This window comes from Acetobacteroides hydrogenigenes (assembly GCF_004340205.1).
Taxonomy (GTDB): domain Bacteria; phylum Bacteroidota; class Bacteroidia; order Bacteroidales; family ZOR0009; genus Acetobacteroides; species Acetobacteroides hydrogenigenes.
The window spans coordinates 1-57,671 of the sequence record NZ_SLWB01000014.1; the positions used below are offsets into that span (position 1 = coordinate 1).

A 57,671-nucleotide genomic window follows, 5' to 3' on the forward strand; every position below is an offset into this window, starting at 1 on the left:
ACTTCGGCCTAACGAATCGGCTTTAGCCTTCTTTTGGTTGCTGCAAAGATAAAAAAATGATCGTAATCCTTGGATTTAATCATAGTATCTGACGGGAAGTTCAAGACCAACACCTAAGCCAAAACCTGTCTTTTTGCCGCCAGGTTCCAAATCTGAATCTTTAACAGTAATTTCTTGCTTGCCAGCCGATAGGAATAGCGCTGTGAACCTAATCTTGCAATTTTCACCTCCCGTCTTATACCTAAAACCAAATGCATCGAGGTTGTGAAAAAAAAGGCCGACTTCTCTTGATTGAGTTTTCTCTTGCGACTGTGCACTAAAAGCAATGCTTAATACTAAACTCATCAGAATCAAAATTCTTTTCATGTGTTCTTGTTTAAATTCTACATGTAATTATTCATTTTTTAACCGCAACCCACCACCTAGAAAAAGGTGCAACCCGAAAGGCAAAACTCCAAGTATGCTTAATAGTAGGAATACGATTTAAAGGTAGCGTTAAAGTTAATTAAAAAACCAGTTGGCAAGTTTTATTGCTTAAAAATTTTACTCTTTCGCCCAATCACCAACTAAAAGTAGCGGATAGGCGTTGTCGCGGTAAACCAAAACCGCTGATTTATAATAGGCGTATAGAAAAAACATCGGGTAAGGGGATAATTACCACCAATTTTGTAGCTTAGGGCTATCCTGCTACTAGTTAACCATATCCAAGGCTTCGCTAAAAGGATAGGAATTAGGGATAGCAAAGGATTGCAGCGCTACAAAGTAGCGCACCCTCTGTAACCGTGGGTGTAAACCCACGGAAAGGCCACCGCCATTGTCTCTAGCCCCGAAGGGGCGACCCCTTTACGTCAATTAGTAGTACCGAAAAAAGAATTTAAAGCCCTTAGCAAAAAGAGCTACGTGTAATAAAGTACACATCTACTATTACAAGAAGAGAATATTCTACTTAGTAGCCCATAAGCACCACTTAAAAGAAAGCCAAGGTTATTTAGGCGAACATCTACCACCTTACTACACCCAAAACTTCCCCATAGAGGTAAGCATCCATCCCTTTACATCTGCAGGGAATACTCTAGCAGGCTAATAACATGCTTAAAAAATACCTCCACCATATTTAATTATACATCGCGGAGTAATAGTTAAACGTCTAAAGAAGCTATATCGCCCTGTGGCGGAATTCTATTACCGCCTAGGTATTCATAATTATTGTTTAAACACATATTATCATCTTTATAAATATTTTTCTAAGCTACTTAAGATATTTTCTGCGCTTCAGATGCTCGGTAATGCGCTACTAAATTCCGGAAATTTGCTCTTAAAATTCGGAAATCTGCTCTTAAAAATATTTCATTACCGCTTCGTGAAATATTATGCACTTCTCGAACATATTCCCTAATTTTATAGGGGCGTTCATTTCGATAGCACCGGAATAGGCTGTTTAGTAAGCGGCTGCAAATGCCCACATGTTTAACACCAAAACTAGACAAGCATGATTCGTATCAACCTACAGCATGTGCTATGGCTAAAAAATGTACACGATGCACGGAAATATTTCGTAAGCAAGGGCATAAACAGCACCACCGCCTACCGCTATGCCCGAATGACGAATAAGCGCTTTACCTTTAAGGAGCTGGAGACGCTCTGCCTGATGTTTGACTGTACGCCCAACGATGTATTCGAGTGGGTTCCCAAACGAGAACATGCCAACCAAGGCTATGCGCTCGAAAAGCTAATCAGAGCGCAGGAGGAGGAGTCGCTTATACATGTAATCGCCAAGCTGCCCGTAGAGGAGCTTATGGATGTAAAAAGGTACATCCTCGAAAAGAGTAAAAGCAGCAAAGAGGTTCGGTAGCGCCTATCCTATTGTGCGCAATTTGCGTACAAAAAGGGGAAAGCAGACTTTTGTAGAGTAACGAATAGGGTGGATAATAGAACCGACCTTTGCTGTTTGCTGGCAAATCTATTCAACCACCATGTGGTTGTCTATTTTCCACGACCTATTCCCCGAGTTTCACTCGGGGCTATTCACGTTGAAGCCCATAAGGGCTTCAGGTAACAGAAACGATCGAAAAGTCCAACTTTTTTCTTGATTAATATAGTATTACGGCTGCTGAGCAGTAATCCTGAAAGGATTGAATGTGAATAGCCCCGCATGCAATGCGGGGGATATGCGGCATAAGGGAACAACCGCGAAGCGGTTGAATAGCGTGCGCAAAATAGGACTTAGCCACCTAAATAGTTATAGGCTCATAATTTTTGAGAGTAATATCCCTTTATTTACTATGCCCTATCCGCTATTTCAGCTAGATTTGCTGCAAATATAAATTACGTATGGTGATGAATGAGGTACAGCAGGCATACTTAAGCAGGATTGAGCGGCTCGAAGAACAACGATCGTTAGCCCTTAGGCGCGGTAAGCGGCTGATGTGGCTACGCCTGCTCTCCTTTTGTGCGGCGATAGCAGCGCTGTTTGCGCTATTCTCCATTTCAGTGGTAGCAGCAACGGCAGCAAGCCTCCTGTTTCTAGCGCTATTCGCCCTGGTTGCCATTCGAGATGTGAAGAACCAGCGCCATATCAGCTACCTCGACAATCTGATTACCATTAATAGGGATGAGCTTGCTGCCATCGAGGGCAATTTCGCGGTGTTCGATTCGGGACAGGAGTTCTTCGACGTTAAGCATCCCTACTCGTACGATTTCGACATCTTCGGACAGCAAAGCATCTTTCAGATGGTTTGTAGGGCCACCACCGTAAGCGGAAAGAGAGCGCTTGCATCCCGGCTGCAGCATCCGCTGCCTCTAAATACGATTGACGACAATCTGGAGGCCGTTGCCGTGCTGGCAGATGAGGTGGAGTGGCGGCAGGACTTCTACGAGGCGGGCAAGCGCTACTCGGCGTCCTCCTCCAACATCAAAAGCGTGCTCGAGTGGATAAGCATCCCCGAAAAGATGTTCGAAAGCCGATGGCTACGAGCTATCCTATATATAATGCCGCCCATCACCATCGCTCTGGCCGTACTGTGGGCGCTCGATATCCTTCCGGGAGTATTCCTGCTAGCGTACGGCATCCACCTAATGGTTTACGGCAAGTTCGGGAATGGCATTGGCATCATCCAAAGCAAGGTGAGCCGCGCCGATAGCGAGATGAGGAGCTACTCGTCGCTGCTGCTGCATATCGAAAAGGCCAGCTTTGACGGCCCAACGCTTAACGCGCTAAAAAAGGAGCTGGAGCTGGAGGGCGAGCGCTCGTCGGAGGTGATGAAGGAGCTCTCGCGGCTCGTTAACAAGCTCGATTACCGCCTATACTGGCCGTTTATGATTACCCTTGGGGTGCTTCTCTTTTGGGATTTCAGAGTGGCCCTTAAGATGGAAAAGTGGAAGCGCAAGTACGCCCCACTGGCCCAAAATTGGGTTGACGCGGTTGGCGAGATGGAGGCGCTGACCTCTTTGGCAACGCTCTGCTACAACAATCCGGATTGGACATTCCCCAAAATATGCGATGGCTACTTTACGGTAGACGCCGAGGATGCTGCCCATCCGCTTATCCCCAAAAAGCAGCGCGTGGCCAACAACTTTAGGGTCGAAGAGCACGAAAAGGTGCTGCTGCTCACCGGCTCGAACATGGCGGGCAAGAGCACATTCCTGCGAACGCTAGGCGTAAACATGGTGCTGGCCTACGCAGGAAGCGTGGTATGTGCCGAAAAGTTCTGGGTGAGCTACGTGCCGCTGCGCAGCAGCATGCGGATAACCGACTCGCTGGTCGAAAACACCTCGTCGTTCTATGCCGAGATTAAAAGGCTGGGCGAGATCGTGCAGGCGGTTAAAGAAGGAGAAAGACCCTTCCTCCTACTCGATGAGATCCTGCGCGGCACCAACTCCAACGACCGCCATATCGGCTCGCGTGCCCTCATCGACCTGCTGGTGGAGTACGGCGTGTGCGGCATCATCGCCACGCACGACCTTACCCTTGCCCAAGCAAAGGAAACCTACCCCGAAGCGCTCACCAACTACCACTTCGACGTGCAGGTGGATGCCAACGACGAGCTTTTCTTCGACTATAAGGTTAAGACAGGCATCTGCACCAGCCTAAACGCCTCCATACTGATGCGGAAGATTGGGCTGAAGGTATAGCTGATGAAAGGAGTTAGAGGAAGTTATTTCAGAAGTTAAACGAAGTTAGACGAAGAATCTCCGTTGTGCCTAAATGCAAACATCAAAACATTCCTATAACTTCCTCTAACTCCTTCTAACTTCTGAAATAACTCCTATATCTCTATCCCCACCCTCAATATGCCCACCAGCGCATTGGGGGTTGCAACGTCAAACCGCGAGGGGTTGATCACGTACTGAATATCGGGCTGGATGTAGAAATGGCTGCATATAGGACATTTATAGTGAAGCTCCACAATCTTCTCATTCGAATAGTGCAGCCCCTTAAACTTGGCACAGGCCATTGCAATGCCCAACTCGTCGGAACAATCCTCGGAGCACAACCCACGAAGAATTAGACCAACTCCACCATAAAACTGGTTGGTATTGCTCTCCACCGGACTGTAGGAAAGCTGAAGAAAACCGTCTAGGATACGATGTCCTGCAAACGAGGAGGTAAAGCGCTGGTTCCCGATAAAGTAAAAACCGTAGTTGTGCCCGCTTTGACGGTTGTTTAGAACATCCTCATTCGAGTTATGGCTGTGGAAGTAAACGCCCATCTTGTACGAGCCAGTTTCGTCGAGAGCTATACCTTTATTATAGGTATACTCGCCAATGGCCATAACGCCATCGTTGCCCCCGAAAGGCGACTTAAAGTTCGCAGGGTGTATGGTCATAAAACCAGGATCGCCATCAAAGACTCCAAGACGGGCCGTATGGGTAGAATCGAAGCTGTACGACAAAACACCACCTAATCCGGTATTCGGGAATATCGATGCGGATATATTATCGGTAAAAGTAGAGTGTAAAGCAAACGACGAGTTTATAAAAGTACCGCCAAACTCATTCACGGAAAACTCCGCGTTCATATCCTTAATGCCAACGCTAGCTGATAGCTTTCCAAACGATTGACAGAACCATAGCTCCTGAAAAAAGGTGCGATCGCCAGCTTCAATATTGGTTACGCCCTGAAAATCGCCAATAAAATCATCGGATGGCATCCCTCCATGGGTATTGGCAAGGTTTAGATGAAGCTCTCCACCACGCCACCATCCTGCATTTTGCGTATTCAACGATAGATGAACGTTGGCCAACCCCAAATAGGTACTCTGCCGCTTAATGCCACCCTTAAAATTACCAACAACATCGCCAATGTACGATACTTCGCACGAAAGAGGTGCGCAAAACGAGGTAGAGTCATTTTGAGCCTTCCCTACATTCGACAAAAGAATTCCGAAGAGAATCGAGGTTACTAACTTTGCTTTCATTCTTTTCAATTTGTTCATGGCAAAGAAACGCCACACTAAACTAACACCCAATACCTAATTTTAGGGATTTATTCCCACCCTAAAGCTACCTAAATTCGATTATCGTTCCCCGCTCCTTCGACAGCATATGCGCTGGAACCGATCTTTGAATGTGCTCCTTAAGCTTATTTAGCAGATTACGTTTGGCGTAGCTGCGGGCGTACACCAACCCAACCTCTCGGAGCGGCACCATATCTATGAAAGTGCGAACCCTAACCTTTCGATCATCGTTTAGCTCCGATACGGCCAGCTCGGGAAGCAGCGTAAAGCCCCCGTTACGGTCGATCATCTTTACCAATGTCTCGAAAGAGCCGCTTTCGTACTCAAAAGGCAATGAATGACGATGCGTATCGTGGTACGAGCAGAGGTTGAGCACCTGCGAACGGAAGCAATGCCCGCTGCTAAGCAGCCAGAGATCAGGAGCAGCCAGCTCCTTCACCGCTATTGCCGGTTTTTCCGTAAAGATATGCCCTTCGCTGGCATATACCATAATCTCCTCGTAAAATAAGACCTCCTCCTTGATGGTTGGATTATGTAAGGGCGTAACCAAAATGCCAACATCAATCAGGTCCTTCTTCAGAGCCTCCTCAATATCATCGGTAATCATCTCTCGAACCTTTAGCTGCAAGTTGGGATGCTCGTTCGCCAACGAATTCATAAATAGGGGGAGTAGGTATGGAGCTAGAGATGGTATTACACCAATCCGCAGCTCCCCGGCAATCTCCTTTCGATGGTTGGCCACGATGGCCTCTATCCCTTTTGCCTCACGGAGGATTGTCCGAGCCTGCTCAATAATTTCCTTACCAACATCGGTAGGGATAATGGGCTGCTTGGTCCTGTCGAAGATGGAAACACCCAGTTCGTCCTCCATCTTTTTGATCTGCATGCTCAGCGTAGGCTGGGTCACAAAGCATTTATCGGCTGCAGTCGCAAAATGGCGATAGGTATCTATCGCAACAATATATTCGAGCTGTACTAACGACACCATAATAGTATAAAAGATAAAGTTTCACCAACAGTTTTCAGCCTCAAGCTAGCATTAAGCAAACTTTTTTCTGTCCGTGGTAGGTTCGAATAAGCTGTATAACTATTTGAATATGTAAATATATAAATTTATTCTATCCTTATATAATTATTATCAATTTGATTTATATAACATCACCCCGTACATTTGTATCAACAAGAAAAAAACAGTAAACACAAAAAAATAACAGCCATGAAGAAGAACATAAATGCAATAGGTCTAGACGTTGAAAAATCAACCGCACTAGCAGCAGGCTTAAACGATCTTCTTGCCAACTACCAGCTTTTTTACCAGAACCTAAGAGGGTTTCACTGGAACATTAAAGGTGAGAAATTCTTCGAACTTCACCTAAAGTTCGAGGAATTCTACAACGATGTAATCCTTAAGGTTGATGAGATCGCAGAACGAATACTAACACTCGGATCAACACCACTACACACCTTTAGCGACTACTTGGCCAAATCTGAGATACGCGAAGAGAAAAACCTTAGCGACTCGGCATCAACAGTAGAGTCAACGCTTAACAGCTTCAAAGTTCTTATCGTTAAAGAAAGAGCGATGCTAAGCAATGCGCAGCAATTTGGCGACGAAGGAACAGCAACCCTAATGAGCGACTACATCTCGCAACAAGAAAAAACGGTTTGGATGCTATCCGCATACCAAAATCGATAAAAATAAAAGTATTGTAGAAAACCCTAAAAAGAAAAAAGACAATGTCAAACAGAATTTTAAGCGTAGGAAGCACATTCCCCGAATTTAGCAAACCAGCAGTAGTATCGTTAGAGCACGGTAAAGAGTTTGCCACCTTTACCTCCGAAGATCATAAGAAAGAAGGCAAATGGATGGTGATGTTCTGGTGGCCTATGGACTTTACCTTCGTATGTCCAACAGAAATTGCCGAATTCAACAAGGCATCAGGCGAGTTTTTCGATCGCAATACGGTTCTTATAGGTGCATCTACCGATTCTGAATTCGTGCATCTTGCATGGCGCAACAACCATAACGACTTACGCAACCTCCAATTCCCAATGCTAGCAGACACCTCTAAGTCTTTAGCCGAAGAACTCGGAATCCTTGAGGCAAACTCTAAAGTAGCATATCGCGTAACCTACATTGTAGACCCACAAGGAATTATCCGCTTTGTAAGCGTAAACGACCTAAGCGTAGGCCGAAATGTTAAAGAAGTTCTTCGCGTTCTTGACGCTCTTCAAACTGATGAGCTATGCCCTTGCAACTGGGAGAAAGGCCAAGCAACCATACAAAAATAAGTTCCACAGCAAGTAGAAACCCTTACAAAAGGGTTTCTACTTCTACCCAAAACGCATACCCGACTTCTCCTCTATTACTTAATATGCGAAAACCATGTACAACAACACAGCCATAGAACTCTTACAGGAACTCAACATAAGCGGAGACACCCTATATCCTTCGTTAAAAGCGCTATCCGACGCCAATAGCAAATATCTTAGAGACCTTAAGCTTAACGTAAAAACATCACTAGCATCCGAAGCTTTAGGCGAAAAAGATACACTGCTTGTAGCCTATGCTATTGCAGTAAATGCAAAAAATCGCGCCCTACAAGAAGCTTTTTACGCTAAAGCGCTCGCAGCCGGATCTACTAACGACGAGGTAGGCGAAGCAGCTGCAATAGCGTCATTGCTAAGTGCAAACAACGTTCTATATCGCTTTCGCCATTTCAGCGACAATAAGAAATATGCTGAGCTACCAGCCCGCATTCGCATGAACATCATGATGAGCCCGATTCTAGGGAAAGAGTTGTTCGAGCTCATAAGCTTAGCCGTTTCGTCTGTAAATGGATGCGAAGTTTGTGTAAACTCTCACGAGCATTCGGTAAGGGAACTCGGTGCTAGCGAAGAAAAAATATTCGATGCAATTAGAGTAGCAGCCATAGTAACATCACTTGACAGAATAATTGGTTAACGACATTCAAATGCGAAAAAAGGCTATCCATCATTTTGGGATAGCCTTTTAAACTTGTATTCTAAAACATAGCGTTTAACCTCTTCAAACATACAATCAAAAAGAAGGCACAGAGGCATTAACACCTTTTACATTCATCCCTTTAGACTACTGCTCCGCAATAATTTGCGCTACCACTTTCGGGAAGTGCTCGTATTCGAGAGCATGTACCTTTTCTGCTACCATTTCTGGTGTATCAGTAGGAAGAACCTCCGTTTTTGCTTGAAAGATCATGCCCCCCTCATCGTATCGACTATTAACATAGTGGATCGTAATTCCCGTCTCTTTTTCGCCATTTTCAACCACTGCACAATGAACTTTCATACCGTACATACCCTTCCCTCCATACTTAGGAAGTAATGCAGGATGAATATTTACGATTCGCCCCTCGTAAGCAGCCAAAATATCGCTCGGAACAAGCCACAAAAAACCAGCCAGCACAATCCAATCAATCTCTTGCTCCTTAAGCGTTTCTAAAATTTTAGAGGAGTTGTAAAAATCATTCCTATCAAAGTACAACGAAGGAACACCTAAACGCTGAGCACGCACTAACGCAAAGGCATCTTTTTTATTGGAAAGGATGATTGAAACACGAGCTAAATCACCTTTTCGAAAGTAATTCACTAAATTTTCAGCATTGCTGCCAGATCCAGATACAAGCACGGCAATTTTTTTCATTCTGTACTGATTTCCAGGGTTAAAAACGGTGAGTCGGTAAAAAATAAGAAAAAGACATGCCAAAAATAAGAACAAAATGTTATACATTTGTCCCGTCATTCGCAAAGAGAGCGGTTTCAATATTATAAAAATTGTTTTTCTTTGCGGAGAAATTTAAAGGTCAAATTCAGTACTAATCAAAATTTACCGTTATGTCTGATATCGCATCAAAAGTAAAAGCTATCATTGTTGAGAAGCTTGGCGTAGACGAAAATGAAGTTGTTCCAGCAGCTAGCTTCACCAACGACCTAGGCGCTGACTCACTTGACACTGTTGAGCTGATCATGGAATTTGAAAAGGAATTTAGCATTTCTATTCCTGACGAAGATGCTGAAAAGATCGGCACTGTTGGCGATGCAATTTCTTACATCGAGCAACACGTAAAGTAAGAAAAGACAACTAGATCAGAAAATTTTGTTATAAAACTTGGACGTATGGAATTAAAAAGAGTTGTAGTTACTGGTATTGGAACAATCAACCCACTGGGAAATTCAATCGAAGAATACTTCACCAACCTCGAGAACGGCGTTAGTGGAGCAGAGATGATACCCTATTTCGATACATCCAAGTTTAAAACAAAATTTGCCTGTACAGTTAAGAACTTTGACCCCAACCAGCACTTCGATCGTAAAGAAGTTAAGAAGTTAGATTTGTATGCACAGTATGCTTTAGTAGCCGCTGAGCAAGCATTCGCAGATTCTGGCCTTAACGAAACAAATTTAGATCCAGATAGAGGTGGTGTAATTTGGGGGTCTGGAATTGGTGGAATTAACACCTTCTCCCAAGAAGTAAAGGGATATGTCGAGGGTGATGGAACCCCTCGATTTAGCCCCTTCTTCATTCCTAAGATGATTGCAGACATCGCTGCAGGTCATATTTCCATGAAGTATAACCTCCGTGGTCCAAATTACTGCACCATTTCGGCATGTGCATCTTCTAACCATGCTATTATCGATTCCTTCAACACAATTCGTTTAGGCAAAGCCGATGTTATGGTCACAGGAGGATCAGAAGCATCAGTAAACGAAGCTGGCGTAGGAGGTTTTAATGCACTTCAAGCCCTTTCTACTCGTAACGATGAATACAAAACAGCCTCTCGTCCTTTTGACACTGGCCGCGATGGATTTGTAATTGGAGAAGGTGCTGGCGCTCTGGTTCTAGAAGAATACGAGCACGCAATTGCCCGTGGAGCAAAAATCTATGCAGAAGTTGTTGGCGGCGGAATGACTGCTGATGCTTATCACCTTACAGCCCCACATCCAGAAGGCCTTGGAGCATGCAACTCTATGAAGTTGGCAATCAGCGATGCTGGTATCGATCCTTCTGCTGTTGATTATGTAAACGTTCATGGAACATCGACCCCTCTCGGCGACATCGCTGAGATTAAGGCCGTAAAAATGGTGTTTGGCGATCATGCTAAAAACCTAAACATCAGTTCTACAAAATCTATGACCGGACACCTTTTAGGTGCAACGGGTGCTATTGAGGCGCTAGCCTGTATCTTAGCGATTACCAAAGGAATAGTTCCACCAACCATCAACAACGAAAACTTCGACCCAGAGCTCGACCCTGAGTTGAACTATACCCTAAACAAGGCTCAAAAGCGCGAGGTTAACTACGCACTAAGCAATACATTTGGGTTTGGTGGCCACAATGCAACTGTTATCCTTAAGAAATTTTCTAAGTAGCAGCATTTGCTCAATAAGTTACTACATTCGGTAAAGATCGCCTTTTCTAAGGACAAGAAGTTACACTTGGCGCTTAGAGAAATGTTCGATCTTTACCCATCTAACATTTCCCTGTACAAGGTTGCTATTACGCACAAATCGGTACTAAACACCCACCACCCAGTTATTCATAACGAGAGATTGGAATTTTTGGGAGATGCAGTTCTCGATTTAGTAGTAGCAGATTTTCTTTACGAAGAATACCAGAACAAAAGCGAAGGGTTTCTTACTAAGATGCGGGCAAAAATAGTCAGCCGATCTACCCTTAACCAGCTATCCATTGACATCGGTATTCCATCTCTACTGGTACTCCATACCAATCCCAATCATCAGGTAAAGCACATTTACGGCGATGCCCTAGAAGCATTGATAGGCGCTATTTATCTCGACAAGGGGTATGTTTACACAAAAAAACTCCTTCTCAAATTTATACGCAATCATATCGACTTTAGCCGCTTAGAGCACACCGAGACCGACTTTAAAAGTCGGCTTATCGAATGGGGGCAAAAAAACAAAAAGGAGTTTACATTTGAATTTCACGAATGCTTTGTTGAAGATATAAAGTCTATTACTTTTACAGCAAGCATCCTTCTTGGATCATTTGTAGTTGGCAAAGGTGTTGGACAGTCAAAAAAAGAAGCAGAACAAAATGCAGCTCGCGAAGCACTAAGCACAATTGCAGACCACCTTTCGTTGAACCTTAACTAGCCGAGCATGGGGGCAAAGAAACCTGTATCGAAATCGTTACAAAAGGTAAAACTCGTTGAGCAGCCCAATCATACGCTTACCCTATTTGCCATATGTACTACAGAAAACGGCTACAGGCTAAGTTGGTTACTTAATTCAGCACTTTCGTTAAATCTTCAACGCCAAGAACTAAACTTCGAAGAGCTCCCTCCTGTAATCAGTAAATTAGACATTTTTGCTGAGGCACAAAATAACGGAGCCATACTTCTTCCCAACAAGCTTGAGCCTTCCAAATTTATAACATCAAAGCATAAACAGTTTGATTATCTTTTAGTCCTGCATCAGCAGCTAACAGATAAGGACATTACGCTCATAGAATCAACCTTAAAAAAAATTCCTGGCATAGTTGCAACTATACAAATTACTGAACTTGAAAAAAAAATAGTTGAATTTGTTAATCTATTTTAGGACTTTGCTATTTTTTTATAGCTTAAGCTAAACTAGCCGCCTTTCAATCAATACTATCTTTGCATTCTAGTAAAAGTTAAAAACCTTTTATATTTTTAACATCTGAAGGTTTTTGCCTTACAGGGAACTCTCGATATGAATAAAAAGCAAATTTGGTTACTGGTTTCAATCATTTTCCTCACCTCCATAGGCTTGATCCTAGTTCAAACGCTATGGATTAAGAACTCGCTTAAAATCAAAGAAGAGGAATTAAGCGACCAACTTAACGAGACCATTCGCCAAGTTATTCAGGATATCCAACAAAGCGAAATACTTACTCAAACCGAACGCACGGTAGCCCCTTTTGCTAGTAAAGAGGGTGTTAATCCATACTATGAGGATCAGTATAACGTAGTGAAGAAGACCCATTCTTCGGTTCATAGCGTTAGCAAAAATGAGAAGATCTACTACCTAGATTCTAAGGATACATCTAAATTTATTAACCAGATTAAAGGCTCGTTCAACTCCAAAACCGTAAGTTCAATAGTAAATAACGCTTATAAAAGCAAGAGCGCAGAACTTTCTGATTCTCAAAGTAGCGAAAGGGTAAGGTTTCCTATGAACGAGCGCTATAAAAAGCGAACAATCTTTATATCAGAAACGATTGACAAGCTTATCCGAGTTGAGGAGCCAATATCTCAAAAAGTTAATAAGGAGCAGGTGGACTCACTTATTCGGTTAGAGTTGAAAAAGAGAGGAATTCGTATTCCTTTTGAGTTTGCTGTAACCGACGAAGCGGCCAACAACATCTTTAAATCTGATAAGTTTGAGCGAAATCCAGCAGATGCGCTTCCGGTACACCAGCAAATTTCACCAGAAGGCTACACCCGCACCTACTTTCTTCACGTAAACTTTCCTAACACGCAAAAGGTTGCTTTCCGATCCATGGCCGTACTTGCTGCAATGTCAGTAGGACTAACTTTAATCATCATTTTTACCTTTTCTCTTACTTTACTTGTTATATTTAGACAAAAGAAGCTCGCAGAAATTAAGAATGACTTCGTGAGCAACATGACGCACGAGCTGAAAACACCCATATCGACAATTTCGCTCGCAGCTCAAATGCTACAAGATAAGAACTTGCCAAACTCATCAAAAAACTACGACTACCTGTCGAAGATTGTTGGCGATGAAAGCAAGCGTTTAGGCTTTCTTGTTGAAAAAGTGCTTCAGATGGCTATTTTCGACAAAGGCAAACTAAAACTCAAAACAAAAGAAATTGATATCCACGTTATTGCAAACAAGGTATGCGATAATCTTCAACTACAGATTTCAAACCGAAAAGGAACCCTCGAAAGGTCACTTTTAGCTGAAAAATGCATTATTTTTGCAGATGAAGTGCATATTACAAATATTATAGCTAACTTGTTGGACAATGCGTTAAAGTACAGCAAGGATAAACCAAAAATCAAATTATCCACATACAATAGAAACGATGGACTCGTTATAGAAGTAAAGGATAACGGAATTGGAATCAGTAAGGAAAATATAAAACGTATTTTTGAACAGTTTTATAGGGTTCCTACAGGCAATGTACATAACGTAAAAGGCTTTGGCCTAGGGCTAAGCTACGTGAAGAAGATTGTTGAAGCGCATGGAGGTCAAATCTGGGCTGATAGTGAACTAGGCTCTGGAAGTACCTTCAGCATCTACATACCATTTAAAAGTGGACTAAGTAACAATTAAACCTGTATAACAATGGAAAGCAAGGCGAAGGTTCTTTTAGCAGAAGATGATGAAAACCTTGGTATGTTACTAAAGGAGTACTTAAACGCCAAGGGGTATCAAACCGAGCTTTATGTCGATGGCGAGAAAGCATTCGACGGATTCAAGAACAACAAGTATGACATCGTAATCTTAGATGTGATGATGCCTGTAAAAGACGGATTTTCTGTCGCAAAGGACATCAGAATGATCGACGATAAGGTACCCATTCTTTTCCTCACCGCTAAGTCGATGAAGGAAGATGTTCTTGAAGGATTCTCGGTGGGTGGTGATGACTATATGACAAAGCCATTCAGCATTGAGGAGCTTCAGTATCGCATTGAAGCAATTCTGCGCCGTACAAAAGGAGCTGGTGGAGTAGCTAGCCAAGATCAATTTACCCTTGGAACGTATACTTTTGATGCAACCAAGCAAATACTTGGACACAACGGGGTTGATCAAAAGCTTACAGCCAAAGAATCAGAACTTCTTAAGTTTTTATGTATCAACAGAAATGCGGTCCTCGATAGAAATTTTGCGCTAAAAACTATCTGGTCTGACGATAGTTACTTTAACGCTCGCAGCATGGACGTATACATTACCAAGTTAAGAAAGTACTTAAAGGATGATCCATCCATTCAAATTCTGAATATCAGAGGAAAAGGATTTAAGCTTATCGGCTAGAATAAAGTTTTAGGATTGGCAGTTTGCCAATCCTAAAACTTATGTACATTTACGTCAGTAAAAAAGTTGGCTGAAGGGTATGAGTAATTTTTTGGGAAACATTTCGTTAGCGCTTAAATTAAAGTTGGGGATTGTACCCTCGACACTAGCGTATGAATCCAAATTGAAAAAAATTTGGGAAGATGTGGAATTCTTTCGCGAGTTTAGCAAAGGAAACTTGCTGAAAGAGTATGAGGAGTTGGAGAAGGCAAGGCATACGTCGAAGGAAGAGCAAAGAAATGCCAAAATTAGAATTAAAGAAATTACCCAGAGTGAAAGCTGGAAAAAATATGAGAAGCTAAAGAAATCATCAGCATTTGCAAGTTATCTCAAATTAGAAACAACCTTCGAGGATGATTTCAACGGAGAAAAGGTTGATGAAAATAAATGGCTTACAAAGTTCTTTTGGGGAGAAACTCTTTTAGGAAAAGGTTATTCGCACTCCGAAGAGTTTCACAACTATACAGAAGGAGAGAATTTGGAAGTCAAGAATAGCAATCTAATTATTCGTACCAGCGAAGAGGAAAGCACCTCCTTATCATGGAATAAGAAATACGGCTTCCTAAGCCGAAAATCAGGTTTTACTTCAGGAATTGTAAATACCGGAAAAAGTTTCCGTCAGCAATATGGCCGCTTTGAGGCTAAAATAAGCTTTAAGCACACCGATGGTGTATACAATGCCTTTTGGATGGTTGGGAACTCTGCAAGTCCTCACCTTAACATCTTTAAGGTGTCACAAAATCTTGAACTTGGTCTTATTAATGGACCAAAAGAGAACAACCAATCAAAGGTTTCGCGCCTTCTACTTAAAGAAGGCTCCTACATCGTAGGAATTGATTGGAATAAAAAGGAAATAAAATGGTTACTAAATGGAACTGTCGTAAAAAAAACAACAACCAATCTGCCCGACAGCCCATTATACCTTGTATTCTCATCGGGAGTATACAAGAATACTAGCATAAAAGCCAAAGAATCCAACGAATTCCTTATCGACTGGGTTCGATGCTTCAAGACAAACTAGGACTTTATAATATAAAAAGGAGGCTGTAAATAGCCTCCTTTTTTATGAATAATCACTCTTATCTAATCTCCCATTTTAAGTACTGCAAGGAATGCCTGCTGCGGCACTTCAACATTCCCCACCTGACGCATTCTCTTTTTTCCTTTTTTCTGTTTTTCGAGAAGCTTTCGCTTACGCGAGATATCACCACCGTAACACTTGGCAGTAACATCCTTTCGAAGCGCCTTAATGGTTTCACGCGCAATAACCTTTGCGCCAATAGCAGCCTGAATAGCAATATCGAACTGCTGACGAGGAATGAGTTCCTTCAACTTTTCGCACATCTTACGACCAAAGTCGTAAGCATTATCGCGGTGGATAAGGCATGAAAGAGCATCTACAGGTTCTCCATTAAGCAGAATGTCTAGCTTTACAAGAGTTGCCTGTTGATAACCGTTCAGATAGTAGTCGAAAGAAGCGTAACCTCGCGAAATACTCTTGAGTTTATCATAGAAGTCGAATACAATTTCGCTTAGCGGCATGTCGAAGTTCACCTCAACTCTATCGGTTGATAGGAAAACCTGATTACGAAGTATACCGCGCTTATCGATACAAAGCTTCATTATGGCACCTAGGTACTCGGTCTTAGTAATAACCTGAGCATGTATGGTTGGCTCTTCAATAAAGTCTATAAGAGTAGGTGCCGGCAATCCGGATGGATTGTGTACCTCTACGACATCTCCCTTGGTAGTGTGCACCTTGTACGAAACGTTTGGTACGGTGGTAATCACATCCATATCGAACTCGCGGTAAAGGCGTTCCTGGATAATCTCCATGTGAAGCAATCCGAGGAAACCAGCACGAAATCCGAATCCTAATGCAAGCGACGATTCAGGCTCGAAAGTGAGCGAAGCATCGTTTAGTTGCAACTTTTCGAGCGAAGAACGAAGATCCTCATAATCGTCTGAGTCTACTGGATAAAGACCTGCAAACACCATTGGTTTAACATCCTCGAAACCGGCAATCGCCTTACTGCAAGAATTAGCGACCTGAGTAATAGTATCACCAACTTTTACCTCAGAGGAAGTCTTAATACCAGAAATAATGTAACCCACATCTCCAGCCTTAATTTCCTGACGCGGAACCATCTTCATCTTAAGCACCCCGATTTCATCAGCAACGTACTCCCTTCCTGTATTGAAGAATTTTACCTTGTCGCCCTGACGCAAAGTGCCATTTGTCACCTTAAAGTAGGCGATGATCCCTCTAAAAGAGTTGAAAACGGAGTCAAAGATCAGAGCCTGAAGAGGAGCCGCCGGATCACCAGCAGGTGCAGGGACTCTGCTAACAATCGCCTCCAAAATTTCAGGAACCCCAATGCCAGTTTTTGCACTGGCAGGTATAATATCTTCGGGCTTACATCCGATGAGTTCAACAATTTGGTCGGTTACCTCTTCCACCATTGCAGCTTCCATATCAATCTTGTTGATAACGGGAATAATCTCTAGATTGTGCTCTAGCGCAAGGTAAAGGTTAGATATGGTTTGTGCCTGAATGCCTTGTGTTGCATCTACTATAAGCAGCGCACCCTCGCAGGCGGCTATGGCACGAGAAACTTCGTAGGAGAAGTCTACGTGACCGGGAGTGTCAATGAGGTTCAGGATATAGGTTTCGTTATCCTGAACATACTCCATTTGGATGGCATGGCTTTTAATGGTAATACCCTTTTCACGCTCCAAATCCATGTTGTCAAGCACCTGATTCTGGAACTCCCTTTCGTTAAGGGTATGGGTAGCCTGTAGAAGTCTGTCAGCCAAGGTACTCTTACCGTGGTCGATGTGGGCTATAATACAAAAGTTTCTGAAATTCTTCATTAACCGCATTTCTTAATGCTCGCAAAGATAATCTAATAGTTTGAATTGTTGCAATATTAACGAGTTACGACATACAGCGTAACTCACTATTTCGTACTGCTTAAGGATTTTTCCCGCAGCACGCTCACTATTTTAGCAGTTGCATCATTCGATTTCGATGCTTCATAAACGCTTCCAGATTCTCCTTCCTCAAGGGTTTTTCGGGAGGAGACTGCACCTTTAAAGGATTTATAGGTTTGCCTCCATTCCATACCCTAAAATCGAGATGAGCTCCGGTTGAGTAACCTGTAGAACCAACATAGCCGATAACTTGCCCCTGTTGAACCCTAGATCCAACTGATACTCCCCTTGCAAATCGGCTAAGATGCATGTAGCTGGTTATAAAACTGGCTGCATGCTTTATCTTAATCCAGTTTCCTGCGCTACCGCTATATCCTTTATGGATAACGACTCCACTCCCTATCGTCATTACAGGTGTTCCAACAGGTGCAGAATAATCTATCCCGTAATGGGGACGGAAAATCTTAAGAACTGGATGCAAACGGCTTCGGCTAAACCCAGAGGTTATACGCGAAAATTTTAGAGGGGCTTTAAGAAAAGCCTTTTTGAGGCTCTGCCCATTTTCGTTCCAATACGAATCAACACTATCTTGCATGTACGAAAAGGCGTAGTAGGTTTTACCCATATGGTTGAAGACGGCAGCATGTATCTTTGCAACCCCAATCGATACTGAATCTACAAACATTTCGTCGTACACCACCTTAAATGAGTCGTTCTGCTGAAGCCCAAAAAAGTCTATTTCCCAAGCGTATATCTCGGAAAGATCGAGTGCAAGAGCAGTATTCATTTTAGCCTTCTCAATAGCATTCCACAAAGAAGATTTTATGGTTGTGCGGCTAACTTTTCTAACAATTCTCACTGGTTTTTCAGCAACATGCACGCTCATGCTATCCTTAAACGAAAAAACCACATACTGCACAGGCGTAATCTCGTAAACCCAATAGGCCAGCCGTTGGGTCGAGTCAGGTTGCACGAAAGCTTTACATCGATGCCCTGCTCGAATTGAGCGTAGATCAAACTTCCCTTTAGATAGCGTCAAAAGGCTATCAACCTGGGCAGCACTGATTCCATGTTCTCCTAAAATTTCTGATAGATTCTTGCCCGGAGCAATCTCACTTGTTACAACGTTGAAAGAATCGACAGGAATACCATACTCCATAACGGGAGGTGGAACCTCCTTATTCCTAAATAAATCGGCAAATCGTTGAAGTGATGGCCATAAAATAAAGGAGCCAATAAGCAGTACTACAAAAGAAAGAGCCGCAACTAACACGGCTCTTTTACTACACAATATTTTAAACTTCATTCTTATCTATTTCAAATAAGTCTATTTGGCTTTTATGGTGTCGAACCCTTTACCAAATACCCCCATAGCATTTACTACTGAGATAAAGGCGTTAGGATCTTCCTGCTTACAAATCTTGTAAACATGGTTGGTTTCAAACTTTCGCACAAGAACCATAACCACTTTCTGCTCCTCCTTGGTATACCATCCTTGACCATTTAGAACGGTGACACCTCGTCCAACTTCGTTAGAAAGCCGGTCGGCAATGCTCGTATGATTCTTCGAAACAATGAACATTTGCACTGACTGTCGCGTACCTTGAAGCACAAGGTCGATAGTAAACGACACCAAACCTACTGTAATGTAACCATAAACTACCGCCGTAAAATCCCAAAAGATAAAGTAGGATGCTCCGATAATGATAATATCGCAAAGCAGTATTACTTTACCGATAGAGATATTGCGGTACTTGTTGACGATCATGGCTATGATATCGGTTCCGCCAGAAGTTCCTCCTTGGGTAAATACAAGGCCTAGACCAGCCCCGCATAAGCTACCTCCAATAATAGTTGCCAAAAGCCTATCGGCTTTAGCATCTAATGGCGATTGGGTAATAAGTTCTTGTCCTATCCACAAAAGAAAGGCCGTCATGCCAATTCCAATAACGGTACGCAAGCCAAACTGAGATCCTAAAACTTTTATTCCTAAATAAAGAAGGAATGCATTTATAATAAGGTAGCTATAGGCAATCTTAAAGCCTCCTTCTGCCCCTCCAGTAGCATAGAAGATCAGCGCACCTATACCGCTAACACCTCCTCCTACAACGTTTGCCGGAATAAGGAAAGCAGTCCACCCCAAACAGTATAGGGATAGACCTATTGCCATAAAGAGGTAAGTCTTAAACTCCCCCAATAGGTCTTGAGTACTAAGTTTGCCCATATCTTCTTTCTTTTATATAACTATGTTAACGATCTTCCCCGGCACTACGATTACCTTTTTAGGTGCTTTACCTTCGAGGAATTTGGCAACCTGCTCGTCGGTAAGAACGGCTTCCTCTACCTGCTTTGGATTCAGGCTTAAAGGAAGGACTTTCTTAAACCTAAGCTTGCCGTTAAACGAAACAGGATACTCGAAGCTGGTTTCTACCAGGTAATCCTCGTTATGAACCGGATACTTTGCATCGTTGATGGTGGTTGTGTATCCCAAAATCGACCATAGTTCTTCGGTAATGTGAGGTGCAAACGGAGAAAGCAGTACTGTTAGTGGCTCTAGGATTGCTCGCTTGCTGCACTTCAAATCAGTTAGCTCGTTTACGCAAACCATAAAGGCCGATACCGAGGTGTTGAACGAGAAGTTCTCGATATCCTCGCGTACCTTCTTGATGGTTTTATGCAGCGCTTTTAGCTCATCAGTCGAAGGTTGTGCATCGGTAACGCTAATTTCACCCTCGTTGTTGGTGAAGAGCCTCCAGAACTTGCGAAGGAAGCGGTGAACGCCATCGATACCCTTGGTATCCCAAGGCTTCGACTGCTCGAGTGGACCAAGGAACATTTCGTACATGCGAAGGGTATCCGCTCCGTAGCGCTCCACGATGATATCGGGATTCACCACGTTGTACATGCTCTTCGACATCTTCTCGACAGCCCAACCGCAAACGTACTTGCCATCCTCGAACTCGAACTCGGCGGTAGCAAACTCGGGACGCCATTGTTTGAAAGCCTCAGTATCTAGAATATCGTTGTAAACGATGTTTACGTCAACGTGAATTTCCTGTGTCTGGTACTTATCCTTTAGACCAAGCGAAACAAACTTATTGGTACCCTGAACGCGGTAAACGAAGTTCGAACGGCCTTGAATCATTCCCTGGTTAATCAGTTTCTTGAAGGGCTCCTTCTCGGCAACAAAGCCAAGATCGTATAGGAACTTATTCCAGAAGCGCGAGTAGATAAGGTGACCCGTTGCGTGCTCGGTTCCCCCTATGTAGAGGTCGACATTACGCCAGTACTCGTTGGCTTCCTTCGACACAAGCCCCTTATCGTTGGTTGGATCCATGTAGCGGAGGTAGTAGGCCGATGAGCCGGCAAACCCTGGCATGGTGCTCAGCTCGAATGGATATCCATCGGCGGTAGCCCAGTTCTTGGCACGGCCAAGCGGTGGCTCGCCCGTTTCGGTTGGAAGGAAGGCATCCACCTCAGGTAGCTCCAATGGCAGCTTATCATCCTCGATGGCGTAAGGTAGCCCATCCTTAAAGTAGATGGGGAATGGCTCGCCCCAGTAGCGCTGGCGGCTAAAGATGGCGTCGCGCAGGCGGTAGTTGATCTGGCGCTTGCCAATACCACGTGCCTCCACCTCGTCGATGGCGCGGGTTACGGCCTGCTTCACATCCAACCCGTTTAGGAAGTCGGAGTTGACGAGCTTGCCCTCCTTGGCGTCGTAGCTCTCGGTGGAAATATCGCCGCCGGCAACCACCTCGATGATGTCGATGCCGAAGTGCTTAGCAAAGGCGTAGTCGCGGCTATCATGGGCAGGAACGGCCATGATGGCGCCAGTTCCGTAGCCGATAAGCACGTAGTCACTTATGTAGATTGGAATTTGCTTTCCGTTAAAGGGGTTGATGGCGTAGCCTCCGGTGAACTGCCCGCTCACGCGCTTCTCGGCCATGCGTTCGCGCTCGCTACGCTTCTTGGTTTCGTCGATGTAGGCTTGAACGGCCTCGCGGTACTCGGGTGTGGTAAGCTCCATCACCATTTCGTGCTCGGGGGCAATTACCATAAAGGTTACACCAAAGATGGTGTCGGGGCGGGTGGTGAACACCTCCAGCTGCTTTTCGCTATCCTTCAATCCGAAGAAAACCTGAGCACCCTGCGAGCGGCCAATCCAGTTGCGCTGGATCTCCTTCAGCGAGTCGGTCCACTCCAACTCCTCGAGTTCGTCGAGCAAGCGCTGTGCGTAGGCCGAGATGCGAAGCGACCACTGGCGCATCTTGCGCTGCACAACGGGGAAGCCTCCGCGAACCGAAAGGCCATCCTTCACCTCGTCGTTGGCCAGCACGGTGCCCAGCTCGGCGCACCAGTTAACCATCGTATCGGCAAGGTAGGCGATGCGGTACTGTAGCAGAATCTCCTGCTGCTCCTTCTCGCCCATGGCATTCCACTCGGCAGCGGTAAATGCAGGAACCTCACCACAGGCGGCATCTACACTGCCGTTACCATTGATTCGGAACTCTTCGATAAGGGAATCTATAGATTCTGCCTTCTGGGTTTTATTGTTGTAGTAACTCTTAAACATGAGCAGGAACGCCCACTGCGTCCACTTGTAGTACGAAGGATCGCAGGTGCGGAACTCGCGGCTCCAGTCGTACGAGAAGCCAATCTTGTCGAGCTGCTCGCGGTAGCGCTTGATGTTGATATCGGTGGTGATGGCCGGATGCTGCCCCGTTTGGATGGCGTACTGCTCGGCAGGTAGCCCGAACGCATCGTAGCCCATAGGGTGAAGCACGTTGTAGCCCTCTAAACGCTTGAAGCGTGAAAAAATATCGGAGGCAATGTAGCCTAGCGGATGGCCCACATGCAGCCCTGCTCCCGATGGGTAGGGGAACATATCGAGGACGTAGAACTTTGGCCTCGAAGCATCCACATCAACCTTATAGGTCTTATTCTCGCGCCAGCGCTGCTGCCACTTCTTCTCTATATCGACAAAATTGTATTCCATGATGATTTAATTTCTCTTAGATCTGCGAAATTAACAAAAAGATGGCAGACTAAAGTTTTAACATTTGCAAAGTAGCGAATAGCATCCAGCCTAGAAAGGGATAGAACAAACAAAATCGAAATAAAAGTGTTAATATTGAATATTGAGCAAGCAAAACCAAAATTCAAATACCATTCGAACATGAGCTTCATTAAGGAATTTAAAGATTTCATCTCGAAGGGCAGCGTCATCGACCTAGCCGTTGCCGTAATTATTGGCGGCGCCTTTGGGCAGATTGTTACATCGGCTGTAAACGACATTCTGATGCCTGTTATCGGGATTGTGCTTGGAGGAATAGACTTTACCTCGTTTAAGATTACGCTTAAAGCAGCGGTAATGGGTGCCAACGGCGCCATTGACAAGCCCGCCGTAACCATGAACATTGGCAACTTTATTCAGGTAACGGTCAACTTCCTAATAATATCGCTCTTTATCTTTATCGCCCTTAAGGGGCTGATGAAGCTGAAAAAGAAAGAGGCAGAGGCTCCAGCAGCGCCTCCTGCTCCAAGCGAAGAGGTTAAGCTGCTCTCCGAAATCCGCGACCTGCTGAAACAGAATAATCGCTAACTAAAAAAGCCCCGACGTTGCTGTCGGGGCTTTTTTGCCAGAACCTATCGGCTTCCATTTCCACCGGTCCCCCTCACTCTATTTAGTACAAAAAATCACTCAATTTTTGGCTCTATTCACTCCTTTCGTATTTGAATTTTAACAAGATTTCTTACTTTAGTCGTTCATAAAAAGTGTTACTAACTATCCGTTTACTATGTAGAAAGCAGCTAAGTTGCACTCTACCGACTAAAGAAGCATCTATGGAATTTAGCTCTGATATTCTAATCCTTCCTGGCCATGGAAATTCGGGAGAAAACCACTGGCAAACTCTTTGGGAAAGGGAATACGACTTTAAGCGCATCGAACAGCACAATTGGCTAACCCCAACGTGCGACGATTGGGTAGAAACCATCGAAAAAGAGGTAAGCAAGTACGACTCGGAGGAGGTTATTTTGGTTGCCCATAGCCTAGCTTGCATTGCCGTTGCCTACTGGGCCGAGCGCTACAACCGCTACATTAAGGGTGCGCTACTGGTCGCCCCCTGCGATACCGAGGCGCCTACTACCCCTCCTGGAATCGTCGGATTTGACCCCATACCCGCCATAGAGCTGCCCTTCCCCTCTATTGTGGTAACAAGCCTAGACGATCACTTCGCAAGTTGGGAGCGAACCGAAGCCTTTGCTGAATGCTGGGGCAGCAAGCTGGTTAACATCGGTAAGGCAGGGCACATCAACCCCTCATCAGGCTATGGGAAATGGCGCTGGGGCTTAGAGCTGCTTAAGCGGCTAGACGAGTAAACAACGATTCGGGTATTTATTCTACATTTGAAGATTCAATAACCATTAAGCCTACGCAATCAATGCTAAAAAAAACAATTTTAGCCCTCTGCATTCTATCCTCGCCTGTTCTAAGCGCTCGTGCGCAGCAAGTAGTACTTCCCAGCAGCTCCTTTGTTAAGGTACAAGGTCGTGTAGATAGTTCCAACCCCGAACGCTACCGGTTTGACTACCCAGGGGTAAACTTTTCCATGAAGTTCTCGGGCAGCAGTACCGTAGCCGCACGAGTAAAAGGCTCGGGGAGTACCTTCTTTCAAGCATTCATCAACGGGAAGCCCGCATTAGCTCTTTCAGGAAAGCAGGCGATCTACAAGTCTACTGGCGATACAACCATCGTACTTGCCACCAACCTATCGAAGAAAGCAGCCCACGAGGTGGTTCTCTTCAAAAGAACCGAGAATCTAGACAACGTCCCTGCCGAGTTCATGGGTTTCGTAGTCGACAATAATGCCACCTGCACAAGCGCATCCGAACTATACAGGCCAAGAAAGATGGAATTTCTAGGGAACTCCATAACCTGCGCGTTTGGAACCGAATCGAAGAATAGAAATTCGAAGTTTACTGCCGAAACCGAGAATAGCTACCTCAGCTACGCCAACATTCTTGCCCGCGCCTTCGATGCCGACGTAAATATTGTGGCGCACTCGGGCCGTGGGGTTGTTCGGAACTACAACGATAAAAACATGGTTTCGACTAGCGACGCTACCGTGCCTAAGCTTTTTAAACGTACCATCGACGCTGACTCGACCTCAGAGTGGGACTTCAAGCGCTATACTCCCGATGCCGTTGTGGTAAACCTCGGCACCAACGACTACTCCACTCACCCCCATCCGTTCAAGGCTATCTTCGTTGATGGCTACCTTAAGCTGATTGCCCAAATCCGGGAAGCCTACGGAAGCCAAACCCAGATCTTTTGCATTGTAGGACCAATGATCGACGAGCCCTGCTACAGCTACGTTAAGGAGATCGTCGAAGCACAAAAGGTTCTTAACAAGGATGGTCGGATACACTTTATTGGGATTCCCAGATCAGCGCTTTCTTCGGAAAAGGATTACGGAGCCGCATGGCACCCTGGCGGGGATGGCCAAAAGAAGATAGCCCAAATAGTGGCTCCAACAGTAAGCACCGTGATGGATTGGAGCTACAACCGATCGGAGATGGACGACATTAAGGGAGGACAGGACTTTTACTCCAGAGAAAGATAGAACAACGAAGGGCTCCCACGAGCCCTTCTATTTTTTACTTCATCTCCTTCGCCTTTACGAAGCGGAATACCACCTTACGCAGCAGGCGATACCCATAGAACATCCAAACAGGGAGCAGCAGTATCTGAACTATTAAAGGAAGCACGACGCCCGATAGCAGAAAGATGGCATACCAAACCGCAAAGCATGCCCCCCAAAGTATGGCGGCAAACCATATGTATACCACCAAATACTTTCCGCACTTACATTTTTGAGGAACGATACCGGTAATGGTTCCAAAGGTAGGCTTCACCTCTGCCTTACACGATGGGCAGACAAACTCGCTGCTGGACTCCTTGGTTGCTTTCTTGGCCATTTATGCTATAAACAATTGGTAGTGCAAGTATAGTAAAAAAGTTCAGCGGTTGCTATCGACTAAAGCGCTCAATCTCCACCGACAGGTCCAAAAAGGAGTACTTTCGCTGCAGCGCCTCGGCCTTGGCGGCCATCGAAGCGCAGAATTTCCGGTACTCCGCACCTTCGGAGTTGAAGGGTATGTGCTCCACTGCCCTAACAATTCGATCCACCTCGTTCATGGCCTCCACCGACTGGGCGTTAACCGCCGAGTGTACGAACTTCTTAAAGATGATATCTACCGCTAGGCTCGAAGGGTGCACCATGTCGTCGGCGTAGAAGCGGTAGTCGCGCAGCTCGTCCATCATGATCTCGTACGATGGAAAGTAGGCTACGCCGCTTAGCTCGCTGCAAAGCGTGTGGCAGGCAAGTATCAGCGAGGCCTTGCTCCGCTGGTTCTCCACCAGCCCATCCTTGATATGGCGTATTGGGCTTACGGTAAAGATAATCTTAAGCGATGGGTTGATGCTTCGGGCTGCTGCAACGGCCTCCTTTAGCGCCTCAACGGCTTGGGAGGTATTTACAAAGATGCGGTCGAACTCGGCAGCCTTCGTCTTGTGGCAGTTGGCCACCACCGCACCCGATGCCTTTAGCTGGTACGCCCACGAGGTTCCCAATGTTACGATGAGGTGCGACGACTCGCGCAGCATTATTGCCCCCGAAGCCATCGACTGGTTGATCTTTGCTAGGCACTCGTCCCTGTCGGTTGCCGAGAACGACGAGTGGTGCGCGTAGCTGTTCCAAAGCCCACCCTGCTCAAAGAGATCATCGGCAACCAAAGGGAGGCCATCCACCAGCCGCCTAATGCTGGAGGCCACCGATAGCGGATTGTAGATTACCCCAAAGGGGTTAACCATCACCGGAAGTTTAAGCCGGACAAGCCGCTCGCCAACGTTGGTGGCAAAGCACGAGCCCATCATCATAAACGGGCGCTGGTAGCCCACGCGCGCCTCGAAGCAGGGCAGCTGAACTTCGGTTTGATACTTGTTGGGATCTAGGATTGACATTTCTCGCTATGCGTTTATTTGATATTGATATATTGCCGCTTCGCGGCGCTAAAAAACATGGACGTTGTTTTCCCAAGGCGATGCCTTGGGCTAGTATATGCTGCCGCTTCGTGGCGTAACCGTACCAAAACCTCAGAGACAAATCGGCTACAGAGAATTCCTGTATGTACGGATATATCGCCAACACGCACCTTTACCTCTTATGGAGCCGCAGGCCGAAGGCCTAGCATATATCAGCCCAAGGCGTTTATTTGATATTGATATGTTGCCACTTCGTGGCGTAACCGTACCAAAACCTCAGAGACAAATCGGCTACAGAGAATTCCTGTATGTACGGATATATCGCCAACACGCACCTCTACCTCTTATGGAGCCGCAGGCCGAAGGCCTAGCATATATCAGCCCAAGGCGTTTATTTGATATTGATATGTTGCCGCTTCGTGGCGTAACCGTACCAAAACCTCAGAGACAAATCGGCTACAGAGAATTCCTGTACGTACGGATATCGCCAACACGCACCTTTACCTCTTATGGAGCCGCAGGCCGAAGGCCTAGCATATATCAGCCCAAGGCGTTTATTTGATATTGATATGCTGCCGCTTCGTGGCGTAACCGTACCAAAACCTCAGAGACAAATCGGCTACAGAGAATTCCTGTATGTACGGATATATCGCCAACACGCACCTCTACCTCTTATGGAGCTGCAGGCCGAAGGCCTAGCATATATCAGCCCAAGGCGTTTATTTGATATTGATATGCTGCCGCTTCGTGGCGTAACCGTACCAAAACCTCAGAGCCAAATCGGCTACAGAGAATTCCTGTATATACGGATATATCGCCAACACGCACCTTTACCTCTTATGGAGCCGCAGGCCGAAGGCCTAGCATATATCAGCCCAAGGCAACGCCTTGGGATAGCATCGTGTGATTGTTTGCGCCCTGAAAGGGCAGCATATCAGCTGTCGTTACCCTCCTCATTCCCCACAACCACCTCCAGATTCCGTCTGAAGCCGCTTAGCTTGGCGCGCTTGACGGCCGAACGGCGGAAGATGGCCGCGAACTGCGCCTCGTCCACCGCCTGCCACTGCGCGGCGGTGTAGGTAAGGATGGCCTTGCGGGGCGCCAGCTCGGGATGATTATTGGGGATTACCTTCGCGTTCCACGGGCAGGCATCTAGGCAGGCATCGCAGCCAAAAACGCGGTTGCCCACGAGCCGTTGAATATCCGCTGGTATCTCTCCCCTATTCTCGATGGTTTGGTACGATATGCAGCGGCGCGCATCCACCACCTTGGGCGCAACGATGGCCCCCGTAGGACAGGCATCGATGCAGCGCGTACACGTTCCGCACGAGGGTCGTACAGGCGTACCATAGTCGAGCTCGAGGTTGAGCATCAGCGTACCGATAAAGGTGAGCGAGCCCAGCTGGCGATTGAGCAGCAGCGAGTTTTTCCCGATCCAACCCAGCCCTGCCCTTTCGGCCCAGGCGCGCTCGAGCACGGGCGCCGAGTCGACAAACGGACGGCCATCGGCCTCGGGTTCTATCTCTTTGATTTGCGCCAGCAGCTCCCACAGCTTGGCCTTGATCACCTCGTGGTAGTCGTCGCCGTAGGCGTACTTGGCAAATTGAGGGGCATCGGCAGGCTGCACCTCGGCAGGCTTGTAGCTGAGGAGCACCACCACCACCGACTTGGCCCCCTCCACCAGCAGCGTAGGGTCTACCCGCTTGTCGAAGTGCCCCTCCATCCACGCCATGCCGGCATGGTGGCCCGCATCGAGCCACGCGCGTAGGTGGGTGGCCTCGCCATCGAGCCTTGTGGCACGAACAAAGCCTACCGCATCGAAGCCGAGGCTAGCGGCAAGCGTGCGGATGGTTTGGCTTAACGATGTTTGGGCTAGCGCATCCATAGCGCAAAGGTACGGTTTTGGTTGATTCGAAAGCATTGAATGAGCAAGGCGATGCAGAAAGGCGGATATACCATGCTCCCAGACCCCATTGGTATCTGGGAGAGCCATATTCACGCGGTAATGCCCGCCTCCAGCAGGCAGAAGACGCGCGTTACCAGGTGAACAGCGTTCCCCCGAAGCTGGGAGAACGCTGTTACCGCGTGAATGGCACGCTCCCAAGTGCCGGAGAGGCGCATTCACGCGTGAATAAAAAGCTCCCCACCTCTGGGAATCGTCCATTCATCCGGTAATGGTGCTCTTTTAGCTCAAAAATCGTACTGTAGCGGCACTATCAACAGCCAAAAAAATTTGACAACGAAGACAACAACATTTGGTTAACAAAAGCTTTGAAGGACGATATTTTAATGCTTTCTTCATAATCAAATTAAAACTACCTGAGATGAAAACAAAAATTAACAACCTATCCTTCCAACGCTTACGCGTTGGGGAGCTGTCTGCCTTTATCACTTTAATTCTGCCTATCATTAATGCGTGTCCAACGATAGGCGATAAGCTAAAGCGCCTGCTGCAGGAGCTGGCCCAAACAATGGTAGCGCTCGAGGCCTCCACCAATCCGGCCAGCTTCGAACCACAAACCAAGGCTGTAAAAGCAGCGGATAAGAATCGCGACCGAAGCCTTTCGCGATTCATACACTTAGTTGAGTATTTCCAGCTAAGCGACGTGGCAGCCGAGGCCGAAGCCGCTAACCTCATCCTTAAGGCCATTAAGGATTCCGGAGATATTTTCCACATGGGGCTAAAGGCCGAAACATCGGCCCTACACGGGCTGAATGCCCTCTTTACCACCAACCCCCGCTACGTAGCAGCCCTTACGCTGCTAAAGGCTACCGCCGAATGGGGTAAGGTTTGGGCCCTTCAGCAGGAGTTCGAAACCACCTACGGCTACCGCAACGGCGTTATGGTGGAGGAGAAACCCGATGCTGCCGCCTACGAGGTGGCCAAAACGGCCAGCAAGCAGTGCTCGTCCATCCTAGAGCTCGTCGAGGACCTGTACAACGTGGAGGAGAAGCCCGAATACCTGGCCATCATGGAAAAGGTGAACGTCGAAATCGATAAAACCATGGCCATCGTTCGCACGCGCGAAACGCTAGCCGCCAAGGCGCGCGAGGAGGAAAAGAAGAAATCCTAGTACCTGTGAAGGTACGTGTTTGTTATACTTAAGAGTGGTTACCCCGCCAGCAATGGCGGGGTTTTTGGCATAGAATGAAAGGTCATCATATGGCCGCAGCACGCTTCAGAACGGCAACACCTAAAATACCTTCCCGTTTTTTTTGTTAATATTATTTAAACGCTACATTTGAATTCTGGAATATAGGCAAAAATGACAAGCCTGTTTATAAATATCTTCAATAACCTATGAACATAAGCCCCTACCTACCGTTGCTTCTGCTTCTATCCCTATGGGGAAGCCGAGCACAATGCCAGCCCCACAATGCCGAAGTAGTCAAGTACAACAGCATCTGCGTTGTTGAAGCGGGAAAGTTCTCTCAAATCGACACCATTATTATTCAGATCAACAACCGTATCGGAGAGGATTACACCCACGTTGCCATTCCTTACTCTAAAACCTACAAGATTTCGGACATTGACGCATGGATTACCAACAGCGCGGGGAATAGGATCCGCTCCTTAAAAAGCAGCGACATTACAACCCGCAGCGCCATATCGAACATATCGCTCTACGAAGATGACTTTGTAAAGGAGTTCCAGCTGAAGCATAACGTATACCCCTACCAGATAGCCTACACCTACAAGGCAACCTGCAAGGACTACATCGACTTTACCAGATGGACCCCCATCATCGACAACCGAGTTCCCACGCGCGCCGCACACCTAACAATGGTCGTTCCCAAAAACCTTCCAATGAAAAAGTACGCCTACAATGTCGTACATTCCAAGGTTGATACCACCAGCAACGGCGTAATACTTCAGTGGGATGCCTGCTACCCAAACGTTTTAAAGAGCGAAATTTACGCCAAGCCTCTCGATAGCTACTTCCCCTTTGTAGCAGCAACCCCGCTCCACTTCAGCTACGGAGTAGAAGGATGTACTCACAGCTGGCAATCGTTTGGCGAATGGCAAAACCAGCTGCAAAAAGGGCTCGAAGTGCTACCCGAGAAGGAGAAAAACCACATCAAGCAGCTTACTGAAGGAGTAACGGATAAAAAAGAGATCGTAAAGATTCTGTACCATTACCTCCAAGACAATACGCGCTACATCAACGTATCAATAGGTATAGGCGGGATGAAACCATATCCAGCCTCGTATGTGGCACAGAACAAGTATGGAGACTGTAAGGCGCTATCCAACTACATGAGGGCTATCCTACGCTGCGCTGGCATAGATTCGCACTATGTACTGGTAAATGCAGGCAACCAGCCAAGCGATCTAATTCGGGATTTCGTATCCTCCCAGTTCAACCATGCCATTGTTGCAGTACCTTTAGAAAAGGATACCCTATGGCTCGAAACCACCAGCAACATTAATCCGTTTGGCTATATGGGTACCTTTACACAAAACAGGGAGGCCCTGCTCATATCCGAGAATGCCAGCCGAATAGTAAAGATCCCGTCTTTGCAAGACAGCGATAGCTTTACCTCGCGTAGAATGAAGTTCGACCTACAAACCGATGGCAATGCCTCCACAGCCATTAGTTTCTCCTTTAGGGGCCGCGATTTTGAGCTGTTCAACCAGCTCAACTCCGAGCTAAACACCGACGAGCAGGATAAGATTATCCGCGAATACATGCACTTCAGCAACTACGAGGTTAAGGAATGGCTCCTAAAAAAGCCGCATCGCGACACGGCACGAATTGAGCTGCATTCAACCCTAAATCTTTACAAAATTCTTAAGCCCCTAGCAGGCGACTACTATTTTGGACTTTACCCCAGTAGAATTCCAGCCTTTGTTCCCGTGAACGCACGCAAGCTTCCGGTAAATATTCCCTACCCTATTTGCAATTCTGACACGCTTATATACACCATTCCACAAGGATACAAGGTAACATCAAACCTCAACGGCATTAGCCTAAAAAGCCGATTTGGCAGCTACGAACTAGCCTTTACCTACTCAAAAGGAGAGCTCCTGGTTGCAAAAAAGGTCATCCTAAAACCAGCACACTACCAGCTAGAAGAGTATCCCGAGCTCTATCGCTTTATTCAAGAGATTAAGGAAGCCGAAAAACGAGCCATTGTTTTAAAACCTGAGGCCTAAGGCTTCGCCCCTATTACAATTACAACTACAACTACAACTACACCATACAATGAAAAAGAGTATAATACTAGGACTTCTACTGACCTACCTTGCGTTTGGGTCAAATGCCCAGAATTTCCCTCACGAATTCGGGAAATACTGCCAAGAAGAATTTGACATGAAGCGCTACCCCAAAGACCCTGCTGCCGAAGCAGTGGTGATTTACGATATAGGCAAATCTAGGTTTTTATACGACTACCGAAGCTTCAGCCTTATATTCGAACGTCGAATGAAGATCAAGATTTTGAACAAAGCAGGCCTAAAGTGGGCCCAAATAGCAATACCCTACTACGAGGAGAACTCGGCATTCGAGGAAATAGAAACAATACAAGGAAATACCTATAACTTGGAGAATGGAGCGCTGCGACGCACCCCCTTAGATCCCAAAAACGCGTTTACCGAGAAAATAAACGAGCACTGGTACGAGCGTAAATTTGCCATGCCCGATGTTAAGGAAGGGTCGATAATCGAAATTGCCTACACCATAAAGAGCCCCTACCTCTTCAACCTCCGAAGCTGGGAATTTCAGTGGAAGATACCCGTAATCTACAGCGAGTATACAACAAGAATGACCCCATTCTACAACTACATCTACGTGTTTCAGGGAGCACCTAAATTCGATGGTTTCAAAAGCTATGCCGACAGAAGCACTACCGAACGCTTCGATGGAGTGGACTATAACGATATGGTATACGAATTCGTGATGAAGGATTTGCCCGCCTTTCGTGACGAGTCTTTCATCTCGTCTATAAACGACTATATTGTTAAGATCGATTTTCAGCTTGCGAGTATAGCCACAACTGCAGGTGCTCAGAAGAACATTATGACCACTTGGGATAAGCTGGTTAAGGATATGCTCAATGAAGACTCTTTTGGCAAGTACTTGCGGAATAGTCAAGATAAGGCTAAAACCATAGTCCCCGAATTCAATGCGGGCTTAATGCCTCAAATGGAAACAGCAAAAAAGATCAACCTCTTCGTCAAGAGCAACTATAGCTGGAATGGGCGCAACGATAAATTTGCCAGCAAAAGCATTAAGGAGTTTTTTCTGAGCAAAACCGGTAACGCTGCCGATATAAACCTCTTCTTAACAGGAATGCTTAACGCAGCAGGAATTGAGTCGTACCCTGTTCTTATAAGCACACGCGGTCATGGTAAAATCAAGCTCGACTATCCGTTCCAACACTTCTTTAATAGCGTTGTTACGTTGGCATACATAGACAATCAGCCAATTCTGCTAGATGCAACCGACCCTCTTTGTGATTTTGGGGAGCTACCCGTGCGCTGCATAAACGACAAAGGACTTGTTGTAAACAAGAAAAAGACCGAATGGGCAACACCTTCCGGAGCCTCCGGCTCTTCTACGCTACACAATATCACCATAATACCTATGCCCGATAAGGATACAACCTACCAACGTCATAGAATTATATCTACCGGATACGATGCCATTAACTACAGAAGCCAATTCTCAAGTAGCTACAGCGATTTAAAAACAAAGATTCTAGGAAACTTTACCTCTAGCGATTCGCTAAGGCAGAAGAATTTGCTCCAAATCGGTAAGCCCTTTGAGCTATCGTACAACGTCGGAATGACTCTGGATCAAATAGAAGATAAAATTATCGTAACCCCATTCCTTAATGCTTCGATTACAGAAAATCCTCTTAAGCAAGATTCAAGAAGCTATCCTGTTGACATGGTATACAGCAACACCAACCAATTCTCCTCTACTATTATTATTCCAAAAGGTTATAAACTACTCTCCAAACCCGAAGATGTTACAGTGGACAACCCTATGGTAAACATCGCTTACAAGGTAGAGCAACAAGGTGACGCTTCGTTACGAGTTAGCGGAAGGTACACTTTTAAGAAGGACAGCTACCCAATCTATGAATATTCCGACATTAAATTTTACTACAAGATGATTGTAGATAAGTTTAACCAGAAGATAATACTTCAAAAAATATAAAAGAAGCCTCCCACTCCTTTTAGAAAACTAAAAGGGGTGGGAGGCTATATTACGATACATCTTACTTATGCATCTTTATCTTACAGGTACGATCAACAGAGAAAAAGACAGTCAAATAGATTTAATCTCCTGCTTATTTTTCAATAGTTAGAACAGTTCCACCGAGATATTCTGGATAAATGCCGTATAGGTGTAATCCTCCCCAATCTGTGCCTCCGAAATGGTAAGCAGCAGCGACAGCTCGTTGCCCCACTTGTCGGCCGCCGTAACCTCGGAGCGCGCCCCTTTAAACCTATTCGCCTCCGATTTCAGGTAGCCAATAACATCCCCAGAATTTAAGCTTTTATATGCTGCGGGGAGCAGCATAGTTATGCTTTGCCCGATAACCTCCTGCTTGCTGTAGCCGAATAGTTCCTCGGCAGCACGGTTGTAGAGTTCAACTTTCTCTTCGGAATTTATGGTAATGATGGCGTCCATTGCCCCCTCTAGGGTCTTCTCGTTACGGATCTTAACCGCGCGTATTTCTTCGAGCTTTTGCTGCAGCTCTACCTCCTGCCTCAAGAGCTGGTCGTTCTTTTGCTGCTCCTCAAGCTCCAAGCGCTTCTGCGAGGTGATGTCGTTGGCAATAAAAACCACCTTAGAGAGCTCGTTGTACATATCGTAAACCGCCGTAAAGGTGCCCTGCAGCCATCTCTCGCCACCACCCTTCGACACCATTTGGTACTGGTTCTCCTGCGGATGCCCATGCACCACCTCGCTCCAGATATCCCTAAAGGCAAGCGCATTTTTTGGGCAGAAGAAGTCGTACACGGTCATCTTAACCAGCTCGTTTTGAGGGTAGCCGAGTATGGCCGAGATCTTAATATTTCCGCTACAAATAGCCCCACTAGGGTCAAACTCGGCGGTAACAGCCGAACTGTTCAGCGCAAAGACCTTGCTCTCCAAGTCAAGGCTCATCTTCTTGAGCTCGGTAATGTCGATTCCCATGAAGAGAATCTTGTGCACAGCACCATCCTGATCGCGAACGCACGTGTAGGTAGCCATCGACCAGAAATCGGTTCCCTGCTTGGTTACATGCTTCATATCGCCCTCAAAGTGGTTGCCCCCTTTGGTTAGCTCGTCCCAAATTTTCACGAACCAGCGGCTATCCTTTTTATTGATGAAGGAAGAAATATGCTTCCCCTGAATCTCGTTGATGTGGCTATAGCCCATCTTGGCGAGGAATCGGGCATTGGCAAAAAGCAGCTTCCCGGATATATCGTACTCGGCTCGAACCATTGTGTTGTTCACCGACTCGGTAAAGTTGGATAGCTCCACGCCCTTTCGGGCAGATTCCTCTTGGGTTGCATGCAGCATCTCTATGGTATGGCGCATCTCCTCTTCCTGCTCCTTTAGCTGCTCGGCCTGATACTGCGATTGCTCGAGTAGCTGAGCGGTATGCGAGTTCACCTTAGCCCCTTTTATCGTCAGCGCAATTGCCTTAGAAAGCTCCTCTACAAAGCGACGCTCAAAATCCTTCAGCACGCTAAACGAGGCAATCTCCATCACCCCCTGCACGTCGCCTTCAACAACAAGTGGAACAACAAGCAGGCAATGAGGATTTGTACCTCCTAAGCCACTGGTAATGCTAACGTAGCTATCCGGAATATCCGTCATAAAGATGGGCTCTTTTTCGTAGGCACATGCGCCAATAAGCCCATCACCCCACTCCACGCGCTTACGAACAAGCCTCTTACGATCGTAGGCAAAGGCAGCCGTTTGCGTAAAATGGATGTCGGATGGGTCGGACTTTTCCAGCAAAAAGAAGCCCCCTTGGTTGGCGTTAAGATACTTTACCAGGTTGCTTACGATGTCGTACGAGAGCTTCTCTAGGTTGTCGTTGTTTAGGCGAAGGATGTCGGCAAACTTAGCCATCCCATCGGCAAACCAGCTTCGCTGCTTCTCCTCCTCAGCGCGCACCTTCTCCTCTTGCCTGCTCTTCACCAGGTAGTCCCTAAGCTGCAAAATCGATTTCCCCAGCTCGCTATCCCTATCAAAATCGGCAGGAGCATCTAGCTCTCCTTGGTTTAGCCTCTCCGCAAAGCGCAGCAGCTGCTTCGATCGCTGTTGCTCTTCCTGAGATTGCTGCTTCCTTGCTCGAAGGTAAAGCACGTGCAGCCGCCCAATGGAGTAGGCTGCAACACCTACTATAATGGGCAACGTATCGATTAGCCACCAGCTAGGGCTATGCCTATGCAGCTCAATAAGCCCACCTCGAGCAACAATTTCGCCCTTCGAGATAACCTCCACAACAAGAAAGATAACCCAAACAAAAAAGCCAATAGCAACGCCAATCAGCGTAAATCTCTTGGTTACTCGCTTAACATCTAACCTTTCTAGCAAATCGCAAAAAGAATATCCGCCCATTTTTATCATACTTTTATCAATGCTGTACGCTTAGCTTCATCATCGTTGGTGCAATCATATCGAGCGGCAATACCTTGCCGGCTGCTCCCAACCGGATTGCCTCCTTGGGCATTCCGAATACAACGCACGACTTTTCATCCTGAGCAATTGTCTTAGCACCTTGCGCTTTCATCTCCAACAGCCCCTTTGCTCCATCATCGCCCATCCCGGTCATAATAATTCCAATAGCATTCTTCCCTGCATAACGGGCAAACGAGCGGAACAGAACATCAACCGAAGGCCGATGCCTATTCACCAAAGGTCCATCGTTAAGCTGAACAAAGTAGCGAGCACCACTTCGCTTCAGAAGAAGATGCCTATTGCCGGGAGCAATTAAAGCTCGCCCCCTAATTACCGTATCGCCATCTTCCGCTTCCTTTACGGTAATCAGGCATTGCTCGTTTAGGCGATTGGCAAACGATTGGGTAAACTTTTCGGGCATATGCTGCACGATAACAATCCCTGGACAGTCATGGGGCAGCGCTGTTAGAAAAGCTCGTAAAGCCTCTGTACCACCGGTTGATGCCCCAATCGCCACCACCATTTCGGTAGTCTGCAGCATGCTGCACGAAGATCCTTCGGAGATTATGGCATCGGCAGAAAGCTTTGGCGTTACCTCTATCTTATCCACAACCACCTTTCGCCTAACCTGTGCTAGTGCAGCAGCCTTTACCGAATCGCAAATACGAATACTCGACTCCTCGATAAACTGCTTTGTATTTAGCTTTGGCTTAGTGATAATCTCCACAGCACCATACTCCAACGCCCGTATGCCCGTTTCCGATCCCTTATCCGTTAAGCTCGAAATAACAACCACCGGAATAGGATGCTGCGACATTATTCGCTTCAAAAATGTTAGTCCATCCATTCGCGGCATTTCTATATCCAGCGTAATAACATCTGGAACTTCGTCCATGATCTTTTTTACGGCGATGTAAGGATCGGAAGCGCTCCCAATTACCTCTATCGTTGCGTCCGATTGAAGTATTTGGGTAAGCGTTTGCCGGACCACCGCCGAATCGTCTACTATAAGAACCCTTACCTTTTTCATGGCGTATGTAGATGTACAACGAATGGAGCATTCACCCTCCAATTTCGTGCGAATTCTTGTCAATAATTTTCTGAAAAACCTCGCCCGTTGATGTCAGAAACATCAGCTTACGCCCACGCTTGCCACCAACGCTTTGCGCCACAATAGGAATCCGATGCTCCTCCAGCAGCTCTTTGGCAATAGCAATATTCCGCTCACCAATACGAAACCTACCGGAGATGTTTACATCAATCACCTCGCCACCTCCGAATATCTTTGCCTGTAGGTTTGACTTTCGGCTTCCCAAGTAGAGCATCCGCTCTATCAGCTTTTCGATGGCAATATTCCCATACTTAGGAGATGCTAGCCCTTCGCCATTCCAAAGCGGAAGCATGTAGTGGTTTATGCCCCCTATACGTAAAAAAGGGTCCCATAGGCAAACCGACACGCAAGAACCAAGAACGGTTACAACCTTATGAGGCCTAGCGCTAGCGAATAGAGCCGAAGGGTATAGGTAATGCTGTTCGATATCGTCCATTATGCTAATTTGGATTGGGGATAATGCTAGAAAATTTCATTATCGGAATCGAACATAAACTCGTTAGCATCGGCAGCAAAGCCTTCTACCTCATCGGCAGCTTTTGCCTCCGGAATTCGAACTATAAATTGAGATCCTTCGCCTACCTTGCTATGTACCTCTATTGTTCCCTCTAGGGCTTCGAGCATTGCCTTAGCCACCGTAAGTCCAAGACCGTATCCCCCGTTTAAGGTATTGACATCGGTATTAATGCGCTTAAAGCGGTCGAATATAAACGCAAGGTTTTTCTCCTCTATTCCAATCCCGTAGTCCCTTATTGCAACTTCTAGGATACCTTGGCTGCAACTTGAGACAATCTCTACCCTACCGCCCATTTGGCTGAACTTAATCCCATTATCCAACAGGTTTAGGATTATTAGCTTCAACTTCCCGGCATCTGTCTTAAACTCCATACCTTTGCAGCTGCAGGTAAGATCTACCGTAATGCTTCTCTTTTGGAGTTCAAAACGGTACGACTCGATAACAGATTCAAGCAAGGCGCTTACATCTACATTCATGCAGCTAAGATGAGATTCGCCCGCCTCCAATTCGGCCGCAGCAAATATATTCTGCAGCTGAAAGTCCAACGAAAAAGCCTCAGAATGTATCATCGCCGCCATTTGCCTTACCTTATCCATCCTATCGGGACCACAAGCTTGTATATGGGTAGCCAAGCCCAATATCGATGCAAACGGGTTAACAATTTCGTTGCGAATATTGGATAGAAAGTTGCTCTTCATCTTCTCGGACTCTTCCAACTTCCTATTTAAGCTCATCAGTTCGAGGTTAAGCTCGCTCAAATGCTTTAGCGAGTAGGCATTCTCCTCAAACCGACTCTTAAGTTCGTCGAGAAGTTCCACATCGGTAAGTTTCATTTCTATATTGCTTTTATTGGGCTATATCTTTACAAAAATTGTTGGCTTTACTTGCCTCAACGGAACATTCATCGCCATTATCGACTCGGAGTGACCAAGAAAGAAGTATCCTCCTCGCTTAAGCTTACTTACAAGCTTATTTATCACACTTTCCTGCGTCTTTTTATCGAAGTAGATAAGCACATTCCGACAAAATATAATGTCGAAACTATTTGGAACATCGTAGCTGGCATCCATAAGGTTTAGCCGTGCAAAAGAGGCTTTTGCACGCAGCTCTGGTACTATCCGAACCGTCTTTTTAAGCGGATCTTTACTCCTAAGCAGAAACCTCTTCTTTAAAGCCAACGGAATAACCTCCACCTTTTCCTCCTTGTAAACCGCATCAACGGCAACTTGTAGCACCTTAGTCGAGATGTCGGTACCATGAATGTGGTAGTCGAAGCTGCTATTTTGCTCCATGTAGCTCTCCATTACCATTGCCAAGGTGTAGGCCTCTTCGCCGCTGGAGCATCCGGCGCTCCATACTTTCAAGCTCTTTTTATACGATGAGCCACCCGTTAGCTCCGGTAAAATGGTATCTACCAAAAAATCGAAATGATGCGCTTCGCGAAAGAAGTCAGTTTTGTTCGTACTCACCTGATCCATCATCAGCACGAGCTCCTCGTGGCCATTCTTGCCAAACACGTAGTCTACATATTCGCCAAAAGAGGTCATGTTTAACGCACGCAACCTCCTTTGAAGCCGGCTCTGTAGCATTAGCTTCTTTTCTACGGGCATTCTAATCCCATAGCTGTTGTAGATAAAGTCGCTCAAACGGCTAAAATCTTTTGCCGACATTTTATGAGCAATATCAGCTGCTTGAAGAGAATCCTGCATTTAGTAAAAGTATGGGTACAAAACGTTATGCGCGCCTGATCTTACACCTGTAAGTTCACCTAAATTGATTCAAAATTGAAGATTTCGGCATTTTGTTGCCTACTTTCGGCTTCTTTTAAGGACTGAAGCATTTGTACAACCTTTTCGTTAACCGCTTTCAATCCGCTAGAATGATTTGAGAAAATTCGTCCCCCTTTTTCTACAAAGCTGAGCGTTTGCTTAAGCGAAGTCTTTACCAAACGGTAAACGTCAGCGCCATCCTCCAGCTCCTCATCCCATTCGTACTTCGCCAAAAGCTCGGAGGCAATAGCCGACGATTCCTCGTCCACGACGTTTGATATTTCGTCCTCCAAAAGTTCAACAATAACCTCCGCATTGTTCAGCTCCATTTCGGTAAGCTCTTGCTGCATGCGCTTTATCTCCAGAATTCGTTGGTACTGGTTTAGTATACGGTAGGTTCCATTCGAGAGCGCGTTAAGCGTTCGGATGCCGGCGTAAAAGGTTATCGAGCTCATTTCAATATCGTATATCCCAACCTCCTCCGCCTTTTCGCGGGTTAGCGTAGTAAAGGATGATAGGATGCTGCTCCATATTCGACAAAACTTTTCGAGTTGGTTGATATCCTTAATAAAAAGAGCCCCTTCAAAGTATATCTGAAGTAGATGGTTCCTCTCCTCATTATCAACTGCATCTCCAATCTCTACCGAAGGACCTACCAGCGGCTCTAAGCTACCCACAAGCAGACCGAGCTGATTTAATAGCGCAAGAATGCGGGTATGATTACCCTCGAGTTCCTTTAACAGCAGCGAGTAGTCTCCTTTACTCTGCTCGTAAAGCCCCCTAAGCAGCTCCGAAGCCTGACGTCCAAACAAGCTGGGGTTTTCCAGCTTCTCGTAGATACGAAGAACGCCCCTATCCCAACTTTTCGGATCGAACTTGCTGTTTCCATCTTCCAGCAGCCTCAACGTTTCGCCAACCATTGCTGATGTAACAGCGGAGTCTCCATCTGATGCTCGTCTACAATGACCTATAAGGCTCTGGTAATGGTTGCAAATGCCATTAGCCTCTATGCTGCCCGAAATGTAGGTCGCTATTTTGATAAGTTGACTAATATTCATGCTCTTCTGTTGAATGTAAATATCGACCAGAATTAATCTCTACCCTCTGCTGCTTTAGACAGAGGGTAGAGAACCCTTAACCCAACAATATTTACCTACTAAAAAAGATCGAGGCTATTGGCTGTACGAAATTCTCCCCTACAAATCTCCATCACAATATGCCGTACAGCAATCCGACCTTTTAGCAGGTTATATTGTTAGAATCGTTCGTAATCAGAATCTTTTGCTTCGGGGTGCAAGCTTATTTTTACGCCCTTGCTTTTTACCGAAGTATCCTGATACCTATCCTTTACATTCAAATGCTGAGGTTGTACATTACGCTTTGGTTGACTAGCAGCCTGAAGCTGAACTTTAGAATATCTTGCATTTTCAACCTTAAAGAATCCTATTAGCTCGCGTAGCTGATCGGCCTGGTTCGAAAGTTCCTCTGAACCTGACGCGATCTCCTCGGAAGCGCTAGCGTTTTGCTGCGTAACCTGGTTGAGCTGGTTAATGGCGTTGTTAATTTGGTTGGCCCCAGAATTCTGCTCCAGAGATGCTGCAGTAATCTCCTGAACTAAGCTAGCCGTCTTCTCTACATCTGGGATAATCTGATGCATTAGCTTGCCAGCCTCCTCGGTAAGATCAACGCTATTCTTCGAAAGGATGTCAATCTCTTCGGCAGCAATTTTCGAACGCTCGGCAAGCTTGCGAACCTCTGCAGCAACCACCGCAAAACCCTTACCATGCTCGCCGGCACGTGCCGCTTCTACAGCCGCATTAAGGGCAAGTATATTGGTTTGGAAGGCAATATCTCCAATAATGGTAATCTTAGATGCAATCTCCTTTACCGATCTCATGCTCTCTTCAGCCGACTTGCTAATACGAAGCATTCCCTGCGACGCTGCAAGCGATATTTTCTCAGTTTGCTGAGCATTTTCCGTATTCTGTTGAATGTTGGACGACATTTCCTCCATCGACGAAGAAACCTCTTCGGTAGCAGATGCCTGTTCCGAAGCACCCTGCGATAGCTGCTGCGCGTAGGCGCTAGACTCCTGGCTTGCGGCAGCAATATTGTCGGCCGCTATTTGAACTTGGGTAACAACCTCCGATAGCCCCTTAACCATATTCATCAACGCCTTGATAAGCTCATCGTTCTCCGAGCGCATCTTTAACTCTACAGTAAGATCACCTTCGGCCACCAGCTTAGCTTTATTAGTAATATCGTTTAGCGTATCAATAAGGGTGTTGATGTTATTCTTTATTACATTAAAGTCACCATTGTAATTATCGGTAATCTTTTCTGGAAGATCGCCCTTAGCAATGCTATCAACATATTCGGCCGCAACATTAAGGGGCTTTACTACTGCATCAAGCATGTCATTTACCCCAACGATAATCTCACGCACCTCAAAGTTTACCTTTTCAGGTTCGCCACGAGTCGCCAATTTCCCATCAACACCTGCGCTAACCAGCTTTTTAACCTCATCAAGAAGAGACTTTATAATAAACTGAATATTTCGAGCAATTATCACTCCAAGTATTACTGCAAGAATTGCAGCAACTACAATTAGAATGGACATCGCAATGGTTGCCGATCTTGAAATATGGGCATTTTCTACAGCAATCTCTTCACCTACCTTTATGTTATCGGCAACAATATCGTCAACAGCCTTTACAACTGCGGTATAGTGCTTTCTAAATGCACCACTTTCATCATAAAGTAGGTTTAGGGCTTCAGCATCTTTGTTTTCTTTTGCAAAAGCAATGATTTTGTCCGTTTCTACATAGTATGGGTTCAGTTCAGACATAAAGGCGTTAAACATAGCCTTATCTTCATCTGTCCAACAGCTTTTGTAGTAATCATCGCAGTTTTTCTTTATATTACCTCGAAGTCTATCGATATCTTCTTCCAACAGTTTGAATCGCTGCGGATCGTTAGTGTTAATCATATCCCTGTAAACAGATCTCAGATCCTGTATATCCTCTGCAACCTGAGTTATTTGTGCAATGGGTACTGTAATATACTCGTACATCTTAGTATCTGCTTCTGTGATCTTTTTCATTTGTAGAATCCCAAAGATACCTACAATTGCAACTATAAGGGCAACAGAGCTAAAGCCCAAAAGCAGCTTTCCTCTAAGCGTCATTTTCTCAAACATAAGACCTACTTGTTAGATGATTTAAAATTGGTTGTCGTTGCCTGCATCAGGCGTGCTTTCGCGTAGGAAAAGTGCTTCGTCGGACGAGAACACCTTGTCCATATCGAGTAGCATAATGAAGTGATCGTCGTTGAGCTTATACATACCGTTGATGAACTCCGAGCGATACCTGCTGCCAATATTTGGTGGAGGTAGAATTTCCTTGAGGTCTATTTCTAGTACCTCCTGAACGGAGTCCACCAGCCCGCCAACCTGCAGGGCTTCCCCATCTACCTCTACCTCCATCACCAGAATGCAGGTGTTGGGGGTAAACTCGGTTGCCGACATACCAAACTTTAACCGCGTATCAACAACCGGAAGAACAGTGCCCCTAAGGTTGATAACCCCTTTCATGTAAGGAGGAGACTTGGGCACTTGGGTAATCTTCGTCATTTCAAGAATGTTGAGAACCTTGCTGACGTTAGCCGCAAATATTTCCTCGCCCAACTTGAAAGACAGATACGAATTGAGTACTAATTTCTCTTCAGCCATATCCCATTGATTTAAAATCGTTACAGTTTTACTGTTAGTTTCAGTAAAAAATAGTATTCAGCCAGCATCGGCTACCGTGCAGTAGCCTGCCGTATTACTCTTGTTGTATCTAAAACCAGCGCAATTGTTCCATCGCCAAGAATGGCAGCCCCGCTTACAAAGTCTAAGCTCTTAAAGGCTTTACCCAGCGGCTTTAAAACAGCCTGGTACTCGCCCACTACCCGGTCTACAACCAATCCAACACTAATGTCAGAGTAGCTGACAACTACGATCTGCTCCTGGTCTTCGTCGTTGGCAGGATAGTCGAAGTAGGTTCGCAGGTAAACGTAGGGCATTTGCCTACCGGCCAGCACAACCATGTTGTTGTACTTCTTTAGGTCGGTATGCTTTGCTGCGTATATGGTATCAACCGCCGATAGCGGTATTACAAAGTAGGTTTCCGATATCTTTACCAGCAATCCATCTATTATGGATAGCGTCAGCGGAAGCTTAATCGTAATGGTGGTCCCTTTATCCACCTCGGAGTCGATCTCCACCTCTCCCCTAATTTCAGATATCTTCCGCTTCACCACGTCCATACCAACGCCTCTTCCGCTAAGCTCGGTAACCCGTGCAGCGGTAGAGAAGCCCGAACGGAAGATCAGATCGAGGGTTTCCTGCTTGCTTAGCACCGCATCGGCACCTATGATTCCGCTCTCAATGGCCTTTGCCCGTATTGTTTCTGGATTTATGCCCCTACCATCTTCAAATATCTGGATATGAACGTTGGTTCCCGAGTAAAATGCCCTAAGCCGAATGGTTCCCTGCGCAGGTTTGCCCTTTGCAGCTCGCTCCTGAGCGCTTTCGATGCCATGATCTAAGCTGTTGCGAAGGATATGCATTATAGGATCGGCCAAATTCTCTATCACCGTCTTGTCCAGCTCGGTGTCGGTGCCCTCAGTGATAAAGGCAACATCCTTCCCCAGCTCTTTAGACACATCGCGAACCAAGCGATGGAAGCGGGTTAGCATGCTGTCGAGCGGAATAAGGCAAATGCCGAAAGCGGTATCGCGCAAACGGCGGGTTATCTTATCCATATTCTCGGATATGGCCGAGAGTTCGGGCAGCAAGCTCTTTTCTGCAAAAAGGCTTAGCTGGGCCTGCATCGTAACCAGCTCGCTAACCAGATTCATCAGCCCATCAACCTTATCCGACGAAACGCGGATACTGGATATCGTATTTTCCTTGGTGGTTACCGTTCTTCTTGCGGTTTGAGCACACTCCAAGGCCTGTTCGGAGGTGCATAACGTCTCGGCGTAGTGCTTTAGCTCGGCAGCATTAAATGCGCCACCCGCCAAATATAGTTCGGCGATCCTGTCGGAGAACTGGGTATTGCCCAAAAGGTCGATACCGGCAAGAAGCGTAATATCAACCTCGCAGGAGCCCTCCACGAATATGAAAACATCGTATAGCGCATTTACATCCTCGGTTGTGGCGAGGAAAATGCTCCATGCGGTATAGCAGGAGTCGGCCTCCATCTCCAAAGACAGCTCCGGGATGGCCTCGGTATGAGCATAGGTAATGCTCCTGCCCAAGCTGCAAAGCTCATCGACAAGGTAGAGGGGGTTGGTTCCAGTTTTGAAGATGTCGGCATGAGGCTTAAAGGAGATAAAGTACGTAGAGGCTATATCAGCATCCTTAGCCAAAAGCGCCAGCCCTCTGTCCTCCTCTTCGCCAACCTTTGCAGTGCCAGCAATAAACGAATTTACCTGTTCGGTTATTCGCAAAGACTCCGCCATCGTCTCATCGGAGACCGTATCGCCCTCGTTGAGCAGCGTTTTTAGCTGGTCGACCGCCGATAGCGTTGCCGTAAGAAGCGGAGAGGTAATTTTCAGCTTGCCCTGTCGCACAAAGTCGTAAACCGTTTCTAGGTTATGGGTAAAGCGGTCGATGTGGCTAAAGCCAAACATTGCGCTGTTGCCCTTAATCGTATGCATAGCCCTGAAGACCCTCTCGATATGGGAGCTGCTGTCCGGATCTTCCTCCAGAATCAGCAAGGAGTCCTCTAGATCCTGAATAAGGTCGAACGCCTCTTCGAAAAACTTCTTCTTAAACTGATCCATTAGCGCACAACTTTAGCAACAGCGGCAAGGAGCTTTTCTGGTACAAACGGCTTAACGATCCAGCCCGTAGCGCCAGCTTCCTTGGCCTGCATCTTCTTCTCGTTTTGCGATTCGGTGGTTAAGAAAAGGATCGGAATAAACTGGTAGCTGCCATTGGCTCGTACATTTTTTATCAGCTCTATTCCATCCATAATTGGCATGTGTAGATCCGTAATCATCAGATCTATGCTGGTTCCATCGAGGAACTTAAGCGCATCTTGACCGTTCTCAGCCTTCATTACCTGATGTCCTGCGCTCTCCAACGTAAACGAGACAACCTCTCGAATACTTTCGGAATCGTCAACAATTAAAATGCTTTTCCCCATAGTCTGTATTCTCGTTTTTTCAAGTTTCAAGTAAAAGTTCCGTCCTACTTAGCACCACCTAAAAGGTAAACCCCGAATGGACAGCCATTTCCCTAAGCTCGGCAGTAAGCGCTACCTCAAAGCTCACCTTTTTTCCACGCCGAAGCTGCCGCTTTTTTAGCGCAACCAGCAGCTGTAAGCCCGACAGGTCGATATCATCAACTTCTCGAACAACAATATGCACATCTCCATCCTGAGGAAGAACCTCAAGCAGGCTATTCCTAAGCGCATAGCCATTGGCCAACGTTAGGGCGCCCTCTATGGTAATGGCTGTAGCACCATCCGAAGGTGATATTTCACTTTTTACGCTAAATGCTTTCATTCCCTACTGTATAGTAATTACCACAATTGTGTGTTGTTGTAGCCAAAAATTTAGTGCATGCCTCTTGAACACCATCCATATCCACAACAGCCAAATTAATTCCCATTAATTATTCCCTTCTTACCTCTTTGTATCCCAATTCCATGCTCTAGCTCTACCTTGTCGACGCTTATAATGGAATCTATTTAGCTTAGCTGCACGTTTCCGAAGCTTAGCTGAAGATTTCCAAAGCTTAGACGAAAGTATTCGAAGCTTAGACGAAAGTTGGACGTCCTTTGTAAAAACTTTCAGCAGCTTTGCCAGCAGTTTCCAATACTTAGCTTAACATTCACAAGCTTTAACCGCTAGTTTCTGCATGGGATTTCTATTTCTAAACCAAATTGACCAGTTTCAAGAGGCAATGCACTTGTTTCAAACTAAGAATTCCCAACTCTAATACGTTTATACCCTTACTGTATAGGTGGCTGGCCTACTCCTGCTTAGCCACTCTGCAATAAAACATCCCATTCATTCCTAATACCCCCATTAGAAGAGCTCGAGGTTATCATCGCCTGCAGCATGTTCAGCCGTTGCACTGCTCGGTATCCTAGGTTCATTCCCTTTAAAACCCAGATAATGTTGGCGATGGATATCCCTTTCGCTCTGCATCGTATACACCTTTTCTATATTCTTGAATCCCCTCTTTATACTTTCCTCCGAAGCGCTAAGCAGCCTTGGCCTACTTGCCAGCCGCTCTAAATCGTTGACCACTTCCGATATTTTGGCGCCAAAAAATTCGGTATACCGACCATGCACTTCGCGCGTATTCTCGTCGTATGCCCATCCTGACAGGAGAGGGCTGTGCTCCTTAGTGCCGCACTTTTTTGCGTACGTTGAGTACACCGAATTGTTGTAAAATGCCTTATGGCTTTTCCCATAGGTTGCGCTTACCTGCTCGAGCTGGCTAGCCGCTTCGGTAAATAGCATGCTAATGTTAGCCACCTCCATCTCGAGTTTAAGCAGTGCTGTACGCATATCTGATATAAAAGCAGCAGCCTCGTCGTATAGAATTCTAAAACCAGAATTATTAGGCTGCTTCTGGACCAATCCGTTTAGGTAGCCAACCATGCTCGTTCGGGCCTTAAGCTGCCCCAGCTTAATACGCTGAAAGGATGCCTGCATCCCACCTACTGCCTGAATGTAATTTTGCTCGTGGGCAAGTAAGCTAGGAATAAAATGCTCCATCAAGCGCTCTAGCCTGTGGTTAAAATCGGCATCGTGTAGCATTCCAAGGCACGTAAGCTCTACATAAGCCTCCAACGAGTCGGCCATTCGCGTATCAATCGTATTCAGCACATCGCGAATGGTAAAAAAGGCTCCTAGGCATTCCTCCTTGGCCGATTCGAGCTGCGCTATGTGAAGACGAGCCAGTTCAGGCACAATTGGCAAGAATATTAAGTTTGTAGCATCGGCATCCCCGCTACCATTAAGCTCATCAATAATGGTCTCGTAGATATAGTCAATATGCTCTATGCGCTGCCGCACCAAATCGTGCATTTGTATGTTCGTGGTGAGGCTACCTATGCTATCCAAGCATATGCGCGAATCGTTCTCTACGGCAATCGTTAGGGCGGCAAGCGAACTGTTGCTTCGCTTTTCTCCATCAACGAAGGTTTCGGCCAAATCGAAGTACTTGCTGATAAAGAATAATGCATTTACAGCCTGCGAAATGGGCTCCAGAAGCGAGCTTAACCTACTACCTAAACGCTCGATACCGGCAACTTGCATTTCTAGCAGCTCCACAACCTCAACATTAGGGCTTGCAGCCATATCGGAGCCACAGCAATGTAGAGCTGCTCCATCGGCCAAAGCCTTAAAGGCGTTCCGCTCTGCATCGAGCTCTGCTTTTAGCTTCCAGCACTGGCGCTGAATAACCTGAAACGTACGGAATAGGGAGCATAGCGTACTTCGGTACTCCTTTAATCTCAACGTATCCTGCTGTAAATGGCCTTGAGTATTTCCCATCCCCTCCACTACGCTCTGTATAGCTGCCGTATCCGACGCAATCTTCTGTATCTCCTCGAAGTACACCTTCAACCGCTTGCTAAGGTGGTTAAAGTTCTGCTCCGAGTAATCTTGCACAGACTTAAGCTTTCCTCGCAAACGGAAAACCTCCGCTCGGAGTATATCGTACGTAGCGCTTCTTTTACTGCTGGAATCCATTAATCTGCAAGATTATCGCGTTAAACGATTGATTGATTCAAAAATTATAAAACCCATTTCAACAAGCCTCAAATGTTCGGCAAAGCAAAAAGCAATGCCACGCCACCTACAGCACGAATACTGCAAACAACTAAAAATGATTGCAAAAGATGTTTTAGTGATTTTATTCCCTAGATAATCCCTCAAAAAAGATATCTAATTCCCTTCTTCCCTTAAACTCAAAACCCAAAAATGATTCAAAAAATCCCAATAATTCCCTTTTTGCAAACGGATGTAAATATATTTCAATAAGCCCCAAGTATAGCAACACACAAGCTTACTTTTTATAATAAATATTTTTTTAACAAAATTTTTACATAACAAGCTTGTACAAAACCGATTTGTGTTATGTTAATTCAAATGATGCAAAATGACGTTCATCATGCTATTAGCGCAATAGAATAACATAACGTCCAAATTGAATTGCTCCAAATTCCCTACAGTTGCACTTTAACTTCCCTATAATAAGTCCAAACTCTCCTTTTCTATGAAAATATAGCTTTTTAGAGTTTTTTGCTTCTAACTTAAAATATCCATACAGAAGTTAATCGCTTTAACACATCGTGACAAGCCTAGAGGCATCAAGAGACTATACCCTACCAGTTGGATACGCAACCCAGCTGGTAGTTTCCCTTTAACACATCTATCGCCCTATTCTAAATGAGGCTTTAACAAGAAATACGTTGTACGGATATGTCGAAAAGAGGTCACCGACATCCTTTCCTACCTGAGTGCGCCCCAGTCCGGTGCTGTAGCTTCTGTTCTGCGACCAAACCACAAACAAGGTACTTCCAGGCGCATACTCCCAACGTAACACCATGTTCGAAAGGAATTCTGTTGCGGTAAAGTTTGGATTGTCGAACTCGTAGCTTCCAAAATTAGGGTCGTTAACCTTATACGTATCTCTTTGAGAATTGAAAGCAATCTCGCTAGGGGTAAAAACATGGAATCGCTCAGCATAACGGTTGCTCATAACCTTATCGGCTCTTTTGAACTCTGTGTAATCGCCTGTTGCTACAAATGGCTGCCCCCAATACTGCAATGTAAGGTTTGGGGTAATACTAAAGTTCACCCTTAACGACACTCTAAAGACTTGCTGCTCAATTTTAGCCAACACATACTGCCGAGCAGGACCAACATCAAACCTATCTACATATTGTAGCTCGTTAACCTCGCTATAAAATCCTGGAGCTATCGAAATATTCAGAAACGATGTCGGCCTATAGGTTAAAGACACACCCCAATCGGAAAAGGTGTTACTCGAGTTGGATATATTTGCTCCAAGAGAAGCATTAGCTTCAACAAAAAAAGGTTTGCTCTCATCGGTGCTAACACCAGCCCATCCATTTGCGTAGTCATCCATCTTTACCGAAGGCCCTCCGCGAAGAAGATCGGTGGATATCTGCTTTAGGTTGATGTTTGTGCCAAGCCCCAACGACCACAGATTTTTAAAAGAGATATTGCCATTAATGTTTCCTCCTATTCCTTGGTATTCTCCTCCATACGTCCATTCGGCCCATTGGTTTAGGTTTAAGCTCGCCATACGCATTATCCCCATGGGTTTGGTAAACCGATAACCCGCCCAGAATATTTGAGTAAGCCTATCTACGCTTCGAACGAAGCCTAAGTCGTTTACCTCGAGCCGAGGAGATTTCCATAAACCACAAAGCATCATTCTAAGCTTCCCCGACTCCTTCGAAAGGATAAGCCGCCCCCCATTACCCGTTAGGGATGTACGCGAAGAGTCGATCTTTAGATGAGGAGCATCGGGGCGTTGAAAGTAGTGGCCGGCAGCCTCCTGCGTGTTGAGAATTGCCTCTTTCGAGCCATCTACCCTGCTAAAGTAGGTGCTAAAGCTAAGCGACCATTTCTTATTGTCGAAGTACTGAAGCAGGTTTACGCCGCCAGTAGTGGCGCTCTTATGCAGATAACCGAGATGGCTGGCATCCAGATTACGAATTGTAGATGTGACAATGGCTCCGAATTGGGTATTTGCGCTGTTCATCTCCTTCGAGATACGGGCAACCCCATAGTTTGTTAGCGGCTCTACCTTTATTTTGTACTCGGATAGCCGATTGCCAATACGCGCAAATTCTTGCGAAGTAACGGCCTCCATAACACCCACCGAAAGCCCATTAGGGTTGCGTCCCGAAATTTTTGCTGCACCAATTATTGTTGTAAACTCAGGTTGCTTGATAAACCGATCATCTGCTAAATCTGGATTATGATGCGGACGACGTCCAATACGACGGGTATAGAACAAGGTTTCGCTACCCAAATCCCCATCGCCTACGCCAAGCCCAAAGGTGAAAATATTCCGTCCCTCAACAAAGAATGGACGGCGCTCCTGCTGAAATATCTCGTAAGCAGTAAGGTTAACCTGTGAAGGATCTGCATCAACTTGTCCAAAATCAGGATTAACGGTTAAGTCAGCCGTCCAGCTGTTGCTTATTCCTAATTTGGCATCGAACCCAATGTTTGCCTTATAGCTATGACCATCTTTTCGGAATGGATCATCCGAATCCTTTAGAAATTTATCGGCTTGTGCAACAACATAGGGAGTTATATTAAGAGGTAGCTTAGAGTCCAGTTTTTCTGTCCACTTTAGGGTTCCTAAATTAGCATTCCATCCCTGCTGGCTACGGCTCATTGGCTGCCAAACATCGCGCTCTTGCAGCCTAAATATCCAACGAATAGCCTCCATGCCCCAGGTTGAGTTTTGTGCAGGCTTAAAGCGAAGCTCCGAAAGCGGAATGCGCATCTCGGCATACCACCCTTTAGTGTCTTTCGACGTTTCTACCCACCAAATAGGATTCCAGTTCGCATCTTGCCCGTTATTATCCGACGAGGTATAGTCCCACTTAACCCCTGCGGCATTCACATAAAAGCAAAAGGCCGTTATATGATCGTTGTAGCTGTCTAACTCTAAACCAACAAGATCGCCATCTGCATTATCCCTCCTCGAAAGTATTGATGAAATTTTTTCGGATTCGGTATCCCAGCAACGAAACGCAGCATATATGTAGGTATCATCATGAAAAATTTTAAACTCCGTTTCCTGAGAAGGTTTTGCATTCTCGTTAGGAATATACTGCGAGAAGTTACCCTCCCACGTCCCCTGCTGCCAAATGGCATCATCCAACTTGCCGTCAATCGAAGGAGGGGTTGCTGCAATGCGCGTAATAGACATTTCGCGAATAGGCTTTTCGCGAGATATTGCAGTCGCAGTAAAAAAGGTGAGCATTATTAAGAATACTGTAGATCTTCTTACTAGCATACAATTCTTTTTTATCAAAGACGATCTGACGCATAAAAAGCTACAGCATTACCCCAAGAAATAGCAGTGTCCAAAGGCTAAGCGCATCAGAAGCATTTTAGTAGCATAAAACAACCATTGGTTCCCGACTATTTTAGACATATAAAGAACTCAGAAACTCAAGCACAGCGCACCTTTTCTTTAACCATATTCCTATCTTTGTACAATAAAAAAGTACACCATGACAGTACAAGAAGTGGAAGATCAAATTGTCGAAGAGTTTAGCATCTTCGACGACTGGATGGATCGCTACAACTACCTAATAGAGCTCAGCAAGGACTTGCCGCTCATCGAAGAAAAAGAAAAAAACGAGCAAAACGTAATTAAAGGCTGCCAGTCTCGTGTTTGGGTTAACGCCGAGTACCAAAACGGTAAGATCCACTTTACTGCCGATAGTGATGCCATTATCACAAAGGGCATCATTGCGTTGCTCATCCGAGTGCTCTCCGACCGTACACCTCAAGAAATTCTCGATAACGAGCTAACTTTTATCGATAAAATTGGTTTAAAGGAAAACCTATCGCCAACACGGGCTAATGGCCTACTAGCTATGATAAAGCAAATGAAGCTTTACGCTTTAGCTTACAAAACCAAAGGCGAGTAAACGTTTAAAAAGATGATGGACGCCCAACGCATACTAGAAGTAGAGAAAGGAATTGTAGAGCAGCTAAAAACGGTATTCGACCCCGAGATCCCGGTTAACGTATACGATCTTGGCCTTATCTACGAAATAGATGTAGAGCCAGATGGCTACACCACAATACGCATGACCCTTACTGCGCCAAATTGCCCTATGGCTGAGGCCGTAATACAAGATGTAAACGATAAGACCCGCATGGCATCGGGCGTTACCGATGTTACGGTAATTCTTACCTTCGATCCGCCATGGGATAAGAACATGATGTCGGAAGAAGCAATGTTAGAACTTGGCTTACTATAAAATAAAAAGAGAACAAATGTTCTCTTTTATTTTTTTGATGGATCGCCGAATATCCAATCGAGCACTTTCGGATCTCCATCGTTGTGGGAAGGTGTAATTCCAAGTACCCGGCATACAATATTGTAAACATTAAGATTTTCAAACGACCTAGTTAAGGTTCCACTTTTAAACATCGGACCACACGCATAGAATATTCCATGCATGGCCTTATACTCCGGGTCATAGCCATGCGTTCCCTTAGAGTAGTCCTCCGCTTTGATAGACCTAAGCCGCCACGTAATGCTCCAAAGGCTATCGGCCACCACCGTAAAGTCAAGTGTACGTGGATTTTTCCCATAGTTAAGACGCTCGGGCATTTCCTTACTCTTCCAAACCTTAATGTGCGGGGTACAAGTTAGCGCATTATACACTGAATCAAAAAAATGAGTTTTCGCTTTAATATTCATAGCCGGATTATCCGCCTGAACCTGATCAACCCACTCCGGTTTAATGCGCTTACCAAGTTCAACAACTCTATCTATAGAGATCGGGGCCATTCCATGATCTGAGACAACAATCAAACTTACTTTTTCGGCATGCGGAAGCGCATTCAATTTAGCGCGAAGAACACCAATAAGGCTATCAAGCTCTTCTACCACTACCTTAGTCTCCTTGCACATAGGTCCATTATTATGGCTCACCTTATCGGGCTCATGAAAGTATAGCAAAACAAGACGAGGCCGATCCAATACAGGACGCTTTAGCCAGCTAACAACACTATCAACCCTATCCGAAAAAGGAACAGCACCATCGTAAGGCTTCCAAATTGATGGTTGCCTCCCATTTATGGGAATTTCGCTTCCAACCCAAAAGAAAGAGGCTGCTTTTACGCCTTGCCTTTCAGCAGTATTCCAAATAGGTTCTCCTCCATAGAACTTTGGATCGTACTTCGCTTTTAGGTTGCTCAACGAAAACGATTCATTGAATTCTGGTGCGTAAAAAGAGTTATTCACTATTCCATGATGGTCGGGATAAAGCCCTGTAGCCATACTGTAGTGATTTGGAAATGTCTTTGAAGGAAAACATGGCACAAGCGATTTTGCGCTTACCCCTTCCCTTGCCATTTTATCAAGATTGGGCGTGTGGTACATTTGAGAATAATCCCATCGAAAACCATCCATCGAAACCAATACCACATACTGCTCCTGCGCAAACAAGCCAACAGCAAATAGCAATCCAAGGGTAGAGAGTATAATTTTTCTCATGTTAAGCCAATTTGAAAGCAAGGTATAAAATATCTCGGTCAGAATACTCGTGGATGTCAACAAAAACAAAAGGAGTACCCTCACATGGATACTCCCTACTATTCTAAAATTGAGACGAAATCCCTATTTTGATGCTTTGGCAAGAGCCTTTTCTAGCTCCTTAAGGCTTCGTTGAGCCTCCTTAAGCGCATCTTCGGCAGGTCCTTTCTTTTCCTTTCCCTTTTCAATATTTTTCATGCCGGTTTGGATCTTTCTATCGGCAGCTTTATAGCGAGTCTCTATTTCCTTTAAATCTGCCTTGTACTTATTCTCCAACGCTTTCTTGTCATTCTTGGCAGCAGTAACATCATCTCTATCCTTACTTTTTAGCTGCTTTTCAATTGGAGCAATCTCGTTGTCGAATGCTTTAATCAGCGCCTTTTCGTCAGCCTGAGCTTCTTTAATTTCTTGCTTCCCTTCTTTTTCCAGCTCTTTCCCTACATTTATAAGGCTATCGGCTTGATTAACTTTAGCCTCTGCCTTTTCTACCTTTTCTTCTGCTAACTTAATCTTATTCTCCAGCTGAGTTATTCGATCAACCTTTTGAGCATTCGCCGAAAAACATAGCGATACAATAGCCAAGGTGGCAACAGCCAGAGTTGCCATTCTTGTGGTTAGAGTCTTCGTCATAGTATATGCGTGATTGATTATTTCCGCTGCAAATTAGGAAAAAAGGAATCTCAATTACCAAGAAGAACGAAAAAAAAGAGTTTCATCTGACCTTTTAACACTTACACCTTCCAGCAAACCTCTACAGCTCCATATTCTTTACATCCTCTATACTAATCAGCTTGTTTACAATTGCATAAATAGTTAGTCCCGAAATCGACTTAATGCCAAGCTTTCGCGAAATATTCTTTCTATGAGTAATAACCGTATGTGGCGAAATAAAATTCTTATCAGCAATCTCCTTACTGGAAAGCCCCAAGGCAATATCACGAATAATGTCGCGTTCACGACTAGTTATCTCTTCCGAGCCATCATCCCCAAGTTGCTCTTTTTGAGAGTAGATAAGCTGCAACACCCTCTCCTTTATTTGGCTTAAAGACCATCTCAAAGAGCAAAAAACAACTCCAGAAGGAAGGCTCTTTTCTTCCGTATCCGCTTCTCCACAAACCAAATAGGGTTTATTACACAAGCCCATTTTCAATAAACCACAATTCTGAACAAGTTTCCTGTAAGTTGATATGTCAAAAATAAGCAAATCAAAATCCCCCATATTGGTAGATAGCAACAGGCTATCAGCGTCAGAAATTAGTACCACCTTTATGTTGGTGTCTATTTCGCCGATGACCGCTTTTAAGCCCAACTGTATTAATTCCGGATTTACCTGTATTCCAACTGATAAACTCATGGCCCTAACTCTTTAATTCCGATTCGAGCCTAACCACCTTAGGAATGAGCACAAGCTCTTCTATACGAGAATGATCGTTAAGATCACTATTTAGATGAAAAAGGCGTTCGAGGATTTGAAAGGCAAGCACGCTATCTTCCGCTTGAGGAATGTGACGTACAATCAAATTTTTAAGATCGGCTAACTTTTCTTCTATGTTATTATGCTCGGTAATAAAATCGTGAATAGTATATTCCTTAAACTGTCGAGACATCTCTTCCGAGATATCATCCCCCTTATGAGCGCTTTCTACGGCAAGCGCATAGGGAAACATATACTCATCTTCGGTTGCAAAATGCTTCTCCATTTCGGTACTATATTCCGCAAAGAAGTTCCGCAAAAGGCCTCTATACGGTGTTGATGTAGATTCGGAAGCGTACTTTTCAAAGAGCAATGCTAATTCGGGTAACTGCTCCACAAGGTAAACTTTATGCGAACGACGGAGATAATCAACAATTTCGACTACCGAAAAAGACCACAAATGCTGCTCTGGCAAGTAAGTAGCATCGTTGTAGGCATTAAGTATTGCCACCACAAAATCTGGATTAAGCCCATGTTTTGTAGCTACTTCTTCCACCGTAGCATCGCCAAAGCCAAGGGTTATTCCTGCCTTATGAATTACAGAAAGCAAATGGTGATTTAGGTCTATCACATCTGCCAATTTTGTTGTTTTTGCAATCATACAATAGATTATAGAGTCTCTACCTCTCCAAACAAGTCTAGATGCTATTGGTTTAGCAAAATTGAGGGGAAACCGAAAATTATGCTGTAATTTTAATAAAAAAGGCCCTGAAGGATTCCCTTCAAGGCCAAATATCTAACAGATGGAAGAATTTACTACATCATTCCGCCCATGCCACCCATTCCTGGGTTCATCATTGGGGCAGGATTTTCTTCTTTCTTCTCGGCAAGTACACACTCGGTAGTTAGGAACATACCCGCAACCGAAGCAGCATTTTCGAGGGCAACGCGAGATACCTTGGTTGGGTCGATAACGCCTGCTTCGAAAAGGTTTTCGTAACGATCTAAACGAGCGTTGTAGCCAAAGTCGCCAGTACCTTCCTTAACCTTTTGAACGATTACGCTACCTTCACCACCTGCATTTTCGACAATTTGACGAAGTGGCTCCTCGATAGCACGCTTAACGATTTGGATACCGATGGTTTCGTCCTCGTTATCGCCCTTAAGATCTTCGAGACCAGCAATAGTACGAATGTAGGCAATACCACCACCAGGAACAACGCCTTCCTCTACAGCAGCACGGGTGGCGCTTAGAGCATCGTCAACACGGTCTTTCTTCTCCTTCATTTCTACTTCCGATGCAGCACCTACGTAAAGTACGGCAACACCACCGGCAAGCTTAGCAAGACGTTCTTGAAGCTTTTCCTTATCATAGTCTGAAGTTGAAATCTCGATTTGCTTGCGGATAGCAGCAACGCGGTTGTCGATGGCTTCTTTCGCACCAGCACCGTTTACAACAGTAGTGTTTTCCTTGTTGATAGACACTTTTTCTGCACGTCCGAGCATATCAAGGGTTGCTCCATCAAGACGAAGACCCTTTTCTTCAGAAATCACAGTACCTCCTGTTAGGATAGCAATATCTTCAAGCATTTCCTTACGACGGTCGCCAAAGCCTGGAGCCTTAACGGCAGCAATCTTAAGCGCACCACGAAGCTTATTTACAACTAGAGTTGCAAGAGCTTCACCATCTACATCTTCTGCAATGATAACAAGAGCGCGTCCTTGCTGAGCAACAGGCTCAAGAACAGGAAGAAGATCCTTCATGGTCGAAATCTTCTTGTCGGTTAGAAGAATGTATGGATTCTCTAGCGCAACTTCCATCTTTTCAGAGTCGGTAATGAAATATGGAGAGATGTAGCCGCGATCGAACTGCATACCTTCTACAACCTCAACGGTTGTATCGGTTCCCTTTGCCTCTTCTACGGTAATAACCCCTTCCTTCTTCACCTTGCTCATAGCCTCAGCAATAAGAGCACCAATGGTATTGTCGTTGTTAGCAGAGATGGTTGCAACTTCTTCAATCTTTTTGATGTTATCGCCAACCTCAACGCTTTGTGCTCTAAGGTTTGCAACAACAGCTGCAACAGCCTTGTCGATACCACGCTTCAAATCCATAGGATTTGCACCGGCTGTAACGTTCTTAAGACCAACAGAGATAATTGATTGTGCAAGAACGGTAGCTGTAGTTGTTCCATCACCAGCCATATCGGCAGTTTTTGATGCAACCTCCTTTACCATTTGAGCACCCATATTTTCGAATGCGTCAGAGAGTTCGATTTCTTTGGCAACGGTTACACCATCCTTAGTTACTTGTGGCGATCCAAACTTCTTATCGATTACCACATTACGTCCTTTAGGGCCAAGGGTTACCTTTACTGCATTTGC

Annotated in this window: 49 protein-coding genes (1 of these 49 running past the window's edge); 20 read left to right on the forward strand and 29 right to left on the reverse strand. The window is 45.5% G+C overall.

Features of this window, described 5'->3' with window-relative positions; translation table 11 throughout:
- Positions 1–75: 75 nt before the first annotated feature.
- A complete protein-coding gene (locus CLV25_RS12525; RefSeq protein WP_131840001.1) occupies positions 76–366 on the reverse strand; it encodes a hypothetical protein in 291 nt (96 codons plus the stop codon).
- A gap of 1,123 nt (positions 367–1,489) precedes the next feature.
- Between CLV25_RS12525 and CLV25_RS12530 the strand changes: the two genes are divergently transcribed.
- Both CLV25_RS12530 and CLV25_RS12535 read left to right on the forward strand, forming a co-directional pair.
- The gene (locus tag CLV25_RS12530; RefSeq protein WP_131840002.1) at positions 1,490–1,852 is read left to right on the forward strand and encodes a helix-turn-helix domain-containing protein; all 363 of its coding nucleotides are present in this window, start codon (positions 1,490–1,492) and stop codon (positions 1,850–1,852) included.
- 479 nt (positions 1,853–2,331) lie between these two features.
- Positions 2,332–4,131 carry a MutS-related protein gene (locus tag CLV25_RS12535; protein WP_131840003.1) on the forward strand — a complete coding sequence of 600 codons (1,800 nt, stop codon included), beginning with the start codon at positions 2,332–2,334 and terminating at the stop codon, positions 4,129–4,131.
- Between the two features lie 134 nt (positions 4,132–4,265).
- Here CLV25_RS12535 and CLV25_RS12540 read toward each other — a convergent pair whose 3' ends face one another.
- Entirely contained in the window at positions 4,266–5,417 is a 1,152-nt protein-coding gene (locus CLV25_RS12540) for a carbohydrate porin (RefSeq protein WP_165877079.1), read from the reverse strand.
- Positions 5,418–5,502: 85 nt separating this feature from the next.
- Positions 5,503–6,444, reverse strand: a complete 942-nt coding sequence (locus CLV25_RS12545; protein ID WP_131840005.1) for a hydrogen peroxide-inducible genes activator — start codon at positions 6,442–6,444, stop codon at positions 5,503–5,505.
- A 228-nt stretch (positions 6,445–6,672) separates the two neighbouring features.
- On the opposite strand from CLV25_RS12545, the gene CLV25_RS12550 reads away from it, so the two are divergent.
- The 3 genes from CLV25_RS12550 to CLV25_RS12560 all read left to right on the forward strand — a co-directional run bounded on the left by CLV25_RS12550 (position 6,673) and on the right by CLV25_RS12560 (position 8,421).
- A complete protein-coding gene (locus CLV25_RS12550) occupies positions 6,673–7,152 on the forward strand; it encodes a Dps family protein (protein WP_131840006.1) in 480 nt (159 codons plus the stop codon).
- A gap of 41 nt (positions 7,153–7,193) precedes the next feature.
- Positions 7,194–7,748 carry a peroxiredoxin gene (locus tag CLV25_RS12555; RefSeq protein WP_131840007.1) on the forward strand — a complete coding sequence of 185 codons (555 nt, stop codon included), beginning with the start codon at positions 7,194–7,196 and terminating at the stop codon, positions 7,746–7,748.
- A 94-nt stretch (positions 7,749–7,842) separates the two neighbouring features.
- A complete protein-coding gene (locus CLV25_RS12560) occupies positions 7,843–8,421 on the forward strand; it encodes a carboxymuconolactone decarboxylase family protein (RefSeq protein WP_131840008.1) in 579 nt (192 codons plus the stop codon).
- Positions 8,422–8,568: 147 nt separating this feature from the next.
- Here CLV25_RS12560 and purN read toward each other — a convergent pair whose 3' ends face one another.
- Positions 8,569–9,138, reverse strand: coding sequence for a phosphoribosylglycinamide formyltransferase (gene purN / locus CLV25_RS12565; RefSeq protein WP_131840009.1), 570 nt, complete (start codon positions 9,136–9,138; stop codon positions 8,569–8,571).
- Between the two features lie 191 nt (positions 9,139–9,329).
- Between purN and CLV25_RS12570 the strand changes: the two genes are divergently transcribed.
- The 7 genes from CLV25_RS12570 to CLV25_RS12600 all read left to right on the forward strand — a co-directional run bounded on the left by CLV25_RS12570 (position 9,330) and on the right by CLV25_RS12600 (position 15,546).
- Complete coding sequence (locus tag CLV25_RS12570; RefSeq protein WP_047444681.1) at positions 9,330–9,566, forward strand: acyl carrier protein; 237 nt, start codon at positions 9,330–9,332, stop codon at positions 9,564–9,566.
- A 45-nt stretch (positions 9,567–9,611) separates the two neighbouring features.
- The gene (gene fabF / locus CLV25_RS12575; protein WP_131840010.1) at positions 9,612–10,865 is read left to right on the forward strand and encodes a beta-ketoacyl-ACP synthase II; all 1,254 of its coding nucleotides are present in this window, start codon (positions 9,612–9,614) and stop codon (positions 10,863–10,865) included.
- Between the two features lie 6 nt (positions 10,866–10,871).
- The gene (rnc, locus tag CLV25_RS12580; RefSeq protein WP_131840011.1) at positions 10,872–11,612 is read left to right on the forward strand and encodes a ribonuclease III; all 741 of its coding nucleotides are present in this window, start codon (positions 10,872–10,874) and stop codon (positions 11,610–11,612) included.
- A gap of 6 nt (positions 11,613–11,618) precedes the next feature.
- Complete coding sequence (locus tag CLV25_RS12585; protein ID WP_131840012.1) at positions 11,619–12,059, forward strand: IPExxxVDY family protein; 441 nt, start codon at positions 11,619–11,621, stop codon at positions 12,057–12,059.
- Between the two features lie 135 nt (positions 12,060–12,194).
- Positions 12,195–13,784 carry a sensor histidine kinase gene (locus CLV25_RS12590; protein WP_131840013.1) on the forward strand — a complete coding sequence of 530 codons (1,590 nt, stop codon included), beginning with the start codon at positions 12,195–12,197 and terminating at the stop codon, positions 13,782–13,784.
- 12 nt (positions 13,785–13,796) lie between these two features.
- Positions 13,797–14,486: a response regulator transcription factor gene (locus CLV25_RS12595; RefSeq protein ID WP_131840014.1), complete on the forward strand. Its 690-nt coding sequence runs from the start codon at positions 13,797–13,799 to the stop codon at positions 14,484–14,486.
- A gap of 184 nt (positions 14,487–14,670) precedes the next feature.
- Positions 14,671–15,546 carry a glycoside hydrolase family 16 protein gene (locus CLV25_RS12600; RefSeq protein WP_165877080.1) on the forward strand — a complete coding sequence of 292 codons (876 nt, stop codon included), beginning with the start codon at positions 14,671–14,673 and terminating at the stop codon, positions 15,544–15,546.
- Between the two features lie 62 nt (positions 15,547–15,608).
- On the opposite strand, the gene lepA is transcribed toward CLV25_RS12600, so the two are convergent.
- From lepA to leuS, 4 genes are all read right to left on the reverse strand, one after another.
- Positions 15,609–17,399 carry a translation elongation factor 4 gene (lepA, locus tag CLV25_RS12605; RefSeq protein WP_131840016.1) on the reverse strand — a complete coding sequence of 597 codons (1,791 nt, stop codon included), beginning with the start codon at positions 17,397–17,399 and terminating at the stop codon, positions 15,609–15,611.
- A 127-nt stretch (positions 17,400–17,526) separates the two neighbouring features.
- The gene (locus CLV25_RS12610) at positions 17,527–18,765 is read right to left on the reverse strand and encodes a M23 family metallopeptidase (protein ID WP_131840017.1); all 1,239 of its coding nucleotides are present in this window, start codon (positions 18,763–18,765) and stop codon (positions 17,527–17,529) included.
- A 21-nt stretch (positions 18,766–18,786) separates the two neighbouring features.
- The gene (locus CLV25_RS12615; protein WP_131840018.1) at positions 18,787–19,683 is read right to left on the reverse strand and encodes a YitT family protein; all 897 of its coding nucleotides are present in this window, start codon (positions 19,681–19,683) and stop codon (positions 18,787–18,789) included.
- 12 nt (positions 19,684–19,695) lie between these two features.
- Positions 19,696–22,455 (reverse strand): leucine--tRNA ligase, encoded by a 2,760-nt coding sequence (gene leuS / locus CLV25_RS12620; protein ID WP_131840019.1) that lies wholly within the window; start codon positions 22,453–22,455, stop codon positions 19,696–19,698.
- Positions 22,456–22,635: 180 nt separating this feature from the next.
- Here leuS and mscL point away from each other — a divergent pair, with 180 nt between their 5' ends.
- The 3 genes from mscL to CLV25_RS12635 all read left to right on the forward strand — a co-directional run bounded on the left by mscL (position 22,636) and on the right by CLV25_RS12635 (position 25,084).
- The gene (mscL, locus tag CLV25_RS12625; protein WP_131840020.1) at positions 22,636–23,061 is read left to right on the forward strand and encodes a large-conductance mechanosensitive channel protein MscL; all 426 of its coding nucleotides are present in this window, start codon (positions 22,636–22,638) and stop codon (positions 23,059–23,061) included.
- A gap of 242 nt (positions 23,062–23,303) precedes the next feature.
- Positions 23,304–23,840 carry an RBBP9/YdeN family alpha/beta hydrolase gene (locus CLV25_RS12630; RefSeq protein WP_131840021.1) on the forward strand — a complete coding sequence of 179 codons (537 nt, stop codon included), beginning with the start codon at positions 23,304–23,306 and terminating at the stop codon, positions 23,838–23,840.
- Positions 23,841–23,902: 62 nt separating this feature from the next.
- Positions 23,903–25,084, forward strand: a complete 1,182-nt coding sequence (locus tag CLV25_RS12635) for an SGNH/GDSL hydrolase family protein (protein WP_131840022.1) — start codon at positions 23,903–23,905, stop codon at positions 25,082–25,084.
- Between the two features lie 34 nt (positions 25,085–25,118).
- On the opposite strand, the gene CLV25_RS12640 is transcribed toward CLV25_RS12635, so the two are convergent.
- From CLV25_RS12640 to queG, 3 genes are all read right to left on the reverse strand, one after another.
- Entirely contained in the window at positions 25,119–25,439 is a 321-nt protein-coding gene (locus CLV25_RS12640) for a hypothetical protein (protein ID WP_131840023.1), read from the reverse strand.
- A 52-nt stretch (positions 25,440–25,491) separates the two neighbouring features.
- Positions 25,492–26,484: a GSCFA domain-containing protein gene (locus tag CLV25_RS12645; protein ID WP_131840024.1), complete on the reverse strand. Its 993-nt coding sequence runs from the start codon at positions 26,482–26,484 to the stop codon at positions 25,492–25,494.
- 955 nt (positions 26,485–27,439) lie between these two features.
- Positions 27,440–28,390: a tRNA epoxyqueuosine(34) reductase QueG gene (gene queG / locus CLV25_RS12650; RefSeq protein ID WP_131840025.1), complete on the reverse strand. Its 951-nt coding sequence runs from the start codon at positions 28,388–28,390 to the stop codon at positions 27,440–27,442.
- Positions 28,391–28,829: 439 nt separating this feature from the next.
- Here queG and CLV25_RS12655 point away from each other — a divergent pair, with 439 nt between their 5' ends.
- From CLV25_RS12655 to CLV25_RS12665, 3 genes are all read left to right on the forward strand, one after another.
- The gene (locus CLV25_RS12655; protein WP_131840026.1) at positions 28,830–29,579 is read left to right on the forward strand and encodes a DUF6261 family protein; all 750 of its coding nucleotides are present in this window, start codon (positions 28,830–28,832) and stop codon (positions 29,577–29,579) included.
- A 227-nt stretch (positions 29,580–29,806) separates the two neighbouring features.
- Positions 29,807–31,663 (forward strand): DUF3857 domain-containing protein, encoded by a 1,857-nt coding sequence (locus CLV25_RS12660; protein WP_131840027.1) that lies wholly within the window; start codon positions 29,807–29,809, stop codon positions 31,661–31,663.
- Between the two features lie 49 nt (positions 31,664–31,712).
- Positions 31,713–33,671, forward strand: coding sequence for a DUF3857 domain-containing protein (locus tag CLV25_RS12665; RefSeq protein WP_131840028.1), 1,959 nt, complete (start codon positions 31,713–31,715; stop codon positions 33,669–33,671).
- A gap of 147 nt (positions 33,672–33,818) precedes the next feature.
- On the opposite strand, the gene CLV25_RS12670 is transcribed toward CLV25_RS12665, so the two are convergent.
- The 13 genes from CLV25_RS12670 to CLV25_RS12730 form a co-directional block, all read right to left on the reverse strand.
- Entirely contained in the window at positions 33,819–36,077 is a 2,259-nt protein-coding gene (locus CLV25_RS12670) for a PAS domain S-box protein (RefSeq protein ID WP_165877081.1), read from the reverse strand.
- 16 nt (positions 36,078–36,093) lie between these two features.
- Positions 36,094–37,167, reverse strand: a complete 1,074-nt coding sequence (locus tag CLV25_RS12675) for a protein-glutamate methylesterase/protein-glutamine glutaminase (protein WP_131840030.1) — start codon at positions 37,165–37,167, stop codon at positions 36,094–36,096.
- A gap of 31 nt (positions 37,168–37,198) precedes the next feature.
- Entirely contained in the window at positions 37,199–37,684 is a 486-nt protein-coding gene (locus CLV25_RS12680; protein ID WP_131840031.1) for a chemotaxis protein CheD, read from the reverse strand.
- Between the two features lie 26 nt (positions 37,685–37,710).
- Complete coding sequence (locus tag CLV25_RS12685; protein WP_131840032.1) at positions 37,711–38,598, reverse strand: sensor histidine kinase; 888 nt, start codon at positions 38,596–38,598, stop codon at positions 37,711–37,713.
- 21 nt (positions 38,599–38,619) lie between these two features.
- Positions 38,620–39,474, reverse strand: coding sequence for a CheR family methyltransferase (locus CLV25_RS12690; RefSeq protein ID WP_131840033.1), 855 nt, complete (start codon positions 39,472–39,474; stop codon positions 38,620–38,622).
- A 59-nt stretch (positions 39,475–39,533) separates the two neighbouring features.
- Complete coding sequence (locus tag CLV25_RS12695; RefSeq protein ID WP_131840034.1) at positions 39,534–40,592, reverse strand: hypothetical protein; 1,059 nt, start codon at positions 40,590–40,592, stop codon at positions 39,534–39,536.
- Between the two features lie 197 nt (positions 40,593–40,789).
- Positions 40,790–42,733 (reverse strand): HAMP domain-containing methyl-accepting chemotaxis protein, encoded by a 1,944-nt coding sequence (locus CLV25_RS12700; RefSeq protein WP_131840035.1) that lies wholly within the window; start codon positions 42,731–42,733, stop codon positions 40,790–40,792.
- A 21-nt stretch (positions 42,734–42,754) separates the two neighbouring features.
- The gene (locus tag CLV25_RS12705) at positions 42,755–43,264 is read right to left on the reverse strand and encodes a chemotaxis protein CheW (protein ID WP_131840036.1); all 510 of its coding nucleotides are present in this window, start codon (positions 43,262–43,264) and stop codon (positions 42,755–42,757) included.
- 71 nt (positions 43,265–43,335) lie between these two features.
- Positions 43,336–45,366, reverse strand: a complete 2,031-nt coding sequence (locus CLV25_RS12710; RefSeq protein ID WP_131840037.1) for a chemotaxis protein CheA — start codon at positions 45,364–45,366, stop codon at positions 43,336–43,338.
- The gene (locus CLV25_RS12715; RefSeq protein ID WP_131840038.1) at positions 45,366–45,731 is read right to left on the reverse strand and encodes a response regulator; all 366 of its coding nucleotides are present in this window, start codon (positions 45,729–45,731) and stop codon (positions 45,366–45,368) included. The genes CLV25_RS12710 and CLV25_RS12715 overlap by 1 nt, the downstream gene beginning before the upstream one ends.
- Positions 45,732–45,789: 58 nt before the next feature.
- Positions 45,790–46,092 (reverse strand): STAS domain-containing protein, encoded by a 303-nt coding sequence (locus tag CLV25_RS12720; RefSeq protein ID WP_131840039.1) that lies wholly within the window; start codon positions 46,090–46,092, stop codon positions 45,790–45,792.
- A 525-nt stretch (positions 46,093–46,617) separates the two neighbouring features.
- Positions 46,618–48,294, reverse strand: a complete 1,677-nt coding sequence (locus CLV25_RS12725) for a hypothetical protein (RefSeq protein ID WP_131840040.1) — start codon at positions 48,292–48,294, stop codon at positions 46,618–46,620.
- A gap of 682 nt (positions 48,295–48,976) precedes the next feature.
- Positions 48,977–51,610 carry a DUF5916 domain-containing protein gene (locus CLV25_RS12730; RefSeq protein ID WP_131840041.1) on the reverse strand — a complete coding sequence of 878 codons (2,634 nt, stop codon included), beginning with the start codon at positions 51,608–51,610 and terminating at the stop codon, positions 48,977–48,979.
- 220 nt (positions 51,611–51,830) lie between these two features.
- On the opposite strand from CLV25_RS12730, the gene CLV25_RS12735 reads away from it, so the two are divergent.
- A complete protein-coding gene (locus CLV25_RS12735) occupies positions 51,831–52,253 on the forward strand; it encodes a SufE family protein (RefSeq protein ID WP_131840042.1) in 423 nt (140 codons plus the stop codon).
- Between the two features lie 15 nt (positions 52,254–52,268).
- Positions 52,269–52,589, forward strand: coding sequence for an iron-sulfur cluster assembly protein (locus tag CLV25_RS12740; protein ID WP_131840089.1), 321 nt, complete (start codon positions 52,269–52,271; stop codon positions 52,587–52,589).
- Between the two features lie 26 nt (positions 52,590–52,615).
- Here CLV25_RS12740 and CLV25_RS12745 read toward each other — a convergent pair whose 3' ends face one another.
- From CLV25_RS12745 to groL, 5 genes are all read right to left on the reverse strand, one after another.
- Complete coding sequence (locus CLV25_RS12745) at positions 52,616–53,833, reverse strand: alkaline phosphatase family protein (RefSeq protein ID WP_131840043.1); 1,218 nt, start codon at positions 53,831–53,833, stop codon at positions 52,616–52,618.
- 123 nt (positions 53,834–53,956) lie between these two features.
- Positions 53,957–54,502 (reverse strand): hypothetical protein, encoded by a 546-nt coding sequence (locus CLV25_RS12750; RefSeq protein WP_131840044.1) that lies wholly within the window; start codon positions 54,500–54,502, stop codon positions 53,957–53,959.
- A gap of 121 nt (positions 54,503–54,623) precedes the next feature.
- Positions 54,624–55,226 (reverse strand): response regulator transcription factor, encoded by a 603-nt coding sequence (locus CLV25_RS12755; RefSeq protein WP_131840045.1) that lies wholly within the window; start codon positions 55,224–55,226, stop codon positions 54,624–54,626.
- 4 nt (positions 55,227–55,230) lie between these two features.
- The gene (locus CLV25_RS12760) at positions 55,231–55,947 is read right to left on the reverse strand and encodes a hemerythrin domain-containing protein (protein ID WP_131840046.1); all 717 of its coding nucleotides are present in this window, start codon (positions 55,945–55,947) and stop codon (positions 55,231–55,233) included.
- Between the two features lie 155 nt (positions 55,948–56,102).
- A protein-coding gene (gene groL, locus CLV25_RS12765) for a chaperonin GroEL (RefSeq protein WP_131840047.1) crosses the window boundary here: on the reverse strand, positions 56,103–57,671 show its 3' portion. 66 nt of this gene lie beyond the right edge of the window; only the last 1,569 of its 1,635 coding nucleotides appear in the window; the start codon falls outside the window, past its right edge; it ends in the stop codon at positions 56,103–56,105.

Coding starts and splice junctions, on each gene's coding strand:
- CLV25_RS12730 (WP_131840041.1), bottom strand. CDS start 51,610: ATGCTAGTAAGAAGATCTACAGTATTCTTAATAATGCTCACCTTTTTT.
- CLV25_RS12755 (WP_131840045.1), bottom strand. CDS start 55,226: ATGAGTTTATCAGTTGGAATACAGGTAAATCCGGAATTAATACAGTTG.
- CLV25_RS12665 (WP_131840028.1), top strand. CDS start 31,713: ATGAAAAAGAGTATAATACTAGGACTTCTACTGACCTACCTTGCGTTT.
- CLV25_RS12550 (WP_131840006.1), top strand. CDS start 6,673: ATGAAGAAGAACATAAATGCAATAGGTCTAGACGTTGAAAAATCAACC.
- CLV25_RS12660 (WP_131840027.1), top strand. CDS start 29,807: ATGAACATAAGCCCCTACCTACCGTTGCTTCTGCTTCTATCCCTATGG.
- CLV25_RS12710 (WP_131840037.1), bottom strand. CDS start 45,366: ATGGATCAGTTTAAGAAGAAGTTTTTCGAAGAGGCGTTCGACCTTATT.
- CLV25_RS12745 (WP_131840043.1), bottom strand. CDS start 53,833: ATGAGAAAAATTATACTCTCTACCCTTGGATTGCTATTTGCTGTTGGC.
- mscL (WP_131840020.1), top strand. CDS start 22,636: ATGAGCTTCATTAAGGAATTTAAAGATTTCATCTCGAAGGGCAGCGTC.
- CLV25_RS12555 (WP_131840007.1), top strand. CDS start 7,194: ATGTCAAACAGAATTTTAAGCGTAGGAAGCACATTCCCCGAATTTAGC.
- CLV25_RS12680 (WP_131840031.1), bottom strand. CDS start 37,684: ATGGACGATATCGAACAGCATTACCTATACCCTTCGGCTCTATTCGCT.
- CLV25_RS12705 (WP_131840036.1), bottom strand. CDS start 43,264: ATGGCTGAAGAGAAATTAGTACTCAATTCGTATCTGTCTTTCAAGTTG.
- CLV25_RS12740 (WP_131840089.1), top strand. CDS start 52,269: ATGGACGCCCAACGCATACTAGAAGTAGAGAAAGGAATTGTAGAGCAG.
- CLV25_RS12670 (WP_165877081.1), bottom strand. CDS start 36,077: ATGGGCGGATATTCTTTTTGCGATTTGCTAGAAAGGTTAGATGTTAAG.
- CLV25_RS12645 (WP_131840024.1), bottom strand. CDS start 26,484: ATGTCAATCCTAGATCCCAACAAGTATCAAACCGAAGTTCAGCTGCCC.
- CLV25_RS12655 (WP_131840026.1), top strand. CDS start 28,830: ATGAAAACAAAAATTAACAACCTATCCTTCCAACGCTTACGCGTTGGG.
- CLV25_RS12720 (WP_131840039.1), bottom strand. CDS start 46,092: ATGAAAGCATTTAGCGTAAAAAGTGAAATATCACCTTCGGATGGTGCT.
- CLV25_RS12545 (WP_131840005.1), bottom strand. CDS start 6,444: ATGGTGTCGTTAGTACAGCTCGAATATATTGTTGCGATAGATACCTAT.
- CLV25_RS12590 (WP_131840013.1), top strand. CDS start 12,195: ATGAATAAAAAGCAAATTTGGTTACTGGTTTCAATCATTTTCCTCACC.
- CLV25_RS12615 (WP_131840018.1), bottom strand. CDS start 19,683: ATGGGCAAACTTAGTACTCAAGACCTATTGGGGGAGTTTAAGACTTAC.
- CLV25_RS12595 (WP_131840014.1), top strand. CDS start 13,797: ATGGAAAGCAAGGCGAAGGTTCTTTTAGCAGAAGATGATGAAAACCTT.
- CLV25_RS12690 (WP_131840033.1), bottom strand. CDS start 39,474: ATGCAGGATTCTCTTCAAGCAGCTGATATTGCTCATAAAATGTCGGCA.
- CLV25_RS12640 (WP_131840023.1), bottom strand. CDS start 25,439: ATGGCCAAGAAAGCAACCAAGGAGTCCAGCAGCGAGTTTGTCTGCCCA.
- CLV25_RS12750 (WP_131840044.1), bottom strand. CDS start 54,502: ATGACGAAGACTCTAACCACAAGAATGGCAACTCTGGCTGTTGCCACC.
- CLV25_RS12540 (WP_165877079.1), bottom strand. CDS start 5,417: ATGAAAGCAAAGTTAGTAACCTCGATTCTCTTCGGAATTCTTTTGTCG.
- queG (WP_131840025.1), bottom strand. CDS start 28,390: ATGGATGCGCTAGCCCAAACATCGTTAAGCCAAACCATCCGCACGCTT.
- CLV25_RS12725 (WP_131840040.1), bottom strand. CDS start 48,294: ATGGATTCCAGCAGTAAAAGAAGCGCTACGTACGATATACTCCGAGCG.
- CLV25_RS12585 (WP_131840012.1), top strand. CDS start 11,619: ATGGGGGCAAAGAAACCTGTATCGAAATCGTTACAAAAGGTAAAACTC.
- CLV25_RS12760 (WP_131840046.1), bottom strand. CDS start 55,947: ATGATTGCAAAAACAACAAAATTGGCAGATGTGATAGACCTAAATCAC.
- CLV25_RS12570 (WP_047444681.1), top strand. CDS start 9,330: ATGTCTGATATCGCATCAAAAGTAAAAGCTATCATTGTTGAGAAGCTT.
- CLV25_RS12535 (WP_131840003.1), top strand. CDS start 2,332: ATGGTGATGAATGAGGTACAGCAGGCATACTTAAGCAGGATTGAGCGG.
- CLV25_RS12560 (WP_131840008.1), top strand. CDS start 7,843: ATGTACAACAACACAGCCATAGAACTCTTACAGGAACTCAACATAAGC.
- CLV25_RS12715 (WP_131840038.1), bottom strand. CDS start 45,731: ATGGGGAAAAGCATTTTAATTGTTGACGATTCCGAAAGTATTCGAGAG.
- CLV25_RS12610 (WP_131840017.1), bottom strand. CDS start 18,765: ATGAAGTTTAAAATATTGTGTAGTAAAAGAGCCGTGTTAGTTGCGGCT.
- CLV25_RS12695 (WP_131840034.1), bottom strand. CDS start 40,592: ATGAATATTAGTCAACTTATCAAAATAGCGACCTACATTTCGGGCAGC.
- CLV25_RS12630 (WP_131840021.1), top strand. CDS start 23,304: ATGGAATTTAGCTCTGATATTCTAATCCTTCCTGGCCATGGAAATTCG.
- leuS (WP_131840019.1), bottom strand. CDS start 22,455: ATGGAATACAATTTTGTCGATATAGAGAAGAAGTGGCAGCAGCGCTGG.
- CLV25_RS12525 (WP_131840001.1), bottom strand. CDS start 366: ATGAAAAGAATTTTGATTCTGATGAGTTTAGTATTAAGCATTGCTTTT.
- lepA (WP_131840016.1), bottom strand. CDS start 17,399: ATGAAGAATTTCAGAAACTTTTGTATTATAGCCCACATCGACCACGGT.
- CLV25_RS12635 (WP_131840022.1), top strand. CDS start 23,903: ATGCTAAAAAAAACAATTTTAGCCCTCTGCATTCTATCCTCGCCTGTT.
- fabF (WP_131840010.1), top strand. CDS start 9,612: ATGGAATTAAAAAGAGTTGTAGTTACTGGTATTGGAACAATCAACCCA.
- CLV25_RS12530 (WP_131840002.1), top strand. CDS start 1,490: ATGATTCGTATCAACCTACAGCATGTGCTATGGCTAAAAAATGTACAC.
- CLV25_RS12735 (WP_131840042.1), top strand. CDS start 51,831: ATGACAGTACAAGAAGTGGAAGATCAAATTGTCGAAGAGTTTAGCATC.
- CLV25_RS12675 (WP_131840030.1), bottom strand. CDS start 37,167: ATGAAAAAGGTAAGGGTTCTTATAGTAGACGATTCGGCGGTGGTCCGG.
- purN (WP_131840009.1), bottom strand. CDS start 9,138: ATGAAAAAAATTGCCGTGCTTGTATCTGGATCTGGCAGCAATGCTGAA.
- CLV25_RS12700 (WP_131840035.1), bottom strand. CDS start 42,733: ATGTTTGAGAAAATGACGCTTAGAGGAAAGCTGCTTTTGGGCTTTAGC.
- CLV25_RS12685 (WP_131840032.1), bottom strand. CDS start 38,598: ATGAAACTTACCGATGTGGAACTTCTCGACGAACTTAAGAGTCGGTTT.